At 57.0% G+C, this 57,671-nt stretch carries 51 protein-coding genes, 1 tRNA gene and 4 pseudogenes (1 of these 56 running past the window's edge); 23 read left to right on the top strand and 33 right to left on the bottom strand.

What is annotated here, in order from left to right:
• The 9 genes and pseudogenes from CH74_RS04165 to CH74_RS04135 all read left to right on the top strand — a co-directional run.
• A pseudogene (locus CH74_RS04165) lies at positions 1 to 231 on the top strand (VOC family protein); it begins 149 nt to the left of the window's first position.
• Between the two features lie 63 nt (positions 232 to 294).
• A complete protein-coding gene (locus tag CH74_RS04160; protein WP_048306204.1) occupies positions 295 to 1,233 on the top strand; it encodes a lysophospholipid acyltransferase family protein in 939 nt (312 codons plus the stop codon).
• A gap of 68 nt (positions 1,234 to 1,301) precedes the next feature.
• Complete coding sequence (locus CH74_RS17690) at positions 1,302 to 2,090, top strand: sorbosone dehydrogenase family protein (RefSeq protein WP_053070623.1); 789 nt, start codon at positions 1,302 to 1,304, stop codon at positions 2,088 to 2,090.
• Positions 2,033 to 2,491 carry a hypothetical protein gene (locus tag CH74_RS17685; protein ID WP_156181353.1) on the top strand — a complete coding sequence of 153 codons (459 nt, stop codon included), beginning with the start codon at positions 2,033 to 2,035 and terminating at the stop codon, positions 2,489 to 2,491. Before CH74_RS17690 ends, CH74_RS17685 begins: the two co-directional genes overlap by 58 nt.
• 136 nt (positions 2,492 to 2,627) lie before the next feature.
• Positions 2,628 to 2,981, top strand: a complete 354-nt coding sequence (locus tag CH74_RS04150; RefSeq protein WP_048306203.1) for a DUF4870 domain-containing protein — start codon at positions 2,628 to 2,630, stop codon at positions 2,979 to 2,981.
• Positions 2,982 to 3,058: 77 nt separating this feature from the next.
• A complete protein-coding gene (tenA, locus tag CH74_RS04145) occupies positions 3,059 to 3,724 on the top strand; it encodes a thiaminase II (RefSeq protein ID WP_048306202.1) in 666 nt (221 codons plus the stop codon).
• A 130-nt stretch (positions 3,725 to 3,854) separates the two neighbouring features.
• Positions 3,855 to 4,544 (top strand): L,D-transpeptidase family protein, encoded by a 690-nt coding sequence (locus tag CH74_RS19330; RefSeq protein ID WP_253272937.1) that lies wholly within the window; start codon positions 3,855 to 3,857, stop codon positions 4,542 to 4,544.
• An 86-nt stretch (positions 4,545 to 4,630) separates the two neighbouring features.
• Positions 4,631 to 4,936, top strand: coding sequence for a hypothetical protein (locus CH74_RS19325; protein WP_253272936.1), 306 nt, complete (start codon positions 4,631 to 4,633; stop codon positions 4,934 to 4,936).
• Between the two features lie 72 nt (positions 4,937 to 5,008).
• The gene (locus tag CH74_RS04135) at positions 5,009 to 6,133 is read left to right on the top strand and encodes an aminotransferase class V-fold PLP-dependent enzyme (protein WP_048306201.1); all 1,125 of its coding nucleotides are present in this window, start codon (positions 5,009 to 5,011) and stop codon (positions 6,131 to 6,133) included.
• 83 nt (positions 6,134 to 6,216) lie between these two features.
• Here the strand turns inward: CH74_RS04135 and CH74_RS04130 are convergent, their stop codons facing one another.
• From CH74_RS04130 to cyoA, 6 genes are all read right to left on the bottom strand, one after another.
• Positions 6,217 to 6,741, bottom strand: coding sequence for a YceI family protein (locus CH74_RS04130; RefSeq protein WP_172656299.1), 525 nt, complete (start codon positions 6,739 to 6,741; stop codon positions 6,217 to 6,219).
• Between the two features lie 143 nt (positions 6,742 to 6,884).
• Positions 6,885 to 7,769, bottom strand: a complete 885-nt coding sequence (gene cyoE, locus CH74_RS04125; protein WP_048306198.1) for a heme o synthase — start codon at positions 7,767 to 7,769, stop codon at positions 6,885 to 6,887.
• A gap of 14 nt (positions 7,770 to 7,783) precedes the next feature.
• Positions 7,784 to 8,119, bottom strand: a complete 336-nt coding sequence (gene cyoD, locus CH74_RS04120; RefSeq protein WP_048306197.1) for a cytochrome o ubiquinol oxidase subunit IV — start codon at positions 8,117 to 8,119, stop codon at positions 7,784 to 7,786.
• Entirely contained in the window at positions 8,116 to 8,733 is a 618-nt protein-coding gene (locus CH74_RS04115) for a cytochrome o ubiquinol oxidase subunit III (protein ID WP_048306196.1), read from the bottom strand. Before CH74_RS04115 ends, cyoD begins: the two co-directional genes overlap by 4 nt.
• A gap of 1 nt (position 8,734) precedes the next feature.
• Complete coding sequence (gene cyoB / locus CH74_RS04110) at positions 8,735 to 10,720, bottom strand: cytochrome o ubiquinol oxidase subunit I (RefSeq protein ID WP_048306195.1); 1,986 nt, start codon at positions 10,718 to 10,720, stop codon at positions 8,735 to 8,737.
• A gap of 4 nt (positions 10,721 to 10,724) precedes the next feature.
• On the bottom strand, positions 10,725 to 11,642 hold the full coding sequence (gene cyoA / locus CH74_RS04105) for a ubiquinol oxidase subunit II (protein WP_048306194.1): 918 nt from the start codon (positions 11,640 to 11,642) through the stop codon (positions 10,725 to 10,727).
• 498 nt (positions 11,643 to 12,140) lie between these two features.
• On the opposite strand from cyoA, the gene CH74_RS04100 reads away from it, so the two are divergent.
• Positions 12,141 to 12,749, top strand: a complete 609-nt coding sequence (locus tag CH74_RS04100; RefSeq protein WP_082140283.1) for a class I SAM-dependent methyltransferase — start codon at positions 12,141 to 12,143, stop codon at positions 12,747 to 12,749.
• A 99-nt stretch (positions 12,750 to 12,848) separates the two neighbouring features.
• Here CH74_RS04100 and CH74_RS04095 read toward each other — a convergent pair whose 3' ends face one another.
• The 4 genes and pseudogenes from CH74_RS04095 to CH74_RS04080 all read right to left on the bottom strand — a co-directional run bounded on the left by CH74_RS04095 (position 12,849) and on the right by CH74_RS04080 (position 20,145).
• Positions 12,849 to 13,058: a CsbD family protein gene (locus CH74_RS04095; RefSeq protein WP_048306193.1), complete on the bottom strand. Its 210-nt coding sequence runs from the start codon at positions 13,056 to 13,058 to the stop codon at positions 12,849 to 12,851.
• 177 nt (positions 13,059 to 13,235) lie between these two features.
• A complete protein-coding gene (locus CH74_RS04090; protein WP_053070621.1) occupies positions 13,236 to 15,506 on the bottom strand; it encodes a mechanosensitive ion channel family protein in 2,271 nt (756 codons plus the stop codon).
• 132 nt (positions 15,507 to 15,638) lie between these two features.
• Positions 15,639 to 18,844 (bottom strand): annotated as a pseudogene (locus CH74_RS04085) (efflux RND transporter permease subunit).
• Positions 18,841 to 20,145 carry an efflux RND transporter periplasmic adaptor subunit gene (locus CH74_RS04080; RefSeq protein ID WP_048306192.1) on the bottom strand — a complete coding sequence of 435 codons (1,305 nt, stop codon included), beginning with the start codon at positions 20,143 to 20,145 and terminating at the stop codon, positions 18,841 to 18,843. Before CH74_RS04080 ends, CH74_RS04085 begins: the two are co-directional and overlap by 4 nt.
• A 152-nt stretch (positions 20,146 to 20,297) precedes the next feature.
• Here CH74_RS04080 and CH74_RS04075 point away from each other — a divergent pair, with 152 nt between their 5' ends.
• The gene (locus tag CH74_RS04075; protein WP_048306191.1) at positions 20,298 to 20,921 is read left to right on the top strand and encodes a TetR family transcriptional regulator; all 624 of its coding nucleotides are present in this window, start codon (positions 20,298 to 20,300) and stop codon (positions 20,919 to 20,921) included.
• 8 nt (positions 20,922 to 20,929) lie between these two features.
• On the opposite strand, the gene CH74_RS04070 is transcribed toward CH74_RS04075, so the two are convergent.
• The 7 genes from CH74_RS04070 to gap all read right to left on the bottom strand — a co-directional run bounded on the left by CH74_RS04070 (position 20,930) and on the right by gap (position 28,839).
• Positions 20,930 to 21,766 carry a fructosamine kinase family protein gene (locus CH74_RS04070; RefSeq protein WP_048306190.1) on the bottom strand — a complete coding sequence of 279 codons (837 nt, stop codon included), beginning with the start codon at positions 21,764 to 21,766 and terminating at the stop codon, positions 20,930 to 20,932.
• Positions 21,767 to 21,787: 21 nt separating this feature from the next.
• On the bottom strand, positions 21,788 to 23,296 hold the full coding sequence (locus CH74_RS04065; protein WP_253272935.1) for a cation:proton antiporter: 1,509 nt from the start codon (positions 23,294 to 23,296) through the stop codon (positions 21,788 to 21,790).
• Between the two features lie 14 nt (positions 23,297 to 23,310).
• Entirely contained in the window at positions 23,311 to 23,607 is a 297-nt protein-coding gene (locus CH74_RS19320; protein WP_253272934.1) for a cation:proton antiporter, read from the bottom strand.
• A complete protein-coding gene (locus CH74_RS04060) occupies positions 23,604 to 24,767 on the bottom strand; it encodes a GNAT family N-acetyltransferase (RefSeq protein WP_048306189.1) in 1,164 nt (387 codons plus the stop codon). The genes CH74_RS19320 and CH74_RS04060 overlap by 4 nt, the downstream gene beginning before the upstream one ends.
• A 23-nt stretch (positions 24,768 to 24,790) precedes the next feature.
• The gene (locus tag CH74_RS04055; RefSeq protein ID WP_053070620.1) at positions 24,791 to 25,645 is read right to left on the bottom strand and encodes a dienelactone hydrolase family protein; all 855 of its coding nucleotides are present in this window, start codon (positions 25,643 to 25,645) and stop codon (positions 24,791 to 24,793) included.
• A gap of 107 nt (positions 25,646 to 25,752) precedes the next feature.
• Positions 25,753 to 27,426 carry a diguanylate cyclase gene (locus CH74_RS04050; protein WP_048306188.1) on the bottom strand — a complete coding sequence of 558 codons (1,674 nt, stop codon included), beginning with the start codon at positions 27,424 to 27,426 and terminating at the stop codon, positions 25,753 to 25,755.
• Between the two features lie 411 nt (positions 27,427 to 27,837).
• Complete coding sequence (gene gap, locus CH74_RS04045) at positions 27,838 to 28,839, bottom strand: type I glyceraldehyde-3-phosphate dehydrogenase (RefSeq protein WP_048306187.1); 1,002 nt, start codon at positions 28,837 to 28,839, stop codon at positions 27,838 to 27,840.
• Positions 28,840 to 29,033: 194 nt separating this feature from the next.
• Here gap and edd point away from each other — a divergent pair.
• The 4 genes and pseudogenes from edd (at position 29,034) to CH74_RS04025 (ending at position 33,691) form a co-directional block, all read left to right on the top strand.
• Positions 29,034 to 30,889: pseudogene (gene edd, locus CH74_RS04040) on the top strand (phosphogluconate dehydratase).
• Positions 30,890 to 30,921: 32 nt separating this feature from the next.
• The gene (glk, locus tag CH74_RS04035; protein ID WP_048306186.1) at positions 30,922 to 31,890 is read left to right on the top strand and encodes a glucokinase; all 969 of its coding nucleotides are present in this window, start codon (positions 30,922 to 30,924) and stop codon (positions 31,888 to 31,890) included.
• Complete coding sequence (locus tag CH74_RS04030) at positions 31,887 to 32,816, top strand: aldose epimerase (RefSeq protein WP_048306185.1); 930 nt, start codon at positions 31,887 to 31,889, stop codon at positions 32,814 to 32,816. The genes glk and CH74_RS04030 overlap by 4 nt, the downstream gene beginning before the upstream one ends.
• Positions 32,813 to 33,691 (top strand): aldo/keto reductase family oxidoreductase, encoded by an 879-nt coding sequence (locus CH74_RS04025; RefSeq protein ID WP_048306184.1) that lies wholly within the window; start codon positions 32,813 to 32,815, stop codon positions 33,689 to 33,691. The genes CH74_RS04030 and CH74_RS04025 overlap by 4 nt, the downstream gene beginning before the upstream one ends.
• A 3-nt stretch (positions 33,692 to 33,694) precedes the next feature.
• Here CH74_RS04025 and CH74_RS04020 read toward each other — a convergent pair whose 3' ends face one another.
• The 3 genes and pseudogenes from CH74_RS04020 to CH74_RS04010 form a co-directional block, all read right to left on the bottom strand.
• Positions 33,695 to 34,360 (bottom strand): alpha/beta hydrolase, encoded by a 666-nt coding sequence (locus tag CH74_RS04020; protein ID WP_048306183.1) that lies wholly within the window; start codon positions 34,358 to 34,360, stop codon positions 33,695 to 33,697.
• Positions 34,361 to 34,436: 76 nt separating this feature from the next.
• Positions 34,437 to 36,437, bottom strand: a complete 2,001-nt coding sequence (gene mdoH / locus CH74_RS04015; RefSeq protein WP_053070619.1) for a glucans biosynthesis glucosyltransferase MdoH — start codon at positions 36,435 to 36,437, stop codon at positions 34,437 to 34,439.
• Positions 36,424 to 37,985: pseudogene (locus tag CH74_RS04010) on the bottom strand (glucan biosynthesis protein). The gene mdoH and the pseudogene CH74_RS04010 overlap by 14 nt, the downstream one beginning before the upstream one ends.
• Positions 37,986 to 38,243: 258 nt before the next feature.
• On the opposite strand from CH74_RS04010, the gene CH74_RS04005 reads away from it, so the two are divergent.
• Both CH74_RS04005 and CH74_RS04000 read left to right on the top strand, forming a co-directional pair.
• A complete protein-coding gene (locus tag CH74_RS04005) occupies positions 38,244 to 38,756 on the top strand; it encodes a hypothetical protein (RefSeq protein ID WP_048306182.1) in 513 nt (170 codons plus the stop codon).
• Positions 38,757 to 38,782: 26 nt separating this feature from the next.
• Positions 38,783 to 39,808 carry a sulfatase-like hydrolase/transferase gene (locus CH74_RS04000; protein ID WP_053070618.1) on the top strand — a complete coding sequence of 342 codons (1,026 nt, stop codon included), beginning with the start codon at positions 38,783 to 38,785 and terminating at the stop codon, positions 39,806 to 39,808.
• A gap of 533 nt (positions 39,809 to 40,341) precedes the next feature.
• Here the strand turns inward: CH74_RS04000 and CH74_RS03995 are convergent.
• The 3 genes from CH74_RS03995 to fabV form a co-directional block, all read right to left on the bottom strand.
• Positions 40,342 to 41,133, bottom strand: a complete 792-nt coding sequence (locus tag CH74_RS03995; RefSeq protein WP_253272933.1) for a GlxA family transcriptional regulator — start codon at positions 41,131 to 41,133, stop codon at positions 40,342 to 40,344.
• A 196-nt stretch (positions 41,134 to 41,329) separates the two neighbouring features.
• Complete coding sequence (locus CH74_RS03990) at positions 41,330 to 42,007, bottom strand: DUF2959 domain-containing protein (protein ID WP_156181351.1); 678 nt, start codon at positions 42,005 to 42,007, stop codon at positions 41,330 to 41,332.
• A gap of 31 nt (positions 42,008 to 42,038) precedes the next feature.
• Positions 42,039 to 43,241, bottom strand: coding sequence for an enoyl-ACP reductase FabV (gene fabV / locus CH74_RS03985; protein ID WP_048306181.1), 1,203 nt, complete (start codon positions 43,239 to 43,241; stop codon positions 42,039 to 42,041).
• A 162-nt stretch (positions 43,242 to 43,403) separates the two neighbouring features.
• Here fabV and CH74_RS03980 point away from each other — a divergent pair, with 162 nt between their 5' ends.
• Entirely contained in the window at positions 43,404 to 43,799 is a 396-nt protein-coding gene (locus CH74_RS03980; RefSeq protein WP_048306180.1) for a hypothetical protein, read from the top strand.
• An 8-nt stretch (positions 43,800 to 43,807) separates the two neighbouring features.
• Here CH74_RS03980 and CH74_RS03975 read toward each other — a convergent pair whose 3' ends face one another.
• Positions 43,808 to 44,302 carry a glutathione peroxidase gene (locus tag CH74_RS03975; protein WP_048306179.1) on the bottom strand — a complete coding sequence of 165 codons (495 nt, stop codon included), beginning with the start codon at positions 44,300 to 44,302 and terminating at the stop codon, positions 43,808 to 43,810.
• 245 nt (positions 44,303 to 44,547) lie between these two features.
• Here CH74_RS03975 and CH74_RS03970 point away from each other — a divergent pair, with 245 nt between their 5' ends.
• Positions 44,548 to 46,197 (top strand): acyl-CoA dehydrogenase family protein, encoded by a 1,650-nt coding sequence (locus CH74_RS03970; RefSeq protein ID WP_048306178.1) that lies wholly within the window; start codon positions 44,548 to 44,550, stop codon positions 46,195 to 46,197.
• Positions 46,198 to 46,313: 116 nt separating this feature from the next.
• A complete protein-coding gene (locus CH74_RS03965) occupies positions 46,314 to 46,751 on the top strand; it encodes a copper chaperone PCu(A)C (RefSeq protein WP_253272932.1) in 438 nt (145 codons plus the stop codon).
• Positions 46,752 to 46,775: 24 nt separating this feature from the next.
• On the opposite strand, the gene CH74_RS03960 is transcribed toward CH74_RS03965, so the two are convergent.
• Both CH74_RS03960 and rnk read right to left on the bottom strand, forming a co-directional pair.
• A complete protein-coding gene (locus tag CH74_RS03960) occupies positions 46,776 to 47,384 on the bottom strand; it encodes a LysE family translocator (protein WP_048306177.1) in 609 nt (202 codons plus the stop codon).
• 18 nt (positions 47,385 to 47,402) lie between these two features.
• Entirely contained in the window at positions 47,403 to 47,816 is a 414-nt protein-coding gene (gene rnk / locus CH74_RS03955) for a nucleoside diphosphate kinase regulator (RefSeq protein WP_156181362.1), read from the bottom strand.
• A 248-nt stretch (positions 47,817 to 48,064) separates the two neighbouring features.
• Between rnk and CH74_RS03950 the strand changes: the two genes are divergently transcribed.
• Positions 48,065 to 48,325: a hypothetical protein gene (locus tag CH74_RS03950; RefSeq protein WP_048306175.1), complete on the top strand. Its 261-nt coding sequence runs from the start codon at positions 48,065 to 48,067 to the stop codon at positions 48,323 to 48,325.
• Positions 48,326 to 49,709: 1,384 nt separating this feature from the next.
• Here the strand turns inward: CH74_RS03950 and CH74_RS18570 are convergent.
• The 7 genes from CH74_RS18570 to CH74_RS03920 all read right to left on the bottom strand — a co-directional run bounded on the left by CH74_RS18570 (position 49,710) and on the right by CH74_RS03920 (position 55,309).
• Positions 49,710 to 49,868 carry a hypothetical protein gene (locus CH74_RS18570; RefSeq protein WP_156181349.1) on the bottom strand — a complete coding sequence of 53 codons (159 nt, stop codon included), beginning with the start codon at positions 49,866 to 49,868 and terminating at the stop codon, positions 49,710 to 49,712.
• A gap of 402 nt (positions 49,869 to 50,270) precedes the next feature.
• Complete coding sequence (locus CH74_RS17680) at positions 50,271 to 52,208, bottom strand: AAA family ATPase (protein ID WP_172656298.1); 1,938 nt, start codon at positions 52,206 to 52,208, stop codon at positions 50,271 to 50,273.
• 203 nt (positions 52,209 to 52,411) lie between these two features.
• The gene (locus CH74_RS03940; RefSeq protein ID WP_048306174.1) at positions 52,412 to 52,735 is read right to left on the bottom strand and encodes a hypothetical protein; all 324 of its coding nucleotides are present in this window, start codon (positions 52,733 to 52,735) and stop codon (positions 52,412 to 52,414) included.
• A gap of 61 nt (positions 52,736 to 52,796) precedes the next feature.
• Positions 52,797 to 52,991, bottom strand: a complete 195-nt coding sequence (locus CH74_RS03935) for an AlpA family transcriptional regulator (RefSeq protein WP_048306173.1) — start codon at positions 52,989 to 52,991, stop codon at positions 52,797 to 52,799.
• 111 nt (positions 52,992 to 53,102) lie between these two features.
• Entirely contained in the window at positions 53,103 to 53,732 is a 630-nt protein-coding gene (locus CH74_RS03930) for a hypothetical protein (protein WP_048306172.1), read from the bottom strand.
• A gap of 106 nt (positions 53,733 to 53,838) precedes the next feature.
• A complete protein-coding gene (locus CH74_RS03925; RefSeq protein WP_048306232.1) occupies positions 53,839 to 55,122 on the bottom strand; it encodes a site-specific integrase in 1,284 nt (427 codons plus the stop codon).
• 100 nt (positions 55,123 to 55,222) lie between these two features.
• Positions 55,223 to 55,309, bottom strand: a tRNA-Leu gene (locus tag CH74_RS03920).
• A gap of 197 nt (positions 55,310 to 55,506) precedes the next feature.
• Here CH74_RS03920 and queA point away from each other — a divergent pair.
• Together queA and tgt are read left to right on the top strand one after the other, a co-directional pair.
• Entirely contained in the window at positions 55,507 to 56,553 is a 1,047-nt protein-coding gene (gene queA / locus CH74_RS03915) for a tRNA preQ1(34) S-adenosylmethionine ribosyltransferase-isomerase QueA (protein ID WP_048306171.1), read from the top strand.
• Between the two features lie 14 nt (positions 56,554 to 56,567).
• Positions 56,568 to 57,671, top strand: a 1,104-nt coding sequence (tgt, locus tag CH74_RS03910) for a tRNA guanosine(34) transglycosylase Tgt (protein ID WP_216594712.1), incomplete at its 3' end; no start/stop codon positions are given.

Genomic DNA, 57,671 nt, shown 5'->3' with positions numbered 1-57,671 from the left:
CAGGCCGATACGGCATCAAGCCCCAAGGCGGTCCGTCCCACCCCGGGCAGTATCGATCTGTGCGTTCGAAGCGTACTGCCCCTGGAAGAAATGCAGGCGCATCTCGACACCTTGCAGATTCCCATCGAGGAAGGCCCGGTTCCCCGCCGGGGCGTTCAAGGTCCCATCACCTCGCTTTATCTGCGCGATCCGGATGGCAATCTGATTGAAATCTGCCGCCCTCATCGTTGAAGATTCACGTCGTTACTCGATCATGTCTTTCATTCCGATCCCAATATTTCGCCATCCGATTTCATGAGCAAGAAAAAGAAGTCTGCACCCAAGTTTCATGCCCAGGCCATTGCCTTCATGTGGCGAACGCTCTCTAGGCGCACGCCTCATACCTTATGGCGCCTGGCTAGGCTATTGGGTCCACAGGTCCATCGCGTCAGTCGCCGCGAGCGCTATGTCACCGATGTCAATTTGCAGGACGTCTTTCCTGAACTCGACAAACATCAGCGACATATTCGTGGAAAACAAAGCCTCGTTCACTCCGCTGCCACGATGCTCGAACTGGGTTTTGCCTGGATGGCGCAACCATCTCGTGTCGAAGCCTCGATTGTCGAAGTCCATGGTCGCGAACTGCTGGACAATGCTCGAGCGGAAGGGCGAGGCGTCATCGTGCTGGCGCCCCACTTCGGCAACTGGGAAATACTCAATTTCTGGCTATCCAAGCACTTCCCTTTCACCGCCATGTACGAGCCGCCCAAGATCAGCGCCCTGGAGCCCATCATTCGCCACGGCCGTGAGCGCATGGGTGCCACCCTGGTGCCCACCAATTCCCGCGGCGTGGCGTCACTGCTCAAGGCTCTCAAGCGCAGTGAAGCGGTGGGAATTCTGCCGGATCAGGTACCTAGCTGGGGCAGCGGCGTATTCGCCGACTTTTATCATCGCCCTGCCTACACCGCCACCCTTCTGCCAAAGCTGGTCGCCCGTACTCAAGCTCGGGTAGTGACCGGTGTAGCCAAGCGTCTTAATGGCAATGGCTTTGCGATTCATTTTCTCATGGCGGACGAGCGCGTTTATGCAAGCGATGAAGCCATCTCTGCCCGGGGCGTCAACGCTAGCGTCGAAGCTGCCATCGCCCTGGATCCGGAGCAGTATCAGTGGGAATACAAGCGCTATCGCAAGACACCGGAAGAGGAACAGGACAATCCCAACCATAAGGAATTTCGCATTTACAAGAAATTCTAGCCTTTGTTTCAAACCTCGCCGTCTATAATGGTTAAACGCATACGGACACAGGATGAGGAGTCGAACTCATGTCCATGGATTCACAAGGTAACCAGCGCTCTGCCCTCGTCGCCTTCAGCTTGGCTCTTTTGACGCTGGCCACCTCCATGTCCCTTCATGCCCAGAACAATGACAGCGGGCTGGTGGCGGTCGATGTCGCCAATACCGATCAACGGCTCATGGCCCCGCCGGGAACCACCGTCAGCAAAGTCACGGATCTGGTTGCCCCGCGTCTGATCAGCCTGGGTCGTAATGACGAGATGTTCATCGGCAGTCAGGCAGGGCGAGTCTATCGGCTATCGCCGCCCTATGAGAACGCCGAGGTGCTGGTTCGATTCGACAACTACCCCCATAGCGTCGCTCAACGTGGCGACAGACTTTATGTCGCCACCACCAATGCGTTACTCGCTGCTGATTACCGTCCCGGTGATAAGCCTGGCGAGAATGATTTCACGCGAATTGCCAGAATTCCCGGCGGCGGCGGCCATAGCTCCCGCACTCTGGTGGCCGGCCCGGACGAGCGGCTATACCTAGGACTGGGTATTCAGGGTAATTGCTCGAATCAATATGTCGGCGAGGGTTACCGCTTCGAGAATCAGCGCGGTGGCATCCTGGTGCTCGATGAAAGTGGCGACTCACCGCAATGGCAGCCCTACGCAAGCGGCTTGCGCAATCCGATCGGACTCGCCTTCGATCATCAGGCACTCTCTATGCCACCAACAATGGGCCGGACCACTGGGGCTATGAGGAACCTCGTGAAGTGCTGGTACGCGCTGAACAGGGTGACTTCTTTGGCATGCCCTGGTTCCAATGGGTGAAGGGCGAGTTCCAGCGCGACAACTGCATCAACGGCGAACCACCGCGTTCGATGAACGATGCCAGCGCGCCGGTGGCGACCTTTCCTGCCCGTAGCGCCCCCATGGAGCTGAGTTTCGCACCGGAGGGAGGCGCGCTTGGGTTGGATGCAGTGGCGGCGGTGCGCGGTAGCTGGGCCACGAAACCTCACGGCGGCTCTTCCGGGGATCCGGCCTCGCGACGCGAGCCCCTGATCGCGGGTATAACTCTTGATTCGCCCAACAATGGGCAAATCCACGAGCTTTTGACCGGCTTTCAAGACGACCAGGGCAACCGCTGGGCGCGCCCACCGGCGTCGTTTTCACTGACGCCAACACCCTTTACTTCACCTCGGACAGCGGCGAAACCGGTCTTTATCGAGTGACCTTCGCAAACGACAACCTGAAGATGGGTAACCTGCTCAGCAAGCCGGAGGATTGAAGATCCTGTAGGAAGTGACACTCGAACAACGGCTCAGACAATGGGAAGATAGCGGCTATTCATTGGCTTCGGAGACTACAATGTCCACTTCCCCGGTTGCGACGAAGGATGAAATCAGCGTCCCTCAAATCATCTATGTGCTGTACCTGGCAGGACTGATTACCGCCAATGTCACTCTGTTGATCGGGGTGATCATGGCCTATGTCTACCGAAGTGACGCCGCGCCTTGGCTGAAAGAGCATTATCGCTATCAGATCCGCACCTTCTGGATCGGTACGCTCTATTCCATCGTTGCTTTCATGCTCACCCTGATCGCGGTCGGCGTGTTGATCTGGCCAGTGCTGATGGTGTGGCTGATCGTGCGCTGCGTCGTTGGGCTGCGCGATTTGCGCCGGGGCCAGCCCCCAGCCAATCCGACAAGCTGGTTATGGTAGCCGCAGCTGATCAACCGGCGTAGGAACGGCTCAAGCGCCATCTTCCTGTTGAGCTCATATCATTATTGGAGAACATCATGGGTTATCGCTTCGACGACCTGACACAGGCCTGTCAGAAGGATTGGCGCACCTATGTCGAGCACGACTTCGTCAGCCAGTTGGGTGCAGGCACTCTAGAACCCAACGCATTTCGTCATTACTTACAGCAGGATTATCTGTTTCTGATTCACTTCGCTCGTGCCTATGCCCTGGCGGTCTACAAAAGCCGCAACATGAAAGAGCTTCGTCATGGCTTCGAAGGATTGAAGACCATTCTCGATGTCGAGCTCGATCTGCATATCGATTACTGTCGTGAATGGGGCATCTGCGAAGAACAACTGACTGCTCTACCGGAAGCCAAGGCAACCCTTGCCTATACCCGCTATGTCCTGGATACGGGCAATCGCGGTGACCTGCTGGATATGCACGTCGCACTTGCCCCCTGTCTGGTTGGCTATGGCGAGATTGCCAACTGGCTCAATGCTCAAGCCTTTACCCGGCGTGACGATAATCCTTACAGCGCCTGGATCGCCATGTACGAAAGCGCGGAATTTCAGCAGGCCATGCAGGACGAAATCGCTTGGTTGGATGCGCGTTTAGCAGACGTGACAACGGCGCGCTTCGAGGAGCTGGCCAGGATATTTCGTGACGCAACCCGCCTGGAAATCGACTTCTGGCAGATGGGGCTTGATCGCGCTCTATAAAGTTCACACCGATTGCTTTAGTTTACGCCCCCAGGATGAGATCCATCCTTTACATAGACGTTTATACGATAGGTCACGATAGATGAGCGCAGTGGGACGAAGAACGGGTTATAGGTTTACATTTTTCATATTGGCCGCACTGGCGTTTCCTTGGCTGTCGCTGGCTCAGGCACAAGAAGAAAGCCTTCAGGGCCGCTATCCGCTTTCAGCAAGCAGCGATGTCGTGGGTCGAATGAGCATCGTTGAGGCTTCTGCAGACGATACGCTGCTCGATCTTGGCCTGAGCAACAACGTCGGTTACAACGCGATCACCCAGGCCAATCCGGAGACCAGTATCTGGCTACCCGGCGAGGGCGCTCGGGTATTGCTGCCTACCCGCTATGTTCTGCCGCCTGGCCCCCGAGAAGGCATCGTCATCAACATTGCCGAGCTGAGGCTTTACTACTATCCATCAACCAGACCCGGTGAGTCCGCAAGCGTCGAAACCTACCCCATCGGCATTGGGCGCATGGACTGGAAAACCCCGCTGGGAACCACCCAGATTACGGCCAAAGTGGAACAGCCAAGCTGGTATCCACCCCAAAGCGTCATCGCCGAACATGCGGAAAACGGTGACATACTGCCCCGGGTCGTACCGCCTGGACCTGACAATCCGCTGGGCGACTATGCCATCATTCTGGGCATTCCGGGCTATCTGATCCATGGCACCAATCGCCCCGATGGGGTCGGCATGCGCGTTTCCCATGGCTGTATTCGGATGCTATCCGACGATATCGAAAACCTCATTTACCGGGTCCCGAAGGAACGACGGTTCGACTGATCAATGAACCGGTCAAGCTTGGCTGGACAATGAAGAATCTGCTCGAGATACAAGCCCACCCCGTGCCTGAAGAGTCACCGAAAGCCATGGCACTACGTATCGACAAAGCCATCGACGCTGCTACCGAACAGGCCAATGCTCGGGCTTTTCTGATCGATTACGCCATTCTGAAGAAGGAGCTGGAAACCCCTAGCGGTATTGCCACACCACTGCTTCTGTCCAGTCGCCCGTTCCCGCTGAAAACGACCTTCTACGATCGGCTTCTTCTGCATCATGCGCTATACAGCCAGATCGATGGGGCTGTCGGCAACGCTGACAAACCCGATGCCATAACTCATGCAGCCAGCGTTACCGTCGTGCCGGTGGAAACACGCGATGTGGAAGCGCGCTAGTCGTTGCCAGTGTTTGCGCCTATCCTAGGGGATTGAAGTCGTAGCTATCGCCAATGATATGGAGGTAAGGAAATGCCCGGTTTGCGGCCCGATGTCGATCCCAACGGTCTACTAGAATATTCGGTGGTCTATAGCGATCGCTCCCTCAATCACATGTCCAAGGCCTTTCAGAACGTGGTCAACGATGTACTGGGCATGTTGAAGGATGTTTACAGCGCTCATAGTGCGATTCTCATGCCCGGTAGCGGTACTTTCGGCATGGAGGCGGTGGCACGGCAATTCGCTCAGGATCGCAAGGTGCTCGTCATTCGCAACGGCTGGTTCAGCTATCGTTGGACCCAGATCTTCGAAATGGGGAACATCCCCGCGCAATCCACCGTAATGAAGGCGCGACGCCTTGGTGACGACAAGCAGGCACCCTTTGCCCCGGCGCCCATCGAAGAGGTCGTGGCCAACATCGAGGAGCAGCGCCCGGATCTGGTGTTCGCCCCCCATGTCGAGACCTCTGCGGGCATGATTCTGCCCCAGGACTATCTCAAACAGGTGGCGGATGCGGTTCACAAGGTGAACGGCTTGTTCGTACTCGACTGCATCGCCTCCGGCACTGCCTGGGTCGATATGCAGTCAAGCGGCGTGGACGTCTTGATCAGCGCCCCGCAAAAGGGCTGGAGCGGCTCGCCGGGTTGCGCCATGGTCATGCTCTCCGAGCGCGCCGAAGCACAGCTCAAGGAGACCACCAGTAGCAGCTTCGCGGCGGATTTAAGCAAGTGGCGCGATATCATGGCCGCTTACGAAAATGGTGGTCATGCCTATCACGCCACCCTGCCGACGGATGGCCTGGCCCAACTGCGAGACGTCATGAAAGAGACCCAGGATTACGGTTTTGCCAAGGTCTGCGACGAACAGTGGGAGCTGGGCAAGGGCGTGCGCGCCATGCTGGCTGATCACGGCTTCAAAAGCGTTGCAGCAGAGGGTTTCCAGGCGCCTGGCGTGGTGGTGTGCTACACAGAAGATGCAGGAATTGCAGGCAAGTTTGGCCAGCAAGGCGTTCAGGTCGCCGCTGGCATACCTTTGATGTGTGACGAAGGGGATGATTTCCAGACCTTCCGCATCGGTTTGTTCGGCCTCGATAAGCTGCACAATGTGAAGCGTAGCGTCGGAAATCTGGAACAGGCCTTGAACAACGTCATTGGCTAACCACCAGCAAGCGTCAATAGTCGACGCGATGGCAAGAGGGTAAAGAGTGCGCCCAGGTTTGAGCCTGGGCGCGCTCTTTTATCTTATTCGGCGCGTTCAAGCGTTAGATCGATGATGACCTGTATCGGATAGCCAACGACATCATCACTGGCCCATTCCCCTTGGCCTATATCGAACTGCCGACGATCGAAATTCGCTCGCCCCTGCATAAATGCCCGACTGCCCTCGGTTCGCCATTCGAAGGGTAGAATAACTTCTTGCTCCAACCCCCGCAGGGTCAAGGTGCCCACCGCCTCGAAGGGCGTATCGCGACCCTTACGAATCGCTGAAGTGACATAGGTAGCTTTCGGGAAGCGTTCGAAGAAGAACCACTCCTCATCCGGGAGCGTATCGTTGCGCTGGGAATTGCCGGCGTCGATACTAGTGACATCGATGGTGACATCAAAGCGGCTCTCATCAAGAGCCTCCTTTGAAAAACGCATTTCGGCATCGAAGTCGTCAAACTCACCTTGAAACTCATCGCCTTCCTGAATCGCGACGAAGCCCAGTCGGCTTTCTTTCTGAACGATATCCCAGGATGTGGCCACAGCCGGGGCGTTACTCGACAAGGCCAACATTCCTATACCAAACATCAGTGTCAAGCCTGAACGCATGGCTTTGCCTCTCATGAACACACCCCTGAAAGAGAAGTGACGTCCTTACTGGACGTTTTTGCTCACGAGAAGTTCGGATAGAAATGAATTGGCCAGGTTCAAACGCCGGCCAGCAACGCCATGGTCGATGAAACACCGAAATCGATTACCATCATCAGGCTCAAGATCATGACCATTATGATGGAAAAGGCAAACTGCTTTTTCGCCCAAGCCGCGTGATCTACCCAGTGGTAGTTGGACAGCGCCAGATAAAGCCAATAGAAGCTTGCGGCACCCGCAATGACCAGGTAACCGATGCCGGCATAGCCTGTCAGGGACAGTGCCAACACGGCGGCCGTGAAGGCAACGATGTACAGCACGATGGAGCGCTTGGCCGCAGGAATGCCCTTCTCGACGGGCAGTACCGGAATCGATGCCGCCTTGTAGTCATCAAAGCGAAAGATCGCAATCGCATAGGAGTGTGGCATCTGCCAGAGGCTGAAGATCAACAGCAGAATGGCAGCGCCGAGATCGAACTGATTGCTGGCAGCGCAATAACCGATGACCGGCGGCATTGCCCCGGAAAGACTTCCTACAAGCGTTCCGTGTACCGAGCTGCGCTTGAGCCAAAGGGTGTAGAAGCCGACGTAGACGACAAAGCCCGCAACCGCAAAAAACGCGGCCAGCGGGTTTGCCAACCAGTACAGCAACATGACTCCACCAACGCCCAGACACGTGGCGTATAGAAGTGCCACTGGGACGGAAATGACGCCTTTCACTAGCGCCCGATCTCGTGTTCGCCGCATCTTGACGTCGATGTCACGGTCAACGACGTTGTTGAAAACACAGCCGGAAGCAATGACCAGGGCCACGCCCAATAGCGCGGCCAGTAGAGGTACCGGTTCCAATCGTCCATGTGCTGCAAGAAAGAAACCGCCGGTCACCGAAATGAGGTTACCCAAGATGATGCCCGGCTTGGTAATGGCGAGAAAGTCTTTGAGCATCGCAGGGTGCGACGCTAGTTGATCATTACGTTCAGATGTAGATGATGCATGATCCATAATGAACCTCCCACCACGAGAACCAGTATCGTCACCGCGAAGACGAAGGACATGAAATTCCATCCTTCGTCCGACTTGGTATTCAAGTGCATGAACATGATCAATTGCACGAGAACCTGCAGTACGGCTGCGATGACAATGGTCAGTACCGTTGTCGTGATACTCAGGGCGCCGGTCATGACAGCAGCGAAGGGAATCACGGTCAGCACGATGGATAGAATCAAACCTACGACATAGGACTTGACGCTACCGTGCGCGCTGCCAGGCTGGGTATCGGGATTGCTGTGGCTCATACCAGAACTCCCATCAGATAGACAAAGGAGAAGACGCAGATCCAGACGACATCCAAAAAGTGCCAGAACAAGCTCAGGCACATGATGCGTGGCCGAGTCGCATCGGTCAGACCTTTAGTGGATAACTGGATCAGCATTACCAGAATCCAGATCAGACCGAAAGTCACGTGCAGGCCGTGGGTGCCAACCAGCGTAAAGAATGCCGTCAGAAAGGCGCTGCGATCGGGTCCGAATCCTTCATGGATCAAATGCTGGAACTCGTAGATTTCCATGCCCACGAAGGCCGCGCCCAGCAAAAAGGTGATGCCTAGCCATAGCCTGACCTGGGCCACCTTGTCCTTGTTCATCGCCAGTACGGCAATGCCGTAGGTAAAACTCGAGAACAGCAGCAGGAAGGTCTCGACTAGAACGAACGGTAGTTCAAAAATGTCCGCAGCGGTTGGGCCTCCTGCCGTGCCCTCCATGAGCACGGCGTAGGTGGCGAAGAGTGACCCGAAGATAATCAGGTCGCTCATCAGATAGACCCAGAAACCGAAGATCTTGGTTCCCGCGGCATCGTGGTGCTCATGCTCTCCAGTATGAGCGTCGTTAAAAGACTCTGTATGCGTTGACATATTACGCTCGCAGCTCCTTCAGCTCTTGTTTGTGCGCATTCTCGATACGCTCGACTTCCTTGGCCGGAACGTAATAGTCGATGTCGTCGTTGAAGACACGCAGCATGAAGGTCACGAACAAGCCTACCGCACTGACCGCTGCCAGCCACCAGATATGCCATACCAAGGCAAAGCCAAGTGCAATGCTGATAACGCCCATCACCGGCCCCGCCACGGTGTTCTTAGGCATATGGATATCTTCGTAGGGCGGCTCGCTCAGACGAGCATTGGGTCCGTTTTTCTGCTTGTCATCCCAAAAGCTGTCGATGCCACTGACCGCCGGAAGATGCGCAAAGTTATAAAACGGCGCCGGTGATGACGTGGACCACTCCGGCGTGCGCGCATCCCAAGGGTCGCCGGTGATGTCTGCATTCTTCTTGCGATCACGAATGCTGACCACGATCTGAATGATGGTGCAGGCAATACCCACCAGAATAACCAAGGCGCCTATTGCGGCCAGTATGAACCAGGGCTGCCATTCGGTTTGCGCGTAGGACTGCATGCGACGCGCTGCTCCAAAGAAGCTCAAGACATAAAGCGGCATGAAGGCCAGGTAGAAACCCGTGAACCAACACCAGAACGAGCGCTTGCCCCACTTCTCATCGAGGGTGAAACCGAAGGCTTTGGGGAACCAGTAGGTCATGCCGGCCATCATGCCGAATACCACGCCGCCGATGATGACGTTATGGAAGTGGGCAATGACGAACAGGCTGTTGTGCAGCACGAAGTTAGCGCCCGGCACGGCCAGCATCACCCCGGTCATGCCACCCAGGGTAAAGGTGATGATGAACCCCAGGGTCCACAGTACCGGGGTGGTAAACTGCAGCCGCCCGCGGAACATGGTGAACAGCCAGTTGAATATCTTCACCCCGGTAGGTATGGCGATAAGCATTGTCATGATGCCGAAGAAGGCGTTGACATTGGCCCCGGAGCCCATGGTGAAGAAGTGGTGCAACCAGACGATGAATGAGAGCACCGTGATGGCGACCGTTGCCCACACCAGAGTGGCGTAACCGAACAGACGCTTTCGGGAAAAGGTCGCAATGACCTCGGAAAACACCCCGAACGCCGGCAGAATCAGGATATACACCTCCGGATGACCCCAGGCCCAGATGAGGTTGACGTACATCATCATGTTGCCGCCAAAATCATTGGTGAAGAAGTGCATGCCCAGATAGCGATCCAGCGTCAGCATAGCGATCGTCGCCGTCAGGATCGGGAAAGACGCAATGATCAGCACGTTGGCGCACAGCGATGTCCAAGTGAAGATCGGCATACGGAACAGCGTCATGCCCTTGGTGCGCATTTTCAAAATCGTGACGAAGAAGTTGATACCCGTCAGGGTCGTTCCTATCCCCGATATCTGTAACGCCCATATCCAGTAGTCCACCCCGACCCCGGGACTGTACTCCAACTCTGATAGTGGCGCGTAGGAAAGCCAGCCGGTCTTGGCGAACTCCCCAACGAAAAGCGATACGTTGACCAGCACGACACCTGCCGCGAAGAGCCAGAAGCTTAAGTTGTTGAGAAACGGAAACGCCACGTCCCGCGCACCGATCTGCAGCGGTACCACCAGGTTCATCAATCCGATGACCATGGGCATGGCCACGAAGAAGATCATGATCACACCATGGGCGGTGAAGATCTGATCATAGTGGTGCGGCGGTAGATAGCCTTCGGCGCCACCGGCAGCGATAGCCTGCTGGGTACGCATCATGATGGCATCGGAGAAGCCACGTATCAGCATGACCAAGGCTACAAGGAAATACATGATGCCGAGTTTCTTGTGATCGACGGAGGTGATCCACTCCGACCACAGATACATCCACTTCTTGTAGTAGGTCAGCAGTCCAAATAGAAGAATTCCACCAAGCGCGATGACCACCACCACGGACATGATGATGGGCTCGTGATAAGGAATCGACTCTAAGCTAAGTTTTCCAAACATAGTGTTACTCCGCTGCCTCTGCGCTCATTGGCGTACCCTGATGGTCGCCGCCTTGCTCCCCATGTTTTTCCTGCTGTGATCCGCCGCTACCGCCGTGAAAGCTCTCCAGAATTTGCGTATAAAGCTCAGGTGATGCCTCGGAGAAATACTCCACCGGATGGTTTCTGGTGGGCTCCGCCAGGACGTAATACTCCTCCGGGAAGGTCAGTGTCTTGGACGACTCCTTGACTTTATTGACCCACTCGTCAAAACCCTCGTCAGTCGTTGAAATGGCATCGAAGGTCATGCCGGAGAACCCAGCGCCGCTGTAATGGACGGAGCGACCGAAATAGGTGCCTGGATCATCGGCCACCAAATGAACGTCGTTGTCCATACCCGCCATGGCGTAAATCTGGCTGCCTAGCGCCGGAATGAAAAACGAATTCATGACCGTGCCGGAACTCACTCTGAAATGCACCGGCACCCCTGCGGGAAACGCCACCTCGTTAACGGTTGCAATGCCCTGCTCCGGATAGATGAACAGCCATTTCCAGTCCAGGGACACCGCTTGAATCTCCAAGGGCGCCACATCGCTTTCAAGCGGCTTATGCGGGTCCAAACTGTGAGAGGTCTGCCAGGTAAGCCAGGCCAGAAATGCGATGATGACGAAGGGAATGAACCAGACGACGGTTTCAATTGCGTTGGAGTGTGCCCAGTCCGGTGTGTAGGTCGCCTCCCCGTTCTCACGATAGCGCCAGGCAAACAGTATCGTCATCACAATGACCGGAATAACGACGATCATCATCAAGCCAAAAGCGGTCAAGATCAGCGTCAACTGCTGTTCCCCTACCTGCCCCTGAGGGTCTATTAATGCTGCATCGCAGCCACCAAGCAGCAGCAGTAGCGATAAACCGACGATGAGACTGAAATGCTTCTTTTTCATTACACGACCTCTTGAAGCCCGAAAGACGCCATACGCGAAACAGGTTGTTCGTTAGCACACTAAAACAAGCAGCTAGCTATCGTCATTTGGCTTATCAATAGACATTTGCTTGAGAATGGTTCGAGACTGAGATTTTTGACACTGAACTTTGGCACTAAGCAAGGCACAAAACGCGTGGAAAGACGAGCTGAAACGCCAGTAAAGTCCTGTGGGACATGAATTCTGCTGGAAGGCAGCTATTTTCATGCCGGAACAGGGACATTGAGAAGTGGCGTTTTGCCGCAGTCCGTCGCAGCTATTGGCAGATTGTCGCAGTGTCGCCGTCGACGATGAAGTGTCAGGGGTTATTGCAACAAATACCACTAACCAACCGTTTCACTGTGTGACAAAACGCAAAGCAACAATGGTTCTGATGAACATTATTACTTTTCCTGCAGCGCCTGTTGGCCTAAGGTAATGAGACAATCCCAATCTGTCTGACGATAAGGAAATCCAAACATGGAATACAGCAAGCAAGGAATGAAGGACTCACGGCAATCCATGTCGCAAAGCAAACAGTTCTTCCTCTTTGCCAAGAACTTTCTCAAGCATCCGAAGATGCTTGGCTCGATCATTCCAAGTTCTCCCTTTTTGGTCCGGCGCATGCTTTCTCACGTCGATTGGCAAAATGCCCGCGTACTGGTCGAATATGGTCCCGGGGTAGGTACTTTTACCCGCGAGATATTGCGTCAGATGCATCCCGAGGCAACCTTGCTGGTGCTTGAGACCAATGAGGATTTTGTTGAGTTTCTCAGGCAGACCTGCCCGGACCCACGGCTCGAGATCATTCACGAATCGGCGGAGAACATCGAGCAGGTATTGGCTGAACGTGGGCTCGGCTTGGCAGACTATATAATTGCCGGTATACCGTTGAGCACCCTGCCAGGGCCGGTCAAAGACAGCATCCTGAGTTCGACTCAGCAGGTAATAGCGCCTAGCGGCGCCTTTTTGCTCTATCAATTCTCGCCTAGCGTGCTACCTCACTTGAACAAGACGTTTCCCAAGGTGCAGCGCGATTTCATACCGCTGAATTTTCTTCCGGCGCATTTTTATCGATGCAGCTCCTGAAGAAAACCGGCACATCGAACACGATTATTCAATTGCCACAACCCATCGAGGGGCCATCAGGCCCCTCGACGGTATTGACAAGCACCTACGTTTATAACATTAGGGCTTGTTCGTATTGTGACTATTGTGCTCGGGATCAAGAGCATCCTTTACATCGCCCTTGGTCTGCTTCGCGTCACCTTTAACGGTCTGCGTCTTGCCTTTGGCTTCGGTATCCTTGTCGTTGGTCGCCTTGCCGAGGGCTTCCTTTACCTTGCCAGCCGCTTTATCTACCAGACCTTCGGATTTATCCGTCTTGGAATCTTTCATTGCCTATCTCCCGCATGAATGCTTGATTGATCGACCCTTGCAAAGGATCAGATGATCGAGAGCGGAGTATCATAGCGATGTCCGTTCGCTCGTTTACAGCCTAGCAGCAATTGAACAAACAGAAAAATTAACTATGTGATGTACCTGAAAGTATATCGTCTGCGCCATGGATATCGATCATGTTGCATCCCCTCCTTGCCCCGGCGCGTGCCCCACCGTTGGCTCTACCGCAGGCGCCCAGGATTCATTCTTGCTAGGAGGAGGCGCATTTTGCACCACAACGTTCAAGCGCGGCATAGCCAGATCCTGGCCGTCCTGGTCCAAGCGCTGTTTGAGGCGCAAATTGAAAGCACGGGTCACATCCCACTGATACTCCGGCTTAGTGCGCATGCGAATACGCAGTACCGCCGCCCCTTCTTCAAAACGCTGAATACCCTGGAACTCCAACGGCGACCAGATCAGATGACGCAGCACCGGATCCTTGCGCAGATCCTCCGCCACTTCTTTCATCAAGGTGGTGGCGTCGTCGATCTTCATGGTATGGGGAATGCTCAAGTACATCAGCGCAATACCGAATTGCCGGGACATGTTGTGGATCGACTTGATTTCACTGAAGGGAATGATGTGTACCACGCCATCAAGGTCTCTGAGGCGAACGGTCCGCATGGTCAGCCCTTCAACGGCGCCCATGAACTCGCCAAGCTTGACGAAGTCGCCCACCGCCAGAGAATCCTCTATCAGGATGAACAGCCCGGTGATCAAATCCTGAACCAGGGTCTGAGCACCAAAACCGATGGCCAGACCAATGACCCCGGCACCTGCCAGCAGAGGCGTTACGTTCACGCCCAGGTTGGCAAGCCCGACGATGGAGGCGATGATCACGATGGTGACCAGCACTACGTTACGCAGTAGCGGCGTAATGGTTTGGGCGCGGGCATTGTAGACGCGACGACCCCGCGTCCGCGCCGAGGTGTTGAGCGCCCGTTGGATGCCGGTATCGGCGATGATCCAGATCAACCAGGCCAACATGACGGTCAACCCGATACCCAGTAGCGCGCGTCCGATGCGGGCGCTGATCGGGCTATCGGCGCCGATGCCCAACAGCGATACATCCCACACGCGTAGCGCCAGTTCGGCAAAGACCACCCAGATGACCAGATGGGCAAGCGCGTAACCGAAGCGTTCGAGACGACGACGATATTGCGACAGCCGCAGGCGCTTGACGGTCTTCTCACTTTGACGGCGCAGCATACCAGCAATTACCAGGGCCAGCACCAGCAGAGCCGCATCGATGATCGCCCGGACGAAGACACCTTCCGCCTCCCCTCCGGTGACGAAAATAGCCAAGAGGGAAGCCCCTATCAGCAGCAGCACCGGCACGTGCCATAGCCGTGCAAGAACGTTCATCAAATCCCGTAGCGCATTCTGATTGCGCCGCTGAGCGTAGGGACGATTACGAATCAAATGCTTGATCGGGCGTTGTATTCGTATTATGAGCCTGATGCCCACTATGCCTGCCAGCACCTTGGCAGACACGGACAGCCAGCCGGATAGATCATTCCCCAGTAGTGCCTCTAGTCGATCGCCATTGAGCGCATCCCCAAAGGCCGCCAGGGCCCCGATGACGAAAAGCCGAGTCAGTGCCTGCTGACGTAGAAGTGCTACCGCGACGCGCCGATGCCCCCGAGTAAAGACTGAAATGACCACTTCGAATGCGGTGGCAAGCAACCGCCCACATAGAGTGATATACGCAAGCACCAACACGATGGCGCTAAAAGGCGCAGGAGCATCAAGCCACCGCAGGCTACCCAGCATGACCGCGAAGGAGAGCGCCCAAGGCAGCACTTTGCGCAGGAAGTGAATGATCAGCAAACTTGCCGGAGGTTCTGGAGGCAGCACTCGTGGCCAATCGTTACGACGTCGAAGAAAACGCCCTGTTCCTATCAGCAATAGTAATAGGCCTAGCCAGACCCCCATCAGTATTGACGTTTCAATGGCGCCGCGCAGCAACTCCTCACGGCTCGTAGCGGCAAACAGCGATTCGACCCGCTGGCCTGCTCGCTTCGAGCGCTGTGCCCAGATGTCCAGGGGTGCTCTGCCTTGCTGAGCCTGTTCGCCGGCGGCATTGAAAGAGTCCGCCAATGCTCCGAGCAGCCCTTGTCGCTCTTCACCCTCTTGCGCCGAGGCGCTTGCGCTCGCTTCCCGTAACTCCTTTAGCCTGGCTAGAAGCTCATCACGCTGCGCGTCGCTTTCCAGGGTCGAGATGACATCATCTAGTGAATTGCGTAATTCTTTCGGGTCTTGCTGAGGCTGTTTTTCATCCTGACTGACGCTTCCCATGCTCGGAATGGCCAAGCCCTGAGCCTGGGATGGATCGGAAAATAACGTCACCAGCAATAGCAGCAAGACAGCGATGAACAAAGTGAACCAATTGCGAGAAAACGACATGCCAACTCCTGCGGCATCAAGTGAATCGACTGAAATCTTACTGCTTGTCCATCACTGGCTAAAGCGCCATCAAACGACGAAGCCAAGACTCCCGTCTTGGCTTCGCATTACATCCTCCATACCCCGAGCAAGCTAGGATCCGGAGGCTTGGGTCGAGCCTTCGCTGCCTTTATCGCTATCCTCGCTGCGCTTGTCCTTCTTGCCCCGCTTGCGGTCGAGCCACTGCGAAAGTGTTGCAAGCATGGCATAGAATGACGGCACGAAGAAACTCGCCAGTATTGCCACGGAAGCCATACCCACCGCCACGGTGGTGCCGATCTCATGGCTACTGCCGCTACTCGCGCCGGAGGCAGGGCCAGTGGCAGGGTACCAAAGATAAAGGCCAAGGACGTCATGACGATGGGGCGAAAACGCTGCTCCGCCGCATGAATGGCTGCCTCACGAATCGACATGCCCTGATCCTTGCGCTGCAATTCGGCAAACTCCACGATCAGAATGGCGTTCTTTGCTGCCAAACCAACCACTACCAGCATGCCGACCTCAACATAGACCCCAACGTTCAATCCTCGCAGCGCCACTCCGCCGATGGCGCCCAGGAAAGCAAAGGGTACCGCGGTCAATACCGCGAGAGGCAACGACCAGCTTTCGTACTGAGCCGCCAGAATCAGAAATACCATCAGCAAACCGAAAATGATCGCGATAGAGGCAGCATTGCCGGTGTTGATCTCCTGATAGGCGGTCCCGGTCCAGCCCATGCTCCAGCTATCGCCCAGGGTCTCATTGACCACCTCTTCCATGGCAGTAATGGCCTGTCCGGAACTGTAGCCCGGCGCCGGCCCCCCTTGAAACTGCGCGGCAGCATATACGCTGTAACGGGTCATGACCGCCGGCGCGGTTATACGCTCCAATGTGACGAACTCCGCCAGAGGAATACGCTCGCCATTGCCACCTCGCACGAAGATATTGCTCAAATCCTCTTTGGAGCGACGGTACTCGTCCTCGTTCTGTAGAAACACCTGGAAGTTACGGTTCTGATAGGAGAAGTAGTTGACGAAACCGTTACCTAGGGTATTCGACAGCGTAGTGTTGAGTGCTTGAATCGACACCCCATAGCTCAGCGCTTTTTGCTGATTGATATGGGCACGATAGGACGGCACGTTTGGATTGAAGGTCGTGAAGACCTGGGCCAGTTCCTCGCGCTTGTTGGCCGCCTGCATGATTTTGTTGGCCGCCTGACCCATTTCGTTCGGGCTGGCACCCTCCAGGGATTGCAGATAGCCGGTAAAACCACCGGTAGTGGACAATCCGGGAATGGGCGGCAGGTTGAATGAGCGCACCGACCCACCCGGGGTTTGTGCCCCTATCTTGTTGACACGGGCAATGATTTCATTGGCAGTAAGATCCCGGCTTCCCCAGGGCTCCATGCTGACGAACATGGTGCCCCGAGCGGTATTGACCGAGCTGGACAACAGATCGTAACCGGCGATCGCCGAGACAAACTCGACGCCGGGAATCTTTTCGATTTCCTTGCCAACCGCGTCCACGAAGTCGGTGGTACGCGCTACCGAGGCGGCATCCGGCAGACTGATGGACGCCAAGGCAATTCCCTGGTCCTCTTCCGGGACAAGACTCGAAGGCGTGCTTTCGTAAAGCCAGAAGGAACCTGCCAATACCAAAATGGTCAGCGCCAAGGCCAGCACCCATAGCTTGATCAAGGCACGTACGATGGCCATGTAACCGCGGGTGACCCAATCGAACCCCTTGTTGAACCAGCGCCCCGGGGCATGCACTGCCCGCATCAGCTTGGATTCATGCTTCTGCTTTTTCTTGTGCTTGAGAAAAATGGCAGCCAATGCCGGTGTGAAGGTCAAGGCTACCACCGCGGATATAGCCACGGAGATGGCGATGGTCAGGGCGAACTGCTGATAGATTTGTCCGGTAAAGCCGCCTAGAAAGGCCACCGGCACGAACACGGATGCCATGATGAAGGCGGTGGCGATGACGGGGCCGCCTACTTCCCGCATACCTTCGCTGACCGCATCAGTTATCGATATATCTTCTTCATCCTCGAGCAGGCGCTCGACGTTCTCTACCACCAGAATGGCATCGTCCACCACGATACCGATGGCTAGGATCATTGCGAACAAAGACAACAGATTGATCGAAAAGCCCAGGATATACAGCCCGGCAAATGCCCCTAGCACGGATACTGGCACCACGGTCATCGCTATCACCGTCGAGCGCCAATTCTGCAAGAACAGAAAGACGATCACGGCAACGATGATGAAGGCTTCGATGAACGTTTCGGCAACGGTGGTGATCGAGGCATCGATGAACAAGGTAGTATCGTAAGGCACTACGTATTCCAGCCCCGCCGGAAAGCGATCGGCGAGATCCTCCATGGCGGTACGAACCTTCGAGGCCGTCTCCAGCGCATTGGCCTCGGGCTGCTGATTGATGACGATCGGCGCCATGGTCGCGCCATTGAGATTGGCGTTTACCGCATAGGAGGAAGCCCCCAGTTCGATACGCGCCACGTCTTTCAGGTACAACGATGAACCATCTGGGTTAGTGCGCAAATAGATGTTACGAAACGCATCCGCACTGGTCAGTCGCCCACCGGCAGAGATGGTATAAGTATAGGCGCGAGGATCACTTTGCGGCTCTGCGGCAAGGCTACCTGCGGGCACCTCGGTGTTTTGAGACCTTATGGCGCTGGCAACCTCTGCTGGCGTCAAGTCATATTGCGCCAGTTTGTCCGGATCGAGCCAGATCCGCATAGCGAACTCGCTCCCTCCCAAGGCCTCCGCCTTGCCCACCCCGGGGATTTGACGCAGCTCATCGAGAATGTTGAGTACCGCATAGTTCTGCATGTAGGTCTTGCTGTATTCCCCGTTGGGTGAACGCAGCGCAACCAATAGAAGAATACTGCTAGAACTCAACTCGACATTGACGCCTTGAGACTGTACCGCTTCTGGTAGCTGAGACAGTGCCGACTGCACCCGGTTATTGACGTTGATGGTATTGATATCGCCATCGGAACCGATCTCGAAGGCCACATCCATGCGCATGATGCCGTTATCGGAGCTGGTCGAGGTCATGTAGAGCATGTTCTCGACCCCGTTGATCGCCTCCGCCAATGGAGCTGCTACGGTCTGGGAGACAGTATCCGCGTTGGCACCGGGGAAGGTTGCCTGAACCGATACCGTAGGCGGCACGACGCTTGGATACTGCTGAATCGGCAAGGCACGCATTGCCATCGCCCCGATCACCACGATGATGATCGAGAGAACCGTGGCGAAGATCGGACGTTTAATGAAAAAATCGGAAAAATTCATGCCTCGTCGCCCTGTTCCTTGGCCTTATCCGAAGACGACTGCTTCGAAGACGGGTCATCACTGCCGGATTCACTCGAAGGCTCTTGCCCGCCATCCTGCTTGGCGGAACCGTTCGATGAAGATTCTGACTTATCGTTTTCCTGTGCGGAAAGCTTTTCGGGATCGCCGGAGTAAGGCTGCGGATTGATCTTGGCGCCGGCTTCGAGCCCACCAGGATCGCTGACGATGACGCGATCGCCAGATTTCAGACCATCGGTGATGATCTGAAGCGGCCCCGCCAAATCACCCAAGGTCACGTTGCAAGTTCGCACCTTGTCCTCATCGTCAAGCACGAATACCTGCGGGCCCATCAGTCCTTGTGTCACGGCAATTTCCGGTACCGCCATGACGTCGTAGCGTTTCATGTTCTGGAGCTGCACCCGCGCGAACTGCCCGGGCAGCAGAAGATCATCGGGATTATCGAACATGGCCCGGGCCTGCACGGTGCTGGTGTCGTCGTCGACCCGAGAGCCCAGGAAATCGATATTGCCTTCAAGCTGCTGCGTCGAATCATCGCCACCGGGAAGCTTTAACGACGCCTTGATATCAGCACCCTGCTGGCGCTGACGGCGCAGATCGAAAGCGTCTTCTTGAGGTAGACCAAAGCGCACCTCAATGGGATTCATGGGTGTGATGGTGGCAAGCTCCGTGCCGACATCGACAACGTTACCCACGTTGACATCGCTTAGACTGATCATGCCGGCTACCGGTGCCTGCACGTCCGAATAGCCCAAATCGATTTTAGCGCTTTCCAATGCAGCTTGGGCCTGAGCCACATTGGCATCCGCTACGCGCCGTTCCGCCACGGCCTGATCGTACTGCTGTTGGCTGACGGAGTTCTGCGCCAGCAGCTGCTTATAGCGCCTAGCATCCCGATCCGCACGAAAGGCCTTGGCCTTGGCACTCTGCACATCCGCCTTGCGCTGATTGACCGTAGCCTGATAGACATCGGGCTCGATGGTATAGAGGCTTTCGCCCTTCTCGACCATCTCTCCAGGTTCGAAATTGCGCGCTTCGAGCTCGCCCCTGACCCGGGCGATGATCGCGACTTGCTGCTCGCTGCGCAGTTTTGCGGAATAGGAGCGATCGTAGCCGATGGTGCGCCGCTCCATGGTCATGACCTTGGCGTCCCGGGCTGGCGCTTGCTGATCCTGCTGGTTTTGTTGACCCTTTTCCTGGTCATCGCCGGATCCGCAGCCCGTCAATAGTGACGCTATCAATAGTCCGGCGACCCAGCCGTGTCTTGCGATCGATATGCGCATCGGCGCGCTCCTTAGTCCTTTACTTACGTTCGGTGGCCTCAGAGAGTCGGCCGATGGCCGCACAGGATACAACCATACATCCATGTATGTAAATGTCGTCCTCTTGGCGTTATGATGACGTTACGTGCTTTTTCAGTGAGTCGATGTAAATCATGGCTAGACGTACCAAAGCCGAAGCCAGTGCCACTCGTGAAGCCTTGCTTGATGCCGCCGAGAAAACCTTTTTCGACAACGGCGTAGCGCGCACTTCCTTGAATCAGATTGCGTGTCAGGCCGGGATGACCCGAGGTGCCGTCTATTGGCATTTCAAGAACAAGGCGGCGATTTTTCATGCCTTGCTCGAGCGTGTGCGCATGCCTTTCGAAGCGCTGATCGAGGAGGTCAATGAGCCCGCTTTACTCGATTCACCTCTGGAAACGCTGCGCTTGGCCTGTCATCGTGGGCTGGCGCGTCTCGAGCAGCCCCAGATAAGTCGCGTGCATTCGATTCTGCTGCATCGCTGCGAATTCTTCAGCGACATCAATCCGCTGGAGATGCAAAATCGCATGGCTCAGGAATGTCACGACGAGCTATACGCGCAGTTTTGCAAGGCTCACGACCAACATCTTCTGAATCCATCCTTATCTCCGGAAACGGCAACCCATCTGCTGCAATCGACGTTGGGCGGTCTTTTCCATGACTGGCTGCGAGAACCCGATCAATTTTCGCTGAGTGAAGAAGGCGGCGCGTTGATAGATACACTCTTTGAGCTCATGAGCCAGCCATCTTCAAGATAGTCGAATATTCAATCAAGTTCGTCGATCCTGCGTTCCACGGCGCCATGATAGCCGGCGCCGAAGAGCAGTAGATGATTGAGCAGCGGATAAAGTTGAAACAACCCTTGCCGCCGGGGCCAGTCGTCAGGACGTTTCCCGTCCCAATAGGCTTCAAAGAAGACAGCAGACGGCGATCCGAACAGGGTCAGCATGGCGAGATCCACCTCGGGATAGTGACGATAGACCGCTGGATCGATGATGGCTGGGCCTTTGCGGGTGTAAAGCACATTACCGGACCACAGATCCCCGTGTACCAGGCTAGGCCGTGCATTCGGCAACCAGCTTTCGAGACCCTCGGCGATGCGAGTCAATCTCTCGAGGGTATTCTTTTTAAGCAAGCCTTTATCGGCGCAGGCCTGGCCTAGCGGCAACAGGCGCCGTTCACGTTGAAAAATACGCCCGTCGGCACAGGGCGTATTGTCCTGAGGCGTCGGGCCACAGGCGTTGTTGCGCTCCCACCCATGAGTCGTGCCACTTACCTCGTGGAGTTCCCGTAGGCCTGTTCCAAGCTGCTGCTCGAGCCGTTGACCACTCGATACCGTATCAAGGGCTTCCATGACCAGTATGTCATTATCGAGACCCAGCACTTCGGGAACGATCAGCGATGTTCCGGCGGCATGCAATGCGCGCAAACCATTGGACTCTTCAACCAGGCGAGCGGGATCATCCTGCTTGACGACCACTCGCCCCCGGACGGACTCCAACTGCCAGACCCGGGCGCTATCGCCACCGGACAGGGGCATCAATTCACCCCTAGCAACGACATCCAATGCGCCGAGACGTTCGCGCCAGTGGCTGGGAGCCATATTCCTTCTCCTTCGACGTCCTTACTCCGAGAGATTCTCTTGCTGCTCCGTTTCTTTCTTGTGGCGTTTCGACACCTTTGATTGCTTGACTTGCCCCTTCTGAAACAGGGACTGCAATTCCGCCATGGCTGCCTTGTCGTCGGCGACAAGTGCCGATATATCATGGCGATGCTTGTAGGAATCCTTGAACAGTTGATTGTCGAACTCGCGAAAGGTGCGCACCGCATCCAGGGCATTGGAGCTAGGATAGCCCATGCTCTTGAGCACCTCACTGCTCATCTCCATGCTGGCAGCAAAGGTTTCGCGTACCACGGCCTTGGCACCCAGCTCCATCAGCTGCCAGGCGTGATGACGATTACGCGCCCGGGCAAACACCTGAAGATGTGGGAAATGATCCCGAGCCTGACGCGCAATGCGCAGGGCGGCTTCTTCATCATCCACGGCAATCACCAGGACCTTGGCCTGCTCGGCCCCTGCTGAACGCAACAGATCCAGACGAGTGGCGTCTGCATAGTAAATGCGTGAACCGAAGCGGCGGATGAACTCCACCTGGGTAATATTCGGATCGAGGGCCGTGAAGTTCAGGTTCTGGGACTTGAGCACCCGGGCCACCATCTGCCCAAAGCGGCCTAGTCCTGCAATCAAGACCGTGGGCGAATCGTCGCCAAAATTGCCATCGTAGGGCTGTTTTTGCTTGAGACGATCTCCCAGTCTTTCGCCGATTTGATAAAGAAACGGCGTCAGCGCCATGGAAAGAGTGACCGCCGCGATACACAGACTGGCGATGCGCTGCTCGAATATTCCGATGCTGACGCCAGCCGTCAACAACACGAAATCGAATTCGCCGCCTTGGGCGATAACCGTTGCCAGACGGGGGATTTCCGGATGAGGCAGTCGCGCGATCAAGCCGACGATAGCGACGACGACAAGCTTTCCTGCCAGGGTCAGCAGCGTGATGGCGAGCACCCATCCTATATTGTCGAAAACCAGGGCCATATTCACCGACATGCCCACGGCAATGAAGAACAGGCCAAGCAACAGACCCTTGAAGGGTTCGATGTTGGCTTCCAATTCATGGCGATAAACGGTATCTGCCAGCAGCACGCCGCCCAGAAACGCACCAAGGGCCATGGAGAGCCCCGCCCACTCCATTACCAGAGCCATTCCCAATACCAGAAACAAGGCTGCCGCGGTAAAGGTTTCACTCACCTCACTGCGCGCTACCAATGCCAGTACCCGAGGGAATATCAGCCTGCCAAACACGATGGCGGCGCCTACGGTCGCTGCGGCACGCAGTACCAGAAGCAGGGATTCTCCGAAGGAAAGACTCGTGCCGCCGGCGACCAGTGGCAAGGCTGCCAATAGGGGAATGACCGCCAGGTCCTGAAAAAGCAAGATCGAAAAGGCCGTTTGGCCGTGAGGGGACGTCAGCTGTTGGCGTGCGTTGAGCACCTGTAGGGCAAAGGCCGTGGAGGATAGCGCAAGGGTCAAGCCCAGTAGAATCGACACCTCCAGGGTCAGATCCAGCATCAGCCCGATGGGGGTCAGTAACGCGCCGCAGGCAGCAGCTGCAGGCTACCCAGACCGAAAAGACGCTTGCGCATGGTCCATAGCCGAGAAGGCTCGAGGGAAAGACCGATGATGAACAACAGCATGACCACGCCGAATTCGGCAAAGCGCAGCACGGACTCGGGCTCGGCAATGAACCCCGTCACCGAAGGGCCCAGCAACAGCCCAGCACTCAAATAGCCCAGAATGGAGCCCAGCCCCAGCCGCTGAAACAGCGGTACAGCGACGATCGCAACCCCCAGTAGCACCGCCGCTTCGAGCGAAAAGCTCATGACGATTCTCGTTGAGAAATGGTCACTTCGTGTCGGAACGGTAATCGCTTTTGGGCGTGACGGTAGTACGACTCGATATGAGTGCGTTCCTGCGCGCAGAAATGCGCAACGGCACGACGAAAGTCCGGATTGGCAATATAGTGCAAGGAACGCAGCTGCCTCGGAGCAAAGCCTCGCGTTAACTTGTGCTCGCCTTGGGTACCCGGGTCGAATCGAGTTAGTCCGTTCGTCAGGCAGTGCTCGATGCCCTGGTAGTAACAGGTTTCAAAATGCAGGCAGTCCGCTTCCACTTCGCTGCCCCAGTAACGGCCATACAAGGTCTTGTCACCTTGCAGGCAAAGCGCTGACGCAATTGGCTGCCCTTCCACTCGCGCCTGAATCAACACCAATGTCTCGGGTAAGGTCCGTCGCAAGCGCTGGAAGAAATCAAAGGGGAGATAAGGCCGCTGACCGCGCTCTATATAGGTCATCTGATAGCAGCGGTAGAAATGTGCAAGTGCCGCCGGGTCGATCTCGTCGCCGGTCAGGCGAGAAAGCGTAATTCCCTGCTCCCCGACACGCCTACGTTCACGCCGAATTTCCTTGCGCCGTTTGGAGCTCATGCTGGCAAGAAATCCATCGAAATTGCCAAACCCTGAATCCTGCCACTGGAACTGTACTCCCCGGCGTTCGATCAGCTCAGGCACTGCGGTTTTCCAGGCATCGACCTCTTTGTCCTCGGCGAACAGTAGATGCCAGCTTGAAAGACTCTCGTCGCAGCAATGTTCCGCCAGAGCCGCAAACACGGCATCGGGGTTTTCGACCCGCGTACTGATGGCCGTTCGCGTGCCCGGCGCCGGTGTGTACGGGATCGCCGTCAATGCCTTTGGATAGTAATCGCCGCCGGCTCGTTCCCAAGCGTCCGCCCAGGACCAGTCGAACACATACTCGCCTCGGGAATGGCGCTTGTAGTAGCGCGGCATCGCCGCTACCAAAACGTCATCTTGCCAGACCAGTAAATGCGCCGGTGTCCAACCGGTAGCGGATGTCACCGCCCCAGAGGCCTCTAGCGCATGCAGAAATTCATGGCGCAAAAAAGGCTGGTCGGCATCGATCAACGCATTCCATTGCATTGCAGGTACAGCCTCCATGGAGGCAATACTGTGTACCTCGAAGCGCATCTTTTCTCCTGACGTAGCGCCTATCAGTTGCCGTTCAAGACCTTGTCCAGGGTCAGTAAGGCGGCCTGCCAGGAAGCCGCGTCTGCGGCGGCATCATAGGCGAGTGGTAGGTCGAACTGTTCTGCCGCCTTATCCGCCCCGGGGTTGGTGAAACCATGAGTGGCCCCGGGATAATTGATGATCTCGACCTGTGCGCCCTGGGCACCGAGTGCCTGAGCCATCGCCGTTAAATCTTCTCGCTTGACCAGCGGATCCTGGGCGCCGTTGTAAATCTTTACAACACCTTCGAAAGCCTGAGGATTAGAGGCCGCTTGGGTAGGACTACCATGAAAGCTGATCGCCGCTTTGATGGGCATGCCGGAAAGGGCCATGTTCATGACCACCCCACCGCCGAAACAATAGCCCATAGCCGCCATGCCTTTGTCCTTATCCACCCAGGGGCTTTCGCGCAGACTGGCCATGGCCGCTTCGAGTCGCGCCCGAGCCGATGGCCAATCCTTCATGACCTGGCTCGAAAACATGCCGGCTTCATCCGGGTGAGTGGCTATCTGACCGTCTCCATACATGTCCACGGCCAGCGCCACGAAGCCCAAGGCGGCAAGCTGATCGGCCCGGGCCCGGGTATAGTCGTTCAACCCCCACCATTCGTGCACCAGGATCACTGCGGGGCGAGGCTCATCGTCATTGGCGTTGCGTGCCAGATAACCTTCGTAGGTCTCGCCGCCTGTCGAATAGGTGAAAGACTCTCCTTTGACCTCGGGCCCCGTCTTGATGTTTGTCTTGAGTTCCATATCCACGGGCGATGTTTGAGTCTGTGCCATGGCGACACTCGTCATTGTGCCCCCTAGCAGCCAGAACAGTATAAAAAGTATCCGCATGCCAGAGCCTCCTTGTTTATCTTTGTTTTTACCATAGCATGGCTTGCCATGGGGCTCATGGACGAGTTGATGTCTCCGCGGTCATTCAGTCTTGCCACACCTTTTCTCTATTCATCGCAGAGGGCCTGATGAACGCGGTTACGCCCTCCGCGCTTGGCCGCGTAGAGTCCCATATCCGCCCGGTGCATCAAGGCTTCGAGTGTTTCCATATCGTGCCGCTCGGCAATGCCGAAGCTGACGGTAAAATTCAGCCACTGACCATAGAATTCGACTCGGGTTTCCTCGAACTCCTGGCGTAGCCGCTCTGCCAGTTTGGCGGCTTCATGAAGGGCATGGCCGCTTAGCACCAACGCGAACTCCTCCCCGCCGATGCGTCCGAAAACATCATGGGAGCGCAGTGTCCTGCGGCAGATATCGCCAAGGCTTGCCAACACCAGATCCCCGGCAGCGTGACCATGGGTATCGTTGATTGCCTTGAAGTTGTCGATATCGAAGATCACCAAGGACAGACGCGAGGGCATGGCATCGGCGGCGTTGATCTCCGTTTCGATACAGTCCATGAACGCTCGACGATTGAGCGCCCCGGTCAAACTGTCGGTAGTGGACATCTCGTGCAGCTTCATTTCCCGCAGCTTGCGGGTAGTTACATCACGCACCACCCCCAGAATCCACTCGTAGCGATTGGTCAGCGGGCTGACATAGGGTGAGCAGCTGATTTCCAGCCATACATAATGGCCCTGACAGTGACGCACCCGCAGCTCAAGCTGCTGGCCCTTACCCTGACACGACGCTTCGTGCAGCCGTCGCTGTATCCGCGGCGCATCATCCGGGGGCAGCAGCTCGATCAGCGCCCGACCGTAAAGATCCTCTGCAGTGTAGCCCAGCATGGTTTCTATCGATGGAGATGCGAAACGACAGACGCCATCGGAGTCGAACAGCATGATCAAGTCGCTTACCTGCTCGATGATGAACCGATAGCGTCGCTCGCTTTCGATGAGGGCCAGCTGAGCCTGTTTATGAAGGGTGACGTCTTCACAAAAGCCATGCCATAGCACGCTGCCGTCCGCTTCCCGCTGCGGCGTTGCATGGCCGGACACCCAGAGCTGATAGCCATGGGGATGACGATAGCGAAACTCGCAGCGCCAGACACTCAAGCGCAGCGCACTACGCTGAATGTTGCGCCATAACGTCTCGGTATCGTCCGGATGCACGCGGCCGATGGCTTCTTCCGCACTTTCGACGAGTGCCGCTGGAGACATACCGAACAGCCGCTTTGCCCCGGAGCTCACCAGGGGAAAGGTCAAACGCCCATTCGTGCTCAAACGACATTGGTACAAGGCGCCAGGAAGCTGGTCGCTCAACTCCTCGAAGCGCCCAAGCAGGGTCTGACGCTTGGTGACATCGACCAATGAGCCGACCAGCTCCGTGACCTTATCGGACTCATTGCGATGCAGGATGATGTCGTCTTGAAGATGACGCCACTCACCCTGAGACGTTTGCAAGGTGTAGTTGAGGGATACGCGCTCGCAGTCTGTATCGATGGCATGCTTCAGTCTCGCCTGGGCGCGGTGACGCGACTCCTCGGTCAGCAGCGCCAGCCAGCGCTCCGGCTCGGCTTCAAGCACATCACGGCCAAGCCCGCATAGGGGCTCGATACCTTGACAGGCATAGTGCAGCCGTCCCTGCCACCAATCGACGTTCGTGGCATAAATCACCGCCGGGACAACTTGCAACAACTTGTCGAGCGCTGCCGTCGGGAGCTTCAGCAAAGAAGAAGACATGCTTATATGATCCCTGAACGTTTATTCACAGACGTCACGTTCACGCATGTGGCCAATGATATTGTCGACGATACCCACGCTGATAGCGTAATCTGCTAATAATGATGAACTATTAAGACGCCAGCGTATTATTTAGATGGTGCGAAATGTTGGCATCACTATCAAATACGACATCATCGATAACCAGAAATGCGGCTAACTATGATTAGCAATAACATAGTGACAGAGCATCGCACACAAGGATAGAGCTGGAACAGCGATCAACCTCGACACTTGGTCGACCGTCGAGATGGCTTCGAATGATAGTGAATCTCAAAGCCGTAATCCATAGGGCGTGCCAATAGAAAAAGGATACCCGAAGGTATCCTCTACCCTAAAGCATTCCGAAATGCTTTTAGCAGGTCAGCCGACTCACCTGGCTACCTGCATGGCCAGCGCCGTGTCCAGCATACGATTGGAAAATCCCCATTCATTGTCATACCAGGCCATGACCTTGACCAGCCGACCGCTCACCCGGGTGTGATTGGTATCAAAGATGGAAGAATGGGCATCGTGATTGAAGTCGATGGAGACCAGAGGCTGCGCATTGACCGCAAGTATCGGCGACTGCTCGGCAGCGGCCTCCACTATTGCGTTGACCTCTTCCTTGGTAGTTTCCCGGCTGGCGGTGAACACCAGATCCACTAGGGACACATTAATTACCGGCACCCGCACCGCCAGGCCGTCAAACTTGCCCTCAAGGTCCGGCAATACGCGCCCTACCGCTGCCGCCGCGCCGGTCTTGGTGGGAATCATTGACTGGGTGGCACTACGCGCCCTGAACGGATCCTTATGATAGGCATCGGATAGATTCTGATCGTTGGTGTAGGCATGTATCGTGGTCATCAAACCGCTTTCGATGCCGACGCCTTCATGTAGCGCCTTGGCAACTGGTGCCAGACAATTGGTGGTACAAGAGGCATTGGAGACCACCCGATGCTCAGCGGTGAGCACATGCTCATTGACGCCATAAACGATCATGGCATCTGCATCCGGGCTTGGTGCCGAGATCAGCACGGATTGCGCACCGGCATCCAGATGTTTTGCGGCTTCCTCGCGCTTCTTGAAAAGTCCGCTGCATTCCATGACCAGATCGATTTCCAGATCCGCCCAAGGCAGCTTGGAGGGATCACGTTCGGCATAGATATTGATACGGTCGCCGGCGACACTGAGAGAATTCTCGTCGTGCTCGATCGTATAACCGAACAGGCCGTGAACGCTGTCATACTTGAGAAGACGTGCGTTCGTTTCCGGATCGCTCAGGTCGTTGATGGCGACGACTTGAACCTGATCGCGATAGAAATTTTCGTAAAGCGCGCGCACGACGTTGCGGCCAATGCGCCCGAATCCATTGATTGCTATGCGTAACGTCATGATGGGTCTCCTGCAGCAAGCTAACATGAAGCGATAGTGAGGTCGGATGATGCTGTCCCGGTCCGTGACCAAGGAGCGATTTCAAGAAAACACTCCTAGGATTTACCTATAATTTGGTTCACAACCCAGGGACGTTCAACTCATTTTTTGTTAAGTTTACGCACATTGCGACTCAATTACCGATAGAGGCTTCCATGAACATCCATCCCACCGTCGCTCAGGTCACTCGCCGCATTCGCGAACGCTCCCAAGAGCGACGTGCAAGCTATGAACGCCATATGCAGGATCAGCATCGTCAAGGTGTACACCGTGGTGAACTTTCCTGCGGCAACCTTGCCCACGGCTTCGCCGCCTGCGGCAGCGAAGACAAGGATCGGTTGAAGCTGACCAATAGCGCCAACCTGGGCATAGTTTCGTCATATAACGACATGCTTTCCGCTCATCAGCCATTGGCTCCCTTTCCTGAAATGATCAAGGAAGCAGCGCGCCAAATGGGCTCCACTGCGCAGTTCGCCGGGGGCGTACCGGCCATGTGTGACGGCGTGACCCAAGGTCAACCGGGCATGGAACTGTCGCTCTTTTCTCGCGACACCATCGCCATGCTACCGCCGTGGCGCTATCTCACAATATGTTCGATGCGGCATTGCTCCTGGGTATTTGTGACAAGATCGTGCCGGGTCTGTTCATAGGTGCTGCACGCTTTGGTCATTTGCCCACGATCTTCGTTCCTGGGGGGCCAATGCCCAGCGGACTTCCCAACAGCGAGAAGGCCCGCATACGGCAGCTATATACCGAGGGCAAGGTCGGTCGTGACGAACTGCTCGAAGCCGAATCCGAGTCCTATCACAGCCCGGGCACCTGCACGTTTTACGGCACCGCCAATTCCAATCAATTGATGATGGAAATGATGGGGCTGCATCTACCCGGCGCCTCCTTTATCAACCCTAATACTCCTCTGCGCGAAGCGCTGACCCGCTACGCTGCGGAACAGGCGATTCGCAATAGCGAACCCGGCGGTCGCTATCGGCCGTTCTGGCAGCAGATCGACGAAAAAGCCATCGTCAATGCCGTCGTCGGGCTGCTCGCCTCCGGCGGCTCCACCAATCACACGCTGCATCTGGTTGCCATGGCGGGGGCGGTAGGTCTTACCCTCACCTGGGACGATTTTACCGAGCTTTCCGCCGTAACGCCGAGCCTGACCCGCATCTACCCTAACGGGCAGGCAGATGTGAATCACTTCCAGGCGGCCGGCGGCATGAGCTTTTTGATTCGCGAGCTGCTCGATGCCGGGTTGATTCATGGGGACATTTCCTGCGTATTCGGCGGCGATCTATCTGACTATACTCAGGAGCCCTTTCTCGAGGATGGCCGACTGGTATGGCGCCAAGGCCCGACTCAAAGCCTGGATCTGGACATTCTACGCCCGGTTTCCGAGCCATTTTCCCCGACCGGCGGTCTGACCGTGCTCAACGGCAACCTGGGTCGTGGTGTCATCAAGGTGTCCGCGGTCAAACCCGAGCACCGTGTGGTGGAAGCACCGGTACGCCTATTCAGCGATCAAAACGAAGTCAAGGCGGCCTTCGATGCGGGCGAGCTCGACCGTGATGTCATTGTGGTAGTGCGCTTCCAGGGCCCACGAGCCAACGGCATGCCGGAGTTGCACAAGCTCACCCCCTATCTGGGTGTCCTGCAGGATCGCGGCTATCAGGTGGCGCTGGTGACGGATGGCCGCATGTCCGGGGCGTCCGGCAAGGTGCCCGCTGCCATCCATATGACCCCGGAGGCCATCGACGGCGGACCCTTGGCCAAGTTGCGTGAAGGCGACGTTGCGCGCCTGAATGCGGACAGGGGCGAGCTGAGCGCAGTGGTAGACGAGGCGGAATGGCAGGCCAGGGACGCTACCGTCATGGATCTGGAACACTATCGTTATGGCATGGGACGCGAGCTGTTCGCGGGCTTTCGTCAACTGGTCAATGGCGCGGAAGACGGCGCTTCGGTCTTTGGCGGCTTTGAGGATCAGGACCTGGCAAGAGGCACCGATCGGGCATGAAGCCAGACATGAGCTCAGATAGGCGTTCGAACATGCTTGAAACGGCACTGATCGGAGACATTGGCGGTACCAATGCACGCTTTGCTTTGGTCAAGCAGGGCTCCTTCGAGCTTGAACATATTCTAATTCTTCGTTGCGCCGACTATCTCCGACTGGAAGATGCCATTCGTGACTATCTGAAACGGGTTGGCGCTGCCGGGGCACTTGCGCCACAAGAAGCATGCCTTGCCTTCGCTTGTCCGGTACACGACGACGAAGTGAGCATGACCAACAACGCTTGGCGCTTTTCCAAACGCCGAGTGAAAGACGCGCTAGGCCTTTCGCTGTTCAAGGTGATTAACGACTTCACTGCTCAGGCTCTGGGCGTGCCTCATCTTCTAGCGGATGAATTGATTAGCATAAACACTGGCACAAGCGAGCCTCATCGCGCCCGTCTGATCATAGGGCCCGGAACCGGGCTCGGCGTTGCAGGGCTTTTCCCAGGCCAGAACAACTGGATTCCGCTACCCACCGAAGGCGGTCATGTTACCTTCGCCCCTACGGATGACCGGGAACGCGAGTTGTTGGGTTATTTTCAAGAGAAGTACGGTCGCGTTTCCGTGGAGCGTTTGCTATGTGGCCAAGGGCTGCTTGACCTGTACCGCGCTCATGCCGACCTTGCGGCCCAGGCGCCACGCTATAATTCCGCTGCAGAAGTGACCGGTGCGGCCCGGGCTGGGGATGCCCTTGCCGAAGAAGTACTGCTGCGTTTTCTGAAAATTTTGGGGGATGTCTGCGGCGATGCGGCCCTGATGATTGGCGCTCACGGCGGCATATACCTGTGCGGTGGGATCTTGCCGCGACTCATCGACTGGTTGCAACGCAGTCGCTTTCGCGAAGCGTTCACCGACAAAGGACGCATGAGTGCTTACAATGAGCGCATTCCTGTCTGGGTGGTCAACGCACCTTGGACAGGTTTACTTGGCGCCGCAGAGGCGCTGCATAACAAGGAGGTTGAATGATTCCGACATCCCTGCGTCAGCTACTCGATGCCACTCAGGACCAACGTCTCGACACCTGGCAGGGCAGGCAGGTCTGGCTGGCTCGCGAGCCTTGGGGGGAGCTTGTCGTCTCTCTGCAAGGGGCGCAGGTGCTGCATTTTTTACCCGCTCCCAAAGCTGAGCGACTACCCGCCTCCGACACCGAGCGACTACCCGAAGTCGATGCCACGTCGGTGGCGCCACAGGGCTGGCTTTGGATGACGCCAACTCCTCAGCCAGTGCCCGATGCAATTCGCGGCGGTATTCCACTGTGCTGGCCCTGGTTTGCCAACGAGTCGCCGGATGGTCAAGGGGTAATGCATGGCCCCGCCCGCAAGGCGCAGTGGCGCCTGGATGCAACGGACGAGCACGAGGACGGCATCGAACTGCATCTCTCCCCCGAGATCCGTCTGCACGAACAGCTCGCCCCCCGGGCGGTGATTCAGGCCAATGCACAGCGCCTGCACGTCGAGCTGATTACCGAGCATCGGGGCACCACCCCGGTCAAGCTCACCGGAGCCTTGCACACCTACCTTCAGGTGTCACACGCTCATCGCTGCAATCTTGAAGGACTGGCCGGCGCCCGCTATCTCGACAAGCTCAAGGGTTTCGCTGAAGGCGTACAGCAGGGCGAACCCGGTATCCGCGGCGCCATCGACCGCATTTATCAGTCCAATAACGAAGTGGTGCTAGACGATGGCGAACGTCGCCTGCGTATTGCCAAACAAGGCAGCGACTCGACGGTCGTATGGCACCCGGACCGTGAGCTTCCGCCGGATACCCCGGTTGACGTGGGGTATCATTTCCTTTGTATCGAAGCGGCCTGTACCCGACTCGATCCGGTCTGGCTGGTACCCGACGCCCAGCATTTGCTGGCCACCACCATCAGTCGCGAGAACACCCCATGATCGACGATTCGCTGACCTTCGATGTGCCATTCGTGCTGGGCATGATGCGCCTGAACGAGTCCTACGAGCTGAGAGATCCCGCGCGGCTGGCGGATTGGCTCGAGGCACGCTTGGACGAGGGGCTCAACTGGTTCGATCATGCGGACATTCATGGTAAACGCGGCAGTGAAACCCTTTTTGGCCAAGCGCTCAAACAGCGCCCGGCTCTCAAGTCCAAGGTCAAGGTTGTCACCAAAGCGGATGTTGTACTGCCGGCGCTGGATACCTCCCGCTTCGGAGTGAAGCACTACGATACGTCTGCCGACTATCTTGCGTCCGCCATCGACGCTTCATTATCTCGACTAGGTGTAGAGCGGCTGGCGTACTTTCTACTGCATCGCCCGGACCCCCTCATGGACGTCGAAGCCACTGCCAGAGCCCTGGACGACGCTGTCGATGCGGGCAAGATCGGTGCTGCGGGGGTGTCCAACTTTCTTCCCGAACAGTGGCGACGCCTGCAACGAGCCATGAAGCATCGTCTTGAAGTGCATCAGCTACAGCTGTCCCTGGCCCGCCCTGCGCCCCTGTTCGATGGCTTGTTCGATGCACTGATGAACGATGGCCAGAAGCCCATGGCCTGGTCGCCCCTGGGAGGTGGCTCGGTTTTCGAGGATATTCTGGGCTCGGCGCTGACAAGCCTGGCTCAGGAATTCGGCGTCAGCCGTGCCGGTCTCGCCTTGGCTTGGCTACGCCGTATTCCCGGCAATCCCGTACCGGTCATCGGGACGCTAAAGAACAAACGCCTATGTGCCCTGGCCAAGGAAGGCCAGTTGAATATTGACCGTGCCACCTGGTTTGCGCTACTCGAAGAAGCCCGAAGCCAGCGAGTGGCCTAGGGTCTAGGACAGGCGCTGAGATAGCCAGGGGCCAATATCCGCGATCTGCGCAGGACACAGCGCATGTGCCATGTCGTAAGTACGATAATGCGCTGGCAGGCCCAGGGCCTTGGCTTTTTCATAGCCTTGACGTCCAAGTGACTCAGGCACTACGGGATCGAAGGTACCGTGGTGCACTTCGGTCACAAGCTGGCGATTGGCCTCGCTTATTTCCAGGCTGTCCGCGGTAGCAAAATAGGTAGAGAGTGCAAGCAGTCCAGCCAGGGGCTCGGGATAGGTCAGTGCCGCGTGATAGGCCACCGCGCCCCCTTGGGAAAAGCCCGCCAGAACGATACGCTGACTGTCGATCCCGCCGCGACGCTGATCGTCGATCAATGCCTGAACTTCCTTCGCCGAAACGATGAGTTGAGTTTCATCGATACGCCGACCAAGATTCATGTCTAGGATGTCATACCAGGCCGGCATGCTTACACCGCCATTGATCGTCACCGGACGCGAAGGCGCGTGAGGCAGCACGAAGCGCACCGCCAGGTCCGATGGCAGCGGCAACACTGGCACTAGCGGCGCGAAGTCGTGGCCATCGGCCCCCAGGCCATGCAGTATGATGACGACCGCCTCGGCTGGACGATCGTGGGAAGGCTCGATAATCAACGGGGAAGTAGCAACCATGAATTGAAATCCTTTTGAGCAAGACTCGGTAGTCTACTCCACCGCTTCCGACGCGTTAATGCTTTGTGAGCCTGTTCTAGGACTGAGGCGCCTTTGCTCCACCTATCCCCAGATACGCGCCCAGGGGCTGAATCGGCATCTGCTGACGGTGTTCCCGTGCAGGAAGCAGCTGTGCATCTTCTAGGGGAGAAACGCTTGCCTCCTCTTCTTCTTCGATTCTTCTCAGATGCTTCAATACCCCAGGCTCCTGCACCTCCGCGGGTATATATAACAGACCATGGCGCTTCAACCACTCGCCTGCCCGAATGCTGCTGGTAAAGCGTATGAGCAGGATAGAGGTCACCATGCCAAGCAGTACCGGAGACAACCACCAGAAGAATAAAGGCGAATAGTAATAGCTGATCGTCCCCCAGAGGATACCCAGCAGCGTAGTCGACCAGGTGCGTCGCCATGCCTCTCGCCACGGAATCAAACGTCCACCTCGGGACTGTGAGCTCCAGGAGACGGTGCGCCCCAGCAGGATACTGAGCACGAACCAGGCGTGGAACGCCATCATCAATGGGGCAAGCAAAATCGAATAGACGATCTCCAGCAAGGCGCTGATGGTCAGTTTGATACCGCCGCCGTACTCCTTGCGACGCTGCATCAAGGCGACCAGCAATCCCAGCAGCTTGGGTAAAACCAGCATGATGACCGTGATGACCAGTAATGAGGCAATCAGCGTCACCCGGGATTCAGGCCATTGGGGAAACAGCTGATAATTCTGGGTAAAAAACTGAACCTTGGAGACCGCAAGCAGTACCGCATCCGCGGTGCTCAAGAGCAGCATGACGATCCATATCAAGGATGCCATGAACGCCAGGGCGCCAAACAGGAAATGCAGCCGGTTGATCCAGTGCAACTTTCGCGCGAACAACAACCGTAGATGCTGCATGTTGCCTTGGCACCAGCGTCGATCGCGTTTGGCATAATCGATGATATTGCTGGGCAGTTCCTCGAAGCTCTCTTCCACTCCGGCGTGTAGACGAACCTCCCAGCCAGCACGCCGCAAAAGCGCTGCCTCGACGAAATCGTGACTGAGTATCTCACCCCCCAAAGGAGGCTCGCCTGGCAATGCGGGCAAACCGCAGCTTTCGACAAACGCCGAAATACGCAGGATGGCGTTGTGCCCCCAGTAGTTGGCGCTATCCCCCTGCCAGACACTCTGCCCTGCAGCCAGCATCGGACTGTGCAAGGTGGCGGCGAATTGCAGAAACCGACCGAACAGGGTGTCGGCTCTCACCGGCAAAGGCACCGTCTGCAACAGCCCCAGTCGTGGGTTTGCCTGCATGGTGGCGGCCATCCCTACCATGGTTCGCCCGCCCATGACGCTATCGGCGTCAATGATGAGCATGCTTTCGTAGAAATGCCCCCAACGACAGCAGAACTCCGACAGATTGCCTACCTTGCGCCCGGTATTGTCGTCCCGGCGTCGATAGTAAAGCGTCAAATTCGGGGCCAGACGGCTACGCAACAGCGTGGCGGCGCGCTTCTCTCTGGCAGCCACCGCATCGTCGGTGCTGTCGCTAAGCAGATAGACATCGAAAGCAGATGCTTGACCCGTCTCGATCAATGAATGGCAGGTGGCTTCCAGCCCTGCCATGACCCGTTCCACGTCTTCGTTGTAGATCGGCATGATCAGCGCGATACGCCGCGTCGGATCGAGGGTCTGATCAAGAGGGCGGGCGGGCCCAAGGGTGATTGGATCGCGTCTGAACGCCACTACCAGAAACCCTGCGATTCCCATCCAGAAAGAGATCGATAGCCAGATGAACATGACCACGAACAGTATCCAGATCGTCAGCTCGAGCAGCGTCAAGCCATTGGCGCGCAGGATATCCAGCATCATGTAGCTACCCTGTACTGCCGTCAGCAGCGCCAGGGCGAAGAACACAAAGCGGCGTAATGCCAAAAAAGGGATACGATGTCGATGCGCCGGCGTGCCTTCCTTGGCCTGGCGAGTGGATAGGCTTTGCTCCATATCGACTAACCCTTTATCGCGATCGCGACGAGGACTGGGCGAATCATTGGACGACATTGGGATTCCATATGTAGCTCCAGGTTTCGGTCAATGTTCTACCTCGTAGCTTCAATTTGAGCTGCATGTCGGCAGACTCCTTGTTCTGAGGCGCCAGCCTGAAACTGGCACGCCAGGTCTTGCCGTCCGGTAGCTGCTTGACCTCTAGATCGCTGACCTTACCGCGAGCCAAGGTCAGCTCGGCTTCCACTGGTTGGGAGCCATTCAGACTGGCCAGCTCATCGCCACCCCGAAAGTCGACGATGAAACGGCGCAGGCTGCGAGGCGGTGAATCGGCGTCTCTCGCTTTGGCGCCCCATCCCTGACGCGTGCGGATCACGCGGCCAAGCTCTTGTTCCGGTAAATTCTTGCCATGGGTGGAAAGACGATACTGATAGCGGCGTTCGTCACCGGCGCGAAATTCCGTATCCGGCACCCAGTAGGCAACGATGTTGTCATTGACACTGGAATCGACGGGGATTTCGACTAGCTCAAGGCCTCCATCGTTCCAGTCACCTTCCTGGGGCTCGATCCACAGGCTCGGACGACGCTGAAAATTGGCCGACATATCAAGATAACTGTCGAAGTCGCGATCCCGCTGCATCAGACCGAATCCAAGCGGCGAGGTATCACGTAGCTGGGTTACGTTGAGGGTTTGCGGGTTTGAAAGTGGTCGCCAGATCCACTGATTTCCCGATGTCCGCATCAAAAGGCCATCGGAATCGTGCACCTCCGGACGAAAATCATCATGACGATTGAAGCTGTTTTCACCCTGCAGGAACATGCTGGTCAGCGGCGCAACGCCGAGCTTGGCAACGTCGTTGCGAGCAAAAAGACGGGAATCCACGTTGATGACGATGTTGTTGGCAACATCGATATCAAAGCGATAAGCACCCGCTACCGACGGGCTATCTAACAGCGCGAATAGCGTAACCCTTGGGCTTTCAGGTTCGGGCTTGACCAGCCAGAAGGAACGAAAGGCAGGAAACTCCTCACCTCCTTGAGTTGCGGTATCCACCGCCAGTCCCCGGGCTGAAATTCCATAGCCTTGACCACGTCCGGCAACGCGAAAATAAGAGGCACCCAGATATACCAGGAACTCATCCTTATGATGGGGTGTGTTCAGCGGGTAGTGCAGCCGGAAACCAGCAAACCCAAGCTTGCGCTGATCGAGTTCGGCAAGCTCCTCGCGTACCCGCGCCGCATTCTTCCCGTAATCGAACATGGCCATATCGAAATTCACATCTTCGACCCGACCATCCTTAAGCACATGGATATCGACAGGGGTGTCGTAGAGAAAACCGAGATGAAAGAACTGTACCTCGAATAACCCTTCATTACCCCATAGGCAGAATCCTTACGGAAGCGGATGTCTCGGTAGGTATCGTAATCGAGATTGGCAAGAGAGCTGGGCAACGGTGACTGGGGTTGCTGATAGTCGCTTTTGGCGTTTTCTCGAGCGAGCTCGGTCACCTTGTCGAACAACGCTTCCGGAGATACGTCGGGCGATGCCTCAAGTCGGATATCAGCGGCAGCCACAACCGCGGAGCGCGTATTGTCCTCATTCATCGCCTGGGTGGTGACCTGCGGTGGGGCCTCCTGCGCATGGGACTGTGCCATTCCAAGTCCACATACCAAGGCGGTTATCGACAGACATTGCCACACATTCATGTGATTTCCTCATCTCCCTTATTCACAGTGCGACCCGTTCCCTGTCCGCGACGTTGGCTCCATTGTGGTGATGCCTCAAGCGGCAGGCCAAGACGTGGTAGCGTAACCTGTCGTCTGCTCATCTGTTCTGTTGTCGGCCTGTCTACGGAGCGCCCCTTGTATCATATTATTGCGATTGTTTTCGCCCTTAACATTTTGCTACTAGGGCTGCGTTATCTCATCGAAGGGCGTCTTGACGCTGTGTTTCTAGCCTGGGAAGCCGTCTGGCTTCCGGTCATGCTGCTGTTGCTGCCAAGGCGCTGGCAGCCCTGGCTTGTCAGGCTCATCGTGTCAGGCTTGACCTTGCTTGCATTGCTTGCCGGCGTCGATGTACTCACGCAATTTGTCTTTGGCAGGCGTTTCAATCCCTTGCTTGACCTGAGCCTGGCGGACTCTGCCTTTCATCAGCTCACTCAAAATCTGGGGGTTTTGTTCACCCTGATCATTGTGGCGTCCCTTCTGACCATTTTGCTCTTGAGTCTCTGGATCCTCGTTCGTTTTCTTGCCAGATTGCGCTTGCCGATAATGTCAAAACAAAGACGCCTGGCGCTGGGTCTGCTGCTAGGGGGGCGATGGTCGTTGATTTTTCTGGCCCTGCGTTGTCTCCCTATTTTTCGACCCCGGCACTGAACCTGATCACGACGCACTGGCGACAAATGCAGGATACCCATCGCGCCTACGCGGATTTCAAACGCTCCGTGGCGGCCGAACGCGCAATGGAAGCTCGCGCTCTGCCCGCCCTTGCAGATCGCGATGTCATTCTCGGCTTCATCGAATCCTACGGCGTGACCGCTCTTTTCGATCCACGCTACGCCCCGACCATCAAGCCTCACCTGGTGGATTTCGAGCAGCGCCTCAAAGGTGCGGATATACATATGGCCAGCGCCAAAGTGACGTCGCCGGTGCAGGGCGGTCAATCCTGGCTTGCTCATGCCACGCTGCTCAGCGGACTCAACATCACAACGCAACGCCACTATGAATTGATGCTCAGTCAACGACAATCCACCCTGATTGATGATTTTCGTAAGACTGGACATCGTAATCTAGCCATCATGCCGGCACTCACCCAACCTTGGCCCCAAGGGCAGCGGTTGGGCTACGACCATGTCTTCACTGCCAGAAACATTCCTTACAAGGGACCCTCGTTGAACTGGGTCACCATGCCGGATCAGTTCACCTGGCGTTTTTTCGAAACGCAGCGACAGGCCTATGAAACGCCTTTATTTGCGGAACTCGCATTGATCAGCAGTCACGCCCCCTGGACGCCCATTCTCCCCATCTCAGATTGGGAAAACCTCGAGCAGGACAGCGTGTTTGAGCAATGGGCGGGGTTGAAAGAGCGCGCGCAGACACCGGAAGAACTCTGGCAGGATCTGGACAAGGTGCGCGAGCATTATGTTAAGGCGATCGACTACGCGCTGGCAGCAGCCTTTGGTTATGCCGAACACTATCTTCAGAACGATGCGCTTCTCGTTCTCCTGGGCGATCATCAACCGGCGCCGCTTATTACAGGAGACAACGCAGGTCGGGAAGTTCCCATTCACGTCCTGAGCCGAGACAAAAGCGTAATCGCACCTTTTATCGAGGCAGGCTTCACTCCCGGCCTGATACCACAGGAGCAGTCACGAACACATGCCATGGCGGACTTTCGTCCTCTGCTACATCGAATGTTTGGGCACTGATGGAAGGATTAAAAAAAGAGGCTCCGCTCATGGATGAACTGGAGCCTCGGAGACAAAAGAGGGGTCATTGAAAGGGCATGCAAACAGTTTCCTTGGCTGATCGGCTGGCATCCTGCCAATCTGCCTCCCTGCCAGAAAACGGCTCTTCCCTGAGCCCATGCCTTACCGCGTTCGTAGCCCTCTGTAGGCACTGCTTACCGCTGAGTTTGAGATTAGCCACTAAACAGCGATTAGGCAAAATCATTATATTCGATTAAAAAAGGAATCACTGTCTCCCATTGCAGACAATATTTTTGAAATTAAATACACTTAACGAGCTTGATATTTTCCTGTTCTTTTAAAAACAAGCAATTAACTATAATTAGCTCATTATTTTGTTCTATGCACATTCTCTTTATTCAAAAAGGCGGTTCAAAAAAGTTCCATGTCGAGACCAAACAACACATTAGCTTACTAAAAATTTTAAATTTAAAATAAAAGCCACGTCAGAATTACGAAAAGGGATGAGATGAAGAAGCAATAATCACTTCTTCTCAGACAAGACGCTCTTCTCTTGGTGTCATACCAAAATGATTACGATAAGCGGTCGAGAAGTGAGCCGCAGAAGAAAATCCAGTCCCGAACGCAATATCGCCTATTGCGCTATCCGATTCACGAAGTAGCTTACGTGCCTGCTGTAAACGCAGATTGAGATAGTAACGGCTAGGCACGGTTTGAAGATACTTTTTGAATAATCTTTCCAGTTGACGTCGGGAAACACCTAAATGTGCGGCGAGTTCGTGCGTAGTCAGAGGCTCTTCTATGTTTGACTCCATCAACGCCAACGCATCCGTAAGACTTAATGGCGCATGTTCCAACAATACATTTCGGGATACACGCTGAGGCTCGCTTCCCATACGCACACGCTCATGAACGAAATACTCTGACACCCGCTCGGCCAGACGCTGACCATGTTGTCGAGCGATCAGGCTCATCATCATGTCCAGGGCCGCAGTGCCTCCACCGCAGGTCATGCGATCACGATCGATCTCGAACACCTGCCGGCTACTTCGTACGCGAGGGTAGGCGTTACGTGCAGTATCAACATCTTGCAAGATCAGAGTGGCACGATATCCATCGAGAACACCGGCCCTTGCCAGTACCTGGGTGCCACCGCTGATCCCGCCTAGCACGACACCACGCCCGGTCAAATGCACCAACCACTCAAGCAGCACCGCACAATCACCCTGATTGGCACCCGGAGCACAGACAAGCAGCATATCGAGATCCTGCTTATCGCCAACGCAGCGTTGCGGCATTTGCGTCAAACCAGTGACGCTTTTCACGTCACCCCTTTCGAGGCCAAAAACAATGGGAGTGTAAAGACATCGGCCGCTAAGCTGGTTGGCAATTTGCAGCGGCTCCAGGGCGCAGGCCTGAGCCAGTAGAGAAAAACCCGGCAGAAGGACAAAACCTACCTGCCGGGATATAAAAGATCTCTGCTCTGAATCTTTCCCTGATCCCTGTTCTACGTTCTGCCCGTCACGGGGCATCTTGACGATTGAGCTCATCAATGAAGGCATCCGAACGAGCAATTGCCGCCTGCATACGCTGACGAAGCGCCGTCACATCTCGCTCGAGCCCATCAACCTCGCCACGCAGCGCGCCGATTGCTCGCGCATTGAGATTATGCTTCAAGAACAATACGTTGTCCCTCAGGGCCAATAGCACTGGCTGCATGCTGTCCGCCGCCTCCTGCATTGCCGCCAGCATCTCATCGTAACGCGCTCGGGTCGCCTGCAGCTGTCGCTCTGAAAGCCGACGATATTCGCTACTCTGATAGAGAGATAGCTCATCCTCCCACTCGTCGAACAATGCTTCGGCAACATCCTCTATGGCCTCGATACGCCCCTCGACTCGATCGGCGGCCACTTCGCTCTGTTCATATTCGTCGTTCAAGCGATCGTAGGTCTTGGAAAGCTCGCTTTCCGGGACTCGCACCACGGCTCGAAACTGCTCGAGTGCCGAAGAGAACTGCTCGTCCGCGGCCTGCTGGGCATCTCGACCGCTCTGGACCCGGTCTACCAGCACTTCGCGCTTCTGAATACCAACCTTTTCCAGCGCGTTATAGTAAGCGCTTTGACAACCTGACAAGGCAAACAGCGCAAGCAGTGTCAGAAGCCATACAAACCGTCTAGATTTTCTTTCATTCATCGCCATTCGACCCATCCTAGCCTTGTCATTTTTTTACTCACAGCTGAACGACATCGAAGTTTGCCACCGGGTCGACGTCCGCGTTGTAATCCACGTCGTCCCGTTGGAAGCCGAACAGCTTGAGAAATTCATGCTTATAGCCGGCGTAATCGGTAATGTCGAACAGATTGTCGCTGGTAACCTGAGGCCATAGATCCTTGCAGGCCTGCTGAACGTCGTCTCGTAGCTCCCAGTCGTCCAGGCGCAGGCGATTCTCTTCATCGGTTTGCGGGGCCTCATTGCCGTACAGGCGATCCCGGAACAACCGGTTCAACTGATCGATGGTACCTTCGTGCAGCCCTTGCTCCTTCATCACCTTATATACCATGGCGATATAAAGCGGCATGACGGGAATGGCAGCACTTGCCTGGGTCACCACGGACTTGAGTACCGCGACATTGGCACCACCGTCGCTTGCGGCCAAGCGCTTGTCGATTTCCCCGGCGGCGCGATCCAGGTCTTCCTTGGCCTTGCCCAGCGCACCATGCCAGTAGATTGGCCAGGTGATCTCGGTACCGATATAGCTGAAGGCTACGGACTTGGCACCGGGTGCCAGTACCCCGGCCTTGTCCAGCGCGTCGATCCACAGCTCCCAGTCCTCACCGCCCATGACCTGAATGGTATCGTCGATCTCCTGCTGTGTGGCGGGCTCCACCTCGGTCTCGATGATGGCGTCCTTGTTGGTGTCGATGGCGGTGGCGCGGTAGGTTTCGCCGATGGGCTTCAATACCGAACGCTTGAGCTCACCGCTGTCCGGCAGCTTGCGCACCGGCGAGGCCAGCGAATAGATCACCAGATCCACATCGCCCAGATCCTGCTTGATCAGCTCGATGGCTTTCTCCCGGGTCTCATGGGCGAAAGCGTCGCCGTTGATCGCCTTGCTGTAGAGCCCTTCTTCCTTGGCATAGTGATCGAAGGCAGCTGAATTGTACCAGCCCGCGGTGCCTGGCTTTTTCTCCGTCCCGGGCTTTTCGAAAAACACGCCAAGGGTGCTGGCGCCATAGCCGAAAGCCGCCGTGACACGAGCAGCCAATCCATAGCCGCTGGAAGCTCCGATGACCAGCACCCGTTTGGGACCCGACTCGGTAGCGTTGCCAATTGCAGCTCGAGTTGCCTGAATCTGGTCGCGCAGGTTCATCGCGCAGCCGGTGGGATGAGTGGTGGTACAAATGAAACCACGAACCTTGGGTTTGATGATCACGACAGACCTCTGCGTTACTGGCTTTGAACTTATTGACGGATGGTATCAGCGTCGCGAACGCTGTATTGCGGCTATTCTAGCGATTCATCGTGACACTGTCCGCCCTTGTGCCTCAGCCAGTGTTGCCCGAAGATGCCTGCCGAAACGATGAAGGTGATAGGCATGAGCGAACAAGAGATCGAAGCGCTGATAGACGAACGCGGGGAGCTGTGGCTGACCCTGGCGCCCCTCTGGCTCGAGCGAGAGCCGAGGGAGAGCGACTATGCTCATATGATCAAGATCATCGAACGCCATGATTTGAGTCTAGAGCAGCTGGAATGGATATTTCGCCTGGAACTGGCGCCGGTGCTTTCTCGCCATCAGCTATCGATCGCTGGCGAGTGGCGCACCTTCGATGAGAATCGCCTGCTGACGCAACTGGTCGTGCACCGACGCCGACTGAAAGGCTGGCGCAGGAGCTTTTGGACACTGTTTTCAGGGCTCACCACCATGATGACCCGACACCGCTGGAACGAGTTGATGACGCGCCTGATGAGAGAGCGCGAGCTTACTCTTTAAGTTCGCGCTCAAGCAGAAAAAGGCGTATCCAGCGCAGTCTCAAGACGAGGCTTTATATCTTGGCTGGAAGCCTGAGGGCCGAAGCGACAAACAACCTGGCCATCACGCCCGATCAAAAACTTGGTGAAATTCCACTTGATCGACGTGCTCGCCAGCAGCCCCGGGGCCTGACGGCGCAACAGCAGGAACAACGGGTGTGCCTTGCGTCCATTGACCCGCACCTTTTCCATGACCGGAAACGTGACGTTGTAGTGACGCTCGCAAAACTCGGCGAACTCCTGAGCCGACTCCGGTGACTGGCGAGCAAACTGATTGCAGGGAAAAGCCAGCACGGTAAACCCTTGATAGCGATAGCGACGATAAAGCCCTTCGAGTTCGGCCAATTGCGGAGTATAGCCGCAACGGCTGGCGACGTTGGTCACCAGCAGCACCTGCCCCCGCAAGGCACGTAGATTGAACGCTTCGCCGCTATGGGTGCGGCATTCTTGTGTATAGATATGCATAACTCATTACTGGAGCCTGAGCACATTTCTCCATGATCCGTCCCTCGGGTCCTCCACGCAAGATGTAAGCGTTCGAGCGACGTTTTTGTCCTTTTTTCTGACGATTTCCTCTAACTCCGTGCACGCTCGATCACTCATCCGAAAACGTCTTTTTTAGCCTGAGACGAATTCGCTTTCCATTCTGACAAGGGGTTTGACCACGGCCCGCGTCGGCTCCATGCTCAAGAAAAGTAAGGAGCATCGCCATGACCGACCATGCCCCCCGTCGACATTTGGCCACCCATGATGTCGACAACCAGCCTTTACTTACCCCGGACCAAGATCTTCTGTCCCTGGACAAGCCCCTACGGGAAGCCCTGGCTCGGGAGGCCCCGGATTGGGTTAGCCAGCGTATCACGCCTCTAGCCCGCGCAGTGGGCAGCGATCATGTACAGACGCTCGGCATGGAGGCCAACCGTCATCCCCCGACACTACGTCTGTTCGATCGTCACGGTCGTCGCCTGGATGAGGTGGTCTATCACCCTGCCTATCATGAGCTGATGCATCTCGCCTGCGATCAGGGATGGCATGCGGTGGCCTGGGAAAAGGAGCATCAGGGCGGACACCAGGCCCATGTTGCCGCCCTTTACCTGCTCACTCAGGCAGAGCCCGGCATCTGCTGTCCGATTACCATGACCCATGCCGCCCTGCCGGCACTACGCCGCGAGCCTCGCCTTCTCGATCGGTGGCGTTCGCGTCTACTGGCCTGGGATTATGATCCTCGAGCAGTTCCGATGGCAGAAAAGTCCGCGGTGACCCTGGGCATGGCGATGACCGAGAAACAGGGTGGCAGCGACGTGCGGGCCAACACCACCCGGGCGGTAAGCGATGGCGACGATTATCGGCTTACCGGTCACAAATGGTTCTGCAGCGCCCCCATGTCGGATGCCTTTCTGACCCTGGCGCAAACCGATGCGGGATTGAGCTGCTTTCTGGTGCCGCGCTTCACCCCGGATGGCGAGCGCAATCCCATCGAACTGCAGCGCCTGAAGGACAAGTGCGGCAATCGGGCCAATGCGTCGTCGGAAATCGAATATCGGGGTGCCTGGGCGCAAGGGATTGGCGAGCCGGGTCGAGGCATCGTCACTATTCTCGAGATGGTGCAGCAGACGCGGCTCGATGCGGCGACCGCCCCGGCGGGCATGATGCGACAAGCGCTGCTCGAGGCCTGGAGCCATGCTCGCGAACGCAGCGCTTTTGGCAAGCGTCTGGCGGAACACCCCTTGATGCAGCGGGTCATTGCGGATCTAGCTTTGGAAACCGAAGCCAGCCTGGCACTCTCGATGCGAGCCGCCCGAGCCTTCGATGCACTCGATGATACCCATGAGCATGCCTTGTCGCGGCTGCTGCCCACCTTGGGCAAGTACTGGCACAACAAGCGGGGTCCCGGCTTCATGGCGGAAGCCATGGAGTGTCTTGGCGGTATTGGTTACGTGGAAGAGACGCCGCTGGCGCGGCTCTATCGGGAAGCCCCGGTCAATTCGATCTGGGAAGGCTCCGGCAACGTCATCTGCCTGGACGTGCTGCGGGTGATGGCGCGCCATCCAGAAAGCATCGAAGCCCTGCGCGGCGAACTCGCTAACGCAAAAGGAAACTCCAGGGCTTTCGATAATTCCGTGACAGAGCTGGATGATACATTGAAGCAACCGGTGGAACACCTCGAAGCCAATGCACGTTGGCTGACCCAGCGCATGGCGCAATGTATGCAGGCATCCCTGTTGTTGCGTCATGCATCCAAGGAAGTTGCCGAGACTTTCTGTCGGAGTCGTCTAGGAACAGACGGCACCAGCCCAGTCTATGGCGTTCTACCCACCGATGCACCTGTGAAAGCCATTCTCGAGCGTATTGCCGGGTGATTGGTCATACCCTGACTCAGAGCGTTGGGTTACCCTGAGGTTTCGACCGTTCACGAGGACACAGCATGTCGCGTTCAACCAGGTTTTTTGTCTTTCTTCTGCTAATGGCAAGCCTCATGTTTGCCATCCATGTCTCTGCCCATGAAACCCGCGATAACGGTGTGCGCCTGATTCATCCCTTCGCTACGCCGACGCCACCCGGAGCGCCCAACGGGGCAGCCTATATGGATATCAGTGCCGGCGAGAGCCCGGTTACGCTGATAGCCGCCAGTTCGCCGGTCAGCGATGTGGTGGAAATTCATGACATGAGCATGAAAGATGACGTCATGCGCATGCATCGATTAGACAAACTCGAGGTAGACGCCGGGGAAACGTTGAAGATGCGCCCGGGTCAAGGCAAGCACCTGATGTTGATCGGGCTCAAACAGCCGCTGAAAGCAGGCGACCGCTTTCCCGTCACGCTGGAGTTTGCCGACCGCGACAACATCACCTTGGAGGTGTGGGTTCAGGAGGCGAATGAAGGAAGCCAGACAGCGGATCAGCACGCACATTGAAGGTTTGCTGAACCGTTTCGCCGGCTATCCCAACATCATGCGCAGCGCTAGCGCGATCAACAGCACACCGGTGACGCGATTGATCCAGTGAGCACGATGCTGCAGCCAAGGCAGCAGCCTCGAATGGGACAGTGCAATCGCGACCAACACATACCAGCCCGCATCAATGGACGCAGCGGTAATGACGATCAATGCCTTGGCCAGTGCGTCCATGTCCGCACTGACGAACTGGCTGAGCAAGGCGACAAAAAACAGGATCAGTTTGGGATTGGCCAGGGCGACCATCATCCCATCCCGGGCCGCCAAGGTTGCACTGGTCGTCATAGCGCCCGTCGACAGTACCCCCTGACGCCCGGCACGCAGTGCCTTGACGCCCAGCCAGGCCAGATAAGCGGCCCCGCTCCAGGTAATCAAGGTGAACAGCAGCGGCTGATGCACGATGACAGCCCCCAGCCCCCACACGGTAAGCAGCGCATAGAACCCGACCCCCAGGGCATGGCTGAGCGCCGCGACCATACCGGGGGCGCGCCCGCCCCCCAGAGTGTGCCGTAGTACCATGGCAAGACTCGGCCCTGGCGACATGGCCCCCATGGCACAGATGGCAGCAAGCGATAACCACAGCGTCAAGGACATGGGCTCTCGCTTGCCTCATTAACGGTGATACTGCTTGGCCGCCTCTGGCTGCCACAAAATCTCATCCACGCGCAGTTGAATGCGCCGTCCATCCGGCAAAGCCCAGTCGATCGTCTCGCCGGCTTTCAGCCCGAGCAGAGCCGCCCCTACCGGCGCCATGACCGACAAGCCTTCCGGCGTATTCGCCAATGCGTGGGGATAGACCAGGGTGCGGGTCAGCTGTGCATTGCGGCTCAGCTCAGTGAAGCGGACCTGACTATTCATACTGACCACGTTCGCAGGAACTTCAATCGGATCCACTACCTCGGCGCGCTCGAGCTCCACTTCCAATGCTTCGGCTACGGCAGCGTCCTTGTGCGAGGTAGTATCGATCAAGCGCTGCAAACGTTCGGCATCCAGCCGGTTCACGACAATCACAGGGCGTGACATCAGCAACTCCTTCTATCTTGAATTGTGGAATGACGGCAAGAAAAAACAGTCCCCGCCAAAAAGGCGAAGGACTGTTGTATTCGTCGATCATAAGCGCTAATCAGCCTGGAGGTAACTCCAAGAGAATAAGACTAAAGTATGAACATTATCCTTGTCATACCTTTTTTATCACAGATTTCATTAATATCGACAACCAATATTAGTTCAAAGGTCTGCTACGTTGAAGATGAAATCATCCGCAGGAGAACGCCATGGAAACAACTAAAAAATTACTCAAAACCGTTCTTGTCACGCAAGTCGAGATTCTTGGACGGCTGGATCGTCTGGAGCAGCTGAGCGCAAAAAACGGCGATTCGGAATGCATCGATCATGTCGATTCCTATGCCGGCGTTTATGACACCCCTCGTGCTGACGCCCTCAACACCTTGATTCAATCTCTGGAACAGGATGGGCTCGACGATATTCTTCCCTTGCTTCAAAAACTGCAGGGACAAGCCAACCGTTACAACTAAGGACGTTAGCGCCAAAAGCGCTACACACTTCTATCACGGCCATCAGGTAAGGCTAACCAAAAAATACCGGGCGCCCGATCGGGGCCCGGCCAATACAAACGCTGTTGCCTACGCATTGTAGAGGCACGTCCCTCTAAGCAATTCATCAAAAAAGACCCAAAAAACCAAGTTAAATTAGCCAGCATCCCCTCTGTGACATAAAAATAAAAAAACTTAAATTTTTGTTGCACAAAATACTAAAGCTCTAATGGATCATTGCCGATAGAATTGATGCAAGCATTGGAGTCGCGTACCAAAAAACCTAGTCAATGCTTCTTAACGATGGGCTTCAATACCTAATATCCTCAGGAGAATCGACATGAATGACGTTAACGACAGCATCGAGGTTTATCGCGCATGGGGTGAACAAGCCTCCGCTCAATCAGCACTGATGCGAGCGCTAGAAGAGCTACTTGGAACAGCTTGAATACACAGCCTAGAACACTCGTTGACCGCAAATTCAGCTGCTTCGGCAGCTGTTTTTTGATGCTGGTAGGTGCGCAAACGAATCATGGGTTTCACACTGCCCTTCGCGACCAAACATCAGGCAAGCTGGGAAAGAGGGGAAATAGAGAAGAGCAAGAGGTTGTTTTGAAGTGGTGCCGGTGGTCGGACTCGAACCGACACACTGTTTCCAGCGGCGGATTTTGAATCCGCTGCGTAGATTTATAAATCAACGACTTAAAGAACAGTAACGGAAAAGTACCAGTACCTGTCCCAATACTTGAGATACGCTTGGACAATACGGGATGCCACGCCCTGCAAGCGTCTTGGCATTTCTCTGCTGCTGTTGAGCATCGAGCGGCAGGCGCGCCTGGATGCGCTCGCGGACGCGGAAAAGCGCGGCGACCAGGGGCCATCATGAGCGAGCGACCCGCCATCTATCGCGTGGGCAACGTGGTGAGGATGTGGCCGACACGCCCCGCAAGCGGCGTGGACCTGCCCCCGGACCGGGCGACCTATTCGATCCGGCCAACGCCACCCGATAGCAAGACGCGCGGGCGCTAGGCTTCATTGCATCCATTGACGACGCGATAACCGGAAAGATACACGATAATGGAAAGATCACTTGCTGACCGAATTCGGGAAGCGCCAACACTAGAAGACGCGATACGGGAAGTGATGGAAGATCCTCAGCTATTTTTTACCACGGCGCAATCGACGACAGCGAAGCCTTCCAGGCAGGATACCGAAACCATAACGACTCGGGATGGCTCGGCCACGGCATCTACGTTACGGACAACCCGGCCCTAGCCGCCTCCTACCCCAACACCAAGGGCGGCGACGCCGAGCCCAATGTAATAGTGTTGCATATCAGGAGAATGCTTATGGATTCAATGGAACCTCAGGGATCATCGAAAAAAACATCGAAGACGCCTACCACCCCGCCAGCGAACGACTCGTACTTGCCACTGCCCACCTTCGTGACGCGCGAGACGCAGCCGATACCCTGGCCCACGAAGTTCTCGGACACTACGGGCTTAATACCTTCACGCCTAGCCAAAAGCGCCGGCTCCTGGATGCGATTCTGGCTGTGGAGGGCACGGTATCGTCTCTAAGCCCGGCCTGGCGGTACGTCAAGCGGGTCTACGGCGATAACTACGGCGATAACGGTGGTGCAGTAGCCAGCGCCTCCCAGCCGCCAGGCGGTTGAGACGGGTCAGCACGCGCATTGATGGGTGTTGCTTGTGTTGCTTGTGTTGAATGTGTTGCCATTGGCCGCTCTCGATACGCAAAAGCTCTAGCGCGGGGTTACAGCGCTCTCCCTTTGGCCAAGGGGGATTTCAACCTCTCTTAGTGGCGTCCGAATTAGCCGTCACGTCCGGTTATAGAAAACCGGACGGACGGACGGACACGGACAGAATCAGACAAACCGTGACGAAACCGGACACAATTCGGACGCCCCTCACTCCGCCAATCTCACGTAGGGAGGCTCCAGCTTTACCCATCCTGCACGCTCCAGTCCTACCTTCGCATCGTAGAAGCGTTGACGGGGTAAGCCGTCAGTAGCTAGCCTTTCGCGCCAGTCGTCGATGCGCACCAGGGCGGCATCGGGATCGCCATCGCCCCGCGCCAGCCTCTCCCGATGGTCGTCATACAGACCACGCAGGGCAGCCAGCGCCAGGGTCTGATTCTTCCCCCGGCCTACCTTGCCCCTGGCCGCCGGTTGGTAGTCGGGCACAGCTTTCAGGGCCGCGCCCCATACATCGGCGCCTTCCTCGTCCACCAGTGGCAGCTTCACTCCTTTCAGGTCGAAAGCCATTTCGGCAGGCCGCTCCGCGTCCTTCATCTTGGTGGCCTCCAGGCACACCACGCCCGCTTCGTCCTTGGCTACCCGGTACTCCGCATCCACGGCGCCCTTCAGCACGGTGCTTCCCCTGGCGCCCTTGGCACTATCCTTACCGCTGTGGTGGACCATCAGCACGCTGGCATTCCAGCGGTGCCGCATGGCGTCCAGACTGCGAACGAACGCGGCCATATCCGCGCTGCTGTTCTCGTCGGCAGCGCCGAGATTCCGGCTTACGGTGTCCACCACCACCAGGGCAGGCTTCTGGCCGGTATCGCGCACCAGCGCCTCAATAGCAGCGGTCACGGCGGCGCTACTGGTGGGATCGGCCAGGCTCGCGGCGGCCCGCGACACGTAGAGCGGAGCAGCGTTCAGACTTATCCCCCTGGCCAGCTCCCACGCTTTCAGGCGGCGGGCAATGCCGTTGTGGCCTTCTCCTGCCACCACGAACACAGCACCTTGCTTAGTGGGGTGGTCATGCCAGGGGGTGCCGGTCGCCACGCTGGCAGCCAAATCTAACGCGACAAACGACTTGCCATGCCCTGGCTCTCCGTACATCAGTGCCAGCGAGTCCGCTTCCAGGCGGTCGCACACCAGCCAGTTGATGGGGCGCAGAGCGGCCACCAGCTCCCCGGCGCCAGCGAAGGCAAAGGGGGGAGCGGGCGGAATTTCGGGGCCAGGGCGAGACGTCGAGGGTGCGGCGGGTCGCTCTGGAATCACGCGCGTGGTGGCGGCGTTCCAGGCGCTCGCCAGGGTGGCCTGAACCTCACCATTGGATAGCCCGCTCCCGCCGCCGGCACGCTCCAGTACGTGGCGCGCCTCGTGCTCATCCAAGTGGCCACCCTTCACCAGTCCAAACACGTTATGCGCCTCACGGTTAAGGGTGGTGTTACGGCTGCCAGTGGGGGCGCTCAGAATGGCACCAGCCGCGCTTTCAAGGGCACGTTTGGCGTAGGGGGTAACGGTGCCATGCGCGGGCATAGGCGACGGCGCTGGGGGCGCCTCGCGGGGCACGTATGACGCCAGGGCGACGCGCAACGCCTCGGCGATGGTGCGCGGTCCTTCGTGGATCACCCGCGTCACGAACGGGCGTTCCTTGCGGTGGACGAACCCTGGCAGGCGCATGACGCGGCACAAATCCTTCACTACCGGATCGCTGCCCAAGGCGGTGGCCAGTGCTTGTTGCAGCGGCCTGAACTCGTCCAGCGACAGCCCATCGGCCAGCCAGTAGGCATGGTGTCGAGCCGACGAAGACTCAACCACTAGCGACGGCTCCACGCCGATGATTTCTTGTACCAGTGCCAGGCGCTCGCCCGTATCAGCGGTGGTGTCGAAATCCGCGAACAGCGCGCGAACGTTGGTCACGTTTTCTGCCTTGCGTCCCAGACCATCCGTTTCGTTCACGGTGACGAAGATTCCGGCTCCCAGCGCGTTTAGCCCGGATAGCCTGCTCCAGTGTTCCGCCAAGCTCCCGTGCATCTGATGCGCCAACACCTGACGCTTGGCGCCGCTATCGTCGAACGTCTGGAAGGTGAAGCGGTCGGAGTCGGAGTCCAAGCGCTCCAGAAAGGCGGCAGCGGCGCCGAAGCCGGGAGTAAGTACGGGGTGTGAGGGTCGCGCCGCCAGGCGCGACGTATCAGGCGCCAGCGGGGGCGCATCAACAGATACCTGCATATCGAGTTCCCATCAAGGGGCAGGCTGGTCGCCGGTACTCTAGCACTCTAAAATGGTCAGGCCTGCCCAGGCTCAGAAAGAACGCTTCAGCCCTGCCCACCCGGCGGGGCTTTTTCTTGCTCGTCATTCGCGGCGGCGATACGCGCTAGGTGGTCGCGAATGCGCTCCTTATCGCGTGGTGTGGCGTAGTAGCGGCCATACCACGAGGGCACGCCGTCGCGGGTCACGAACGGCACGCGCTCGCAGGGCAGGGTCAGCCCCCAACGGCTGCGCAGCTCGCCAATGTAGTGCGGTGAATTTGAAGCGGGCGCGATCCGGTCGCACGCCTCGCGGGAGCAGGGAACATTGAGCAACGCCAGTGCCAGCCGGAACGAACGTGGACAGAGAGCGGGGGATGGGGTCGGTTTCATGCGGCCTCCAGGGCAGGGGCCAGCGCCTCGCGCTGGCAAGGGCAGGGAGATAGGCAGGTGGTCATGCGGCAGCCTCCACTTCCCACCGCTCCAGGTCGGCCAGGCGCCAGCGCGTGACGTTTTCGCCGAGTTTCAGCGGCTGGGGGAAGCCTCGGCGCGTGCGCGCCCAGCGCCAAATGGTTGCGATGCCTACACCGTAGCGGTCGGCCACTTGTCGGGCCGTCAGGAAGGAGCGGGGGTTCTCGGGATGATTCATGTGCTAATGCCTCATGCGTTGGGTGTTCGCAGGGCATCATGGCGGTGCTTTTAAGCAATTAGTTCCAGTTGGAAAAATCAATTTATAATAATTCCCAACTGGAAAAATCAGCTAGTTACCCTTTCTTCGCTCCCATGCCCCGATAGCATCCTTAAGCAGGTCATCGACAGACGTTTTGGCAAGCCCATAGAGGTTTACAGGATCTGTTTTAGGATCGGTTGGCCTCGCATAGCCCTCCACAACTCCGAGCATAATGCTGCCAATTCGCAACCTGTTCGGCTTGCCAGCTCTGACGCCATATAAGTTAGGGTGGTGTTGTGCAAGCGCCTCAATCAGCAGCCCTAGCCCCTCAAGTACGCGAAGATCATCCCTAGCGTCTCCCGGCGCTACAGGCGGCGGCTTCAAAAGCTCGGGAATGTCGGCATCAGAAACCCCCACGCTTTTCAGCCACGTGGCAACATCTTTTCGCAGGAATTGGCCATGCACCTGGTGTACGTCAGGATCATAGAATGCAAGCGGTGTCTCTGTTGACGTAGCGGGTTCATAGATCCACGCTCTGCCGCCAGTCGGGCATAACGACCCATCAATAACGGCATAGACGATAGCCCGCTGCCATTCCCGCAAGCGTGCAGCCTCATCAGTGAGCATTTTTGGAGGGGTACCTGGATCGAGACCGGCCAATAATCGGGCGACCTCTTCAAATTGCAGTAACTGAACGATACTTCGTGGCACCAGTGCCATCGCGCAACTCCTCGCGCAAACTCCGGGGAAGGATGGCCGGCCAGCGCGTGGAGTCGCCGCACGTTCGGGCTGTCGCCCTAGGCCAGCCAAAGGGATAACAGCGCCGCTACTCGGCGGCTGCCTTGTTCGCGCGGATCAGGGTTACGTTCTCGCCTTGGGCGGGCGCGGTGGTCAGGAAGTCAGCCCACTGCCGCATCACGCGGGCACGCTTGGCCAGCAGATCCCCGCGACGGTAAGCGGCCTCGGTCTGATTGCCGATGCTATGCGCCAACACCGACTCGGCCACGTCATGAGGAGTCGCGGTGCGCTCCGCCATCCAGTCACGCAGGGTCGAGCGAAATCCATGGACGGTCGCCCTGCTCTGCTCGCCCAGGGCAGCCAGCAGGTCAGTCATCGCCCGGTCGGACAGCCGGCGGCCCCGGTCGCGGGTGAACACCAGCCCCCCCTCGCCCTGGGGCAGCGAGCGCAGCAGTTCAATGGCAGCAGGCGCGAGCGGCACGCGGTGCTCACGGCGGCGCTTCATGCGTTCCGGCGGGATGATCCAGGTGGCGCCTGCCAGGTCGATTTCCTCCCAGCGGGCGCCCAGCACCTCGCCGGATCGAGCGCCGGTCAGGATCGTGAAGGTCAGCGCCAAGGCGGGCACATCGTTGCGCTCACGCAGCCGCCTCCAGAACTCCGGCATCTCATCAACCGGCAAGGCGCGATGGTGAGCCTTCTTCTTGATCCTGGCTGGCGCGGGCAGCACGGCGTCGAGGTTGCCCTTCCAGGCGGCAGGATTGGGGCCGCTGCGATGCCCGTGGGCAGTCGCCCATGACAGGACAGATTCGATACGCTGGCGCACGCGAGCGCCAGTGGTGACTTTGGTCTCCCAGATAGGCTCCAAGGCTTGCTTTACGTGAACCAGCTCGATATCGGCTACGCTCATGGCACCCAATGTTGGCAAGGCGTATGCCTCCAGGCTTTGCCGCCATTGGCGGGCGTGTTTGGCATTGCTGGCCTCAGATATCTTAATTTTCACCATAGCCTCCGCCGCCTGGGCGAAGGTCAGTCGGCGCAACTCGGCGGCCCGACGCGCCTGCTGGGCGGCGCGCTTCTCGGTAAGCGGGTCAATGCCCTCGGCCAACTGCTCGCGGATCGCAGCGCCCTTTTGGCGGGCGTTGGCCAGGCTGGTATTGGGATAGCTGCCCAAGCCAAGGTCGCGATAGACGGCGAACGGCTTACCGCTGGCAGCCTTACGCCATTCGCCAGTGGGGTAGCGCAGTATCCATGACCGGCTGCCGGTCTGGGTCACACGAAGGAATAGACCATCGACACCGCCAACCGCATGGCGGCCAGGGGTGGTCAGGCGTCGAACTTCGATGGCAGACAGCTCAGGGGATTTTCTTGGCATAGCGTTCTGACCCAATACCCGTCCCAATAAGGAAGTGTCATTGGACGATATGCCGTAATAGAGAATGATGCAAGAAAGGGAGGCTAACTGATTGATTTAATGGTGCCGGTGGTCGGACTCGAACCGACACACTGTTTCCAGCGGCGGATTTTGAATCCGCTGCGTCTACCAATTCCGCCACACCGGCAACGGGAACGCATTATACGGCCCTTCGACGCCGCGTCAATGCCGACCTGAATTTCCCGCCTGACTCAATCGGCCGAGCATGCCGCACTGACTTGAACGCCACACTCGTCTATCATATGCGCCCTGCCAGACGGCCCCAACGTTTTCGGTCGCTGCGCATACACCATCTTCAATCCGTTTTCTGGCAGTGTCACTCGTATGCAGCGTGCCGATTTCCATTTCGATCTCCCGGACGAGCTGATCGCCCGTTATCCTTCAAAGCAGCGCAGCGACTGCCGCCTGCTGTGCGTGGATGGCGAGAGCGGCGAACTGGCACATCGACGTTTCCCAGACCTGCTCGGGCTGCTTGCCCCGGGTGACCTACTAGTATTCAACGACACCCGAGTGATCCCCGCTCGACTGCATGGCCACAAGGCCAGCGGCGGGCGCGTGGAGATGCTGCTGGAGCGTCCTTTGGATGCCCACCGTGGCCTGGCCCACATCCGCGCCAGCAAGTCGCCCAAACCCGGTACCGAACTTATATTTGAAGGCGGCATTCACGCCGTGGTCGAAGGCCGCCGCGAGGCGCTGTTCGAACTGCGCTTTCTCGGTGAAACGCCGTTGATCGATCTGCTCGAACGTCACGGCCACATGCCGCTGCCGCCCTACATCACGCGAGAAGACGAACTCACCGATCGGGAGCGCTACCAGACGGTTTACGCCTGCCGAGAAGGCGCCGTGGCCGCCCCCACCGCTGGACTGCACTTCGACCAGCCGCTGATGGATGCCTTACGCGAGCGCGGTATCGAGCACGCCTTCGTCACCCTGCACGTGGGTGCCGGCACCTTTCAACCGGTACGGGTCGAGGATATTCGCGAGCATCACATGCACAGCGAATGGCTCGAGGTCAATGAGACGACCTGCGAGCAGATGCGCGCTGCTCGCGCTCGAGGCAATCGCGTCGTTGCCGTGGGCACCACCAGCGTGCGCTGCCTGGAAAGCGCCTGCGCGAACAGTCCGAATGGCGAGATAGCACCCTTTCGCGGCGAGACCGATATCTTCATCTACCCCGGCTATCAATGGCGCTGCGTCGATGCGCTGATCACCAACTTCCATCTGCCGGAATCGACGCTGCTGATGCTGGTCTCGGCGTTCGCGGGTTTCGAGCCGGTGATGCGGGCTTATCAGGAAGCGGTGGCGCATCGTTATTCATTCTTTAGTTATGGCGATGCGATGTTTTTGACCCGCGCGCCAACGATTTCCTGATTTTCGAGAATCCCATGCGCAACGAATGTTTCATGAGTTTCAAGCGTCTGGCCAATGACGGTCTTGCGCGACGCGGTCAACTGACCTTCCCCCGGGGCACGGTGGAAACCCCGGCCTTCATGCCGGTGGGCACCTACGGCACGGTCAAGGGCATGACGCCCCAAAGCGTCCAGGAGATTGGCGCCGAGATCATCTTGGGCAATACCTTCCACCTGTGGCTGCGCCCGGGTACCGAAGTGATCGAGGCCCATGGCGACCTGCATGACTTCTCTCAATGGCAGGGGCCAATTCTGACCGATTCCGGGGGCTTTCAGGTCTTTTCATTGGGGGCGATGCGCAAGATCACCGAGCAGGGGGTGCATTTTCGCTCCCCGGTGGATGGGGCCAAGGTGTTCATGGGCCCGGAAGAATCCATGGCGGTACAGCGCTCGCTAGGCTCAGATGTGGTGATGATCTTCGATGAATGCACGCCCTACCCGGCCACAATGGATGAAGCGCAGCGCTCCATGGAGCTCTCTCTGCGCTGGGCACAGCGTTCCCGGAATGCCCACGGCGATTCTCCCTCGGCGCTGTTCGGCATCATTCAGGGCGGCATGTACCCGGAGTTGCGCAAGCGCTCTCTCGAGGGGCTCGAGGCGATCGGCTTCGACGGCCTGGCCATCGGAGGGCTCTCCGTGGGCGAACCCAAGGAAGAGATGATTCAAGTGCTCGACTATCTGCCGAGCTGGATGCCAGATGACAAGCCACGTTATCTGATGGGAGTGGGCAAACCCGAAGACCTGGTCGAAGGCGTGCGCCGGGGAATTGACATGTTCGACTGTGTGATGCCGACCCGCAACGCGCGCAACGGTCATCTCTTTACTGCCACGGGCACGGTCAAGATCCGCAACGCCAGGCATCGTCACGACACCGGCGCCCTGGAGCCGGACTGTGATTGCTATACCTGTCAGCACTTTTCAAGGAGCTATTTGCATCATCTGGATCGCTGCGGCGAAATGCTTGGCGCCATGCTCAATACCATCCACAATCTGCGCTATTATCAGCGGCTCATGGCGGGTTTGCGCGGTGCTATCGAAGCGGGTACATTGGCGAACTTCGTGGAAATGTTCTATGCAAAA

Source organism: Halomonas sp. PR-M31, assembly GCF_001039575.1.
Classification (GTDB): domain Bacteria; phylum Pseudomonadota; class Gammaproteobacteria; order Pseudomonadales; family Halomonadaceae; genus Modicisalibacter.
This window is presented reverse-complemented; position numbering and strand designations above follow the sequence as displayed.

Bases quoted from the DNA above. Each gene is read 5' to 3' on its own strand.
- CH74_RS04160 (WP_048306204.1), top strand. From the start codon at position 295: ATGAGCAAGAAAAAGAAGTCTGCACCCAAGTTTCATGCCCAGGCCATT.
- CH74_RS17690 (WP_053070623.1), top strand. From the start codon at position 1,302: ATGTCCATGGATTCACAAGGTAACCAGCGCTCTGCCCTCGTCGCCTTC.
- CH74_RS04150 (WP_048306203.1), top strand. From the start codon at position 2,628: ATGTCCACTTCCCCGGTTGCGACGAAGGATGAAATCAGCGTCCCTCAA.
- tenA (WP_048306202.1), top strand. From the start codon at position 3,059: ATGGGTTATCGCTTCGACGACCTGACACAGGCCTGTCAGAAGGATTGG.
- CH74_RS19325 (WP_253272936.1), top strand. From the start codon at position 4,631: ATGGCACTACGTATCGACAAAGCCATCGACGCTGCTACCGAACAGGCC.
- CH74_RS04135 (WP_048306201.1), top strand. From the start codon at position 5,009: ATGCCCGGTTTGCGGCCCGATGTCGATCCCAACGGTCTACTAGAATAT.
- cyoE (WP_048306198.1), bottom strand. From the start codon at position 7,769: ATGCTCAAAGACTTTCTCGCCATTACCAAGCCGGGCATCATCTTGGGT.
- cyoD (WP_048306197.1), bottom strand. From the start codon at position 8,119: ATGAGCCACAGCAATCCCGATACCCAGCCTGGCAGCGCGCACGGTAGC.
- CH74_RS04115 (WP_048306196.1), bottom strand. From the start codon at position 8,733: ATGTCAACGCATACAGAGTCTTTTAACGACGCTCATACTGGAGAGCAT.
- cyoB (WP_048306195.1), bottom strand. From the start codon at position 10,720: ATGTTTGGAAAACTTAGCTTAGAGTCGATTCCTTATCACGAGCCCATC.
- cyoA (WP_048306194.1), bottom strand. From the start codon at position 11,642: ATGAAAAAGAAGCATTTCAGTCTCATCGTCGGTTTATCGCTACTGCTG.
- CH74_RS04100 (WP_082140283.1), top strand. From the start codon at position 12,141: ATGGAATACAGCAAGCAAGGAATGAAGGACTCACGGCAATCCATGTCG.
- CH74_RS04095 (WP_048306193.1), bottom strand. From the start codon at position 13,058: ATGAAAGATTCCAAGACGGATAAATCCGAAGGTCTGGTAGATAAAGCG.
- CH74_RS04090 (WP_053070621.1), bottom strand. From the start codon at position 15,506: ATGTCGTTTTCTCGCAATTGGTTCACTTTGTTCATCGCTGTCTTGCTG.
- CH74_RS04080 (WP_048306192.1), bottom strand. From the start codon at position 20,145: ATGCGCATATCGATCGCAAGACACGGCTGGGTCGCCGGACTATTGATA.
- CH74_RS04075 (WP_048306191.1), top strand. From the start codon at position 20,298: ATGGCTAGACGTACCAAAGCCGAAGCCAGTGCCACTCGTGAAGCCTTG.
- CH74_RS04070 (WP_048306190.1), bottom strand. From the start codon at position 21,766: ATGGCTCCCAGCCACTGGCGCGAACGTCTCGGCGCATTGGATGTCGTT.
- CH74_RS04065 (WP_253272935.1), bottom strand. From the start codon at position 23,296: ATGCTGGATCTGACCCTGGAGGTGTCGATTCTACTGGGCTTGACCCTT.
- CH74_RS19320 (WP_253272934.1), bottom strand. From the start codon at position 23,607: ATGAGCTTTTCGCTCGAAGCGGCGGTGCTACTGGGGGTTGCGATCGTC.
- CH74_RS04060 (WP_048306189.1), bottom strand. From the start codon at position 24,767: ATGCGCTTCGAGGTACACAGTATTGCCTCCATGGAGGCTGTACCTGCA.
- CH74_RS04055 (WP_053070620.1), bottom strand. From the start codon at position 25,645: ATGCGGATACTTTTTATACTGTTCTGGCTGCTAGGGGGCACAATGACG.
- CH74_RS04050 (WP_048306188.1), bottom strand. From the start codon at position 27,426: ATGTCTTCTTCTTTGCTGAAGCTCCCGACGGCAGCGCTCGACAAGTTG.
- gap (WP_048306187.1), bottom strand. From the start codon at position 28,839: ATGACGTTACGCATAGCAATCAATGGATTCGGGCGCATTGGCCGCAAC.
- glk (WP_048306186.1), top strand. From the start codon at position 30,922: ATGCTTGAAACGGCACTGATCGGAGACATTGGCGGTACCAATGCACGC.
- CH74_RS04030 (WP_048306185.1), top strand. From the start codon at position 31,887: ATGATTCCGACATCCCTGCGTCAGCTACTCGATGCCACTCAGGACCAA.
- CH74_RS04025 (WP_048306184.1), top strand. From the start codon at position 32,813: ATGATCGACGATTCGCTGACCTTCGATGTGCCATTCGTGCTGGGCATG.
- CH74_RS04020 (WP_048306183.1), bottom strand. From the start codon at position 34,360: ATGGTTGCTACTTCCCCGTTGATTATCGAGCCTTCCCACGATCGTCCA.
- mdoH (WP_053070619.1), bottom strand. From the start codon at position 36,437: ATGTCGTCCAATGATTCGCCCAGTCCTCGTCGCGATCGCGATAAAGGG.
- CH74_RS04000 (WP_053070618.1), top strand. From the start codon at position 38,783: ATGCAGGATACCCATCGCGCCTACGCGGATTTCAAACGCTCCGTGGCG.
- CH74_RS03990 (WP_156181351.1), bottom strand. From the start codon at position 42,007: ATGGCGATGAATGAAAGAAAATCTAGACGGTTTGTATGGCTTCTGACA.
- CH74_RS03980 (WP_048306180.1), top strand. From the start codon at position 43,404: ATGAGCGAACAAGAGATCGAAGCGCTGATAGACGAACGCGGGGAGCTG.
- CH74_RS03975 (WP_048306179.1), bottom strand. From the start codon at position 44,302: ATGCATATCTATACACAAGAATGCCGCACCCATAGCGGCGAAGCGTTC.
- CH74_RS03970 (WP_048306178.1), top strand. From the start codon at position 44,548: ATGACCGACCATGCCCCCCGTCGACATTTGGCCACCCATGATGTCGAC.
- CH74_RS03965 (WP_253272932.1), top strand. From the start codon at position 46,314: ATGTTTGCCATCCATGTCTCTGCCCATGAAACCCGCGATAACGGTGTG.
- CH74_RS03960 (WP_048306177.1), bottom strand. From the start codon at position 47,384: ATGTCCTTGACGCTGTGGTTATCGCTTGCTGCCATCTGTGCCATGGGG.
- CH74_RS03950 (WP_048306175.1), top strand. From the start codon at position 48,065: ATGGAAACAACTAAAAAATTACTCAAAACCGTTCTTGTCACGCAAGTC.
- CH74_RS03940 (WP_048306174.1), bottom strand. From the start codon at position 52,735: ATGAAACCGACCCCATCCCCCGCTCTCTGTCCACGTTCGTTCCGGCTG.
- CH74_RS03935 (WP_048306173.1), bottom strand. From the start codon at position 52,991: ATGAATCATCCCGAGAACCCCCGCTCCTTCCTGACGGCCCGACAAGTG.
- CH74_RS03930 (WP_048306172.1), bottom strand. From the start codon at position 53,732: ATGGCACTGGTGCCACGAAGTATCGTTCAGTTACTGCAATTTGAAGAG.
- CH74_RS03925 (WP_048306232.1), bottom strand. From the start codon at position 55,122: ATGCCAAGAAAATCCCCTGAGCTGTCTGCCATCGAAGTTCGACGCCTG.
- queA (WP_048306171.1), top strand. From the start codon at position 55,507: ATGCAGCGTGCCGATTTCCATTTCGATCTCCCGGACGAGCTGATCGCC.